This is a genomic window from Sphingomonas glacialis (assembly GCF_006439055.1).
In the GTDB taxonomy this organism is placed as follows: Bacteria; Pseudomonadota; Alphaproteobacteria; order Sphingomonadales; family Sphingomonadaceae; genus Sphingomonas; species Sphingomonas glacialis_A.
Genome location: NZ_RCZC01000007.1, coordinates 173,015 through 224,502, shown reverse-complemented (window position 1 = coordinate 224,502; position 51,488 = coordinate 173,015). Strand labels below are relative to the sequence as shown.

Annotated in this window: 41 protein-coding genes and 1 pseudogene (1 of these 42 cut by a window edge); 25 read left to right on the top strand and 17 right to left on the bottom strand. The window is 66.8% G+C overall.

Features of this window, described 5'->3' with window-relative positions:
- A pseudogene (locus EAH76_RS24325) lies at positions 1-202 on the bottom strand (IS110 family transposase); the annotation flags it as partial.
- A 117-nt stretch (positions 203-319) separates the two neighbouring features.
- Positions 320-511 carry a hypothetical protein gene (locus EAH76_RS19335; RefSeq protein WP_140851906.1) on the bottom strand — a complete coding sequence of 64 codons (192 nt, stop codon included), beginning with the start codon at positions 509-511 and terminating at the stop codon, positions 320-322.
- Between the two features lie 250 nt (positions 512-761).
- Between EAH76_RS19335 and EAH76_RS19330 the strand changes: the two genes are divergently transcribed.
- Both EAH76_RS19330 and EAH76_RS19325 read left to right on the top strand, forming a co-directional pair.
- A complete protein-coding gene (locus EAH76_RS19330; protein ID WP_140851905.1) occupies positions 762-1,205 on the top strand; it encodes a hypothetical protein in 444 nt (147 codons plus the stop codon).
- Positions 1,206-1,568: 363 nt separating this feature from the next.
- The gene (locus EAH76_RS19325) at positions 1,569-2,072 is read left to right on the top strand and encodes a peptide-methionine (S)-S-oxide reductase (RefSeq protein ID WP_140851904.1); all 504 of its coding nucleotides are present in this window, start codon (positions 1,569-1,571) and stop codon (positions 2,070-2,072) included.
- A 12-nt stretch (positions 2,073-2,084) separates the two neighbouring features.
- Here the strand turns inward: EAH76_RS19325 and EAH76_RS19320 are convergent, their stop codons facing one another.
- Entirely contained in the window at positions 2,085-2,984 is a 900-nt protein-coding gene (locus tag EAH76_RS19320; protein ID WP_140851903.1) for a LysR family transcriptional regulator, read from the bottom strand.
- Positions 2,985-3,095: 111 nt separating this feature from the next.
- On the opposite strand from EAH76_RS19320, the gene EAH76_RS19315 reads away from it, so the two are divergent.
- Together EAH76_RS19315 and EAH76_RS19310 are read left to right on the top strand one after the other, a co-directional pair.
- Positions 3,096-4,079, top strand: coding sequence for an aldo/keto reductase (locus EAH76_RS19315; RefSeq protein WP_140851902.1), 984 nt, complete (start codon positions 3,096-3,098; stop codon positions 4,077-4,079).
- Between the two features lie 61 nt (positions 4,080-4,140).
- Positions 4,141-4,539: a (R)-mandelonitrile lyase gene (locus EAH76_RS19310; protein ID WP_140851901.1), complete on the top strand. Its 399-nt coding sequence runs from the start codon at positions 4,141-4,143 to the stop codon at positions 4,537-4,539.
- Positions 4,540-4,587: 48 nt separating this feature from the next.
- On the opposite strand, the gene EAH76_RS19305 is transcribed toward EAH76_RS19310, so the two are convergent.
- Positions 4,588-6,798: a GumC family protein gene (locus tag EAH76_RS19305; RefSeq protein WP_241659798.1), complete on the bottom strand. Its 2,211-nt coding sequence runs from the start codon at positions 6,796-6,798 to the stop codon at positions 4,588-4,590.
- 137 nt (positions 6,799-6,935) lie between these two features.
- Here EAH76_RS19305 and EAH76_RS19300 point away from each other — a divergent pair, with 137 nt between their 5' ends.
- From EAH76_RS19300 to EAH76_RS19285, 4 genes are all read left to right on the top strand, one after another.
- A complete protein-coding gene (locus tag EAH76_RS19300) occupies positions 6,936-7,688 on the top strand; it encodes a polysaccharide biosynthesis/export family protein (RefSeq protein WP_161989100.1) in 753 nt (250 codons plus the stop codon).
- A 71-nt stretch (positions 7,689-7,759) separates the two neighbouring features.
- The gene (locus EAH76_RS19295) at positions 7,760-8,968 is read left to right on the top strand and encodes a hypothetical protein (RefSeq protein ID WP_140851899.1); all 1,209 of its coding nucleotides are present in this window, start codon (positions 7,760-7,762) and stop codon (positions 8,966-8,968) included.
- On the top strand, positions 8,968-10,587 hold the full coding sequence (locus EAH76_RS19290; protein ID WP_140851898.1) for a glycoside hydrolase family 44 protein: 1,620 nt from the start codon (positions 8,968-8,970) through the stop codon (positions 10,585-10,587). The genes EAH76_RS19295 and EAH76_RS19290 overlap by 1 nt, the downstream gene beginning before the upstream one ends.
- Positions 10,577-11,929, top strand: a complete 1,353-nt coding sequence (locus EAH76_RS19285) for a lipopolysaccharide biosynthesis protein (protein ID WP_140851897.1) — start codon at positions 10,577-10,579, stop codon at positions 11,927-11,929. Before EAH76_RS19290 ends, EAH76_RS19285 begins: the two co-directional genes overlap by 11 nt.
- Here EAH76_RS19285 and EAH76_RS19280 read toward each other — a convergent pair.
- Positions 11,860-12,789 carry an NAD-dependent epimerase/dehydratase family protein gene (locus EAH76_RS19280; RefSeq protein WP_140851896.1) on the bottom strand — a complete coding sequence of 310 codons (930 nt, stop codon included), beginning with the start codon at positions 12,787-12,789 and terminating at the stop codon, positions 11,860-11,862. The genes EAH76_RS19285 and EAH76_RS19280 overlap by 70 nt on opposite strands.
- Positions 12,786-14,420, bottom strand: a complete 1,635-nt coding sequence (locus EAH76_RS19275; protein WP_194151046.1) for an FAD-dependent oxidoreductase — start codon at positions 14,418-14,420, stop codon at positions 12,786-12,788. Before EAH76_RS19275 ends, EAH76_RS19280 begins: the two co-directional genes overlap by 4 nt.
- A gap of 131 nt (positions 14,421-14,551) precedes the next feature.
- On the opposite strand from EAH76_RS19275, the gene EAH76_RS19270 reads away from it, so the two are divergent.
- The 11 genes from EAH76_RS19270 to EAH76_RS19220 all read left to right on the top strand — a co-directional run bounded on the left by EAH76_RS19270 (position 14,552) and on the right by EAH76_RS19220 (position 30,879).
- Positions 14,552-15,376, top strand: a complete 825-nt coding sequence (locus EAH76_RS19270) for a WecB/TagA/CpsF family glycosyltransferase (RefSeq protein WP_161989099.1) — start codon at positions 14,552-14,554, stop codon at positions 15,374-15,376.
- A gap of 94 nt (positions 15,377-15,470) precedes the next feature.
- Positions 15,471-15,722 (top strand): acyl carrier protein, encoded by a 252-nt coding sequence (locus EAH76_RS19265; RefSeq protein ID WP_140851893.1) that lies wholly within the window; start codon positions 15,471-15,473, stop codon positions 15,720-15,722.
- Positions 15,712-16,926, top strand: a complete 1,215-nt coding sequence (locus EAH76_RS19260) for an acyl-CoA dehydrogenase family protein (protein ID WP_206667908.1) — start codon at positions 15,712-15,714, stop codon at positions 16,924-16,926. The genes EAH76_RS19265 and EAH76_RS19260 overlap by 11 nt, the downstream gene beginning before the upstream one ends.
- Position 16,927: 1 nt before the next feature.
- Positions 16,928-17,839 carry an amino acid--[acyl-carrier-protein] ligase gene (locus tag EAH76_RS19255; RefSeq protein ID WP_140851892.1) on the top strand — a complete coding sequence of 304 codons (912 nt, stop codon included), beginning with the start codon at positions 16,928-16,930 and terminating at the stop codon, positions 17,837-17,839.
- Positions 17,840-17,871: 32 nt separating this feature from the next.
- Positions 17,872-19,686 (top strand): serine aminopeptidase domain-containing protein, encoded by a 1,815-nt coding sequence (locus EAH76_RS19250; protein WP_140851891.1) that lies wholly within the window; start codon positions 17,872-17,874, stop codon positions 19,684-19,686.
- The gene (locus EAH76_RS19245; protein ID WP_140851890.1) at positions 19,683-21,080 is read left to right on the top strand and encodes a sugar transferase; all 1,398 of its coding nucleotides are present in this window, start codon (positions 19,683-19,685) and stop codon (positions 21,078-21,080) included. The genes EAH76_RS19250 and EAH76_RS19245 overlap by 4 nt, the downstream gene beginning before the upstream one ends.
- 348 nt (positions 21,081-21,428) lie before the next feature.
- Positions 21,429-23,729 (top strand): TonB-dependent receptor, encoded by a 2,301-nt coding sequence (locus tag EAH76_RS19240; RefSeq protein ID WP_241659797.1) that lies wholly within the window; start codon positions 21,429-21,431, stop codon positions 23,727-23,729.
- Positions 23,730-23,796: 67 nt separating this feature from the next.
- Entirely contained in the window at positions 23,797-25,137 is a 1,341-nt protein-coding gene (locus tag EAH76_RS19235) for an alpha/beta hydrolase family protein (RefSeq protein WP_140851889.1), read from the top strand.
- Positions 25,138-25,201: 64 nt separating this feature from the next.
- Positions 25,202-26,398 carry a mannonate dehydratase gene (gene uxuA / locus EAH76_RS19230; protein WP_241659796.1) on the top strand — a complete coding sequence of 399 codons (1,197 nt, stop codon included), beginning with the start codon at positions 25,202-25,204 and terminating at the stop codon, positions 26,396-26,398.
- A gap of 7 nt (positions 26,399-26,405) precedes the next feature.
- Positions 26,406-28,304: a glycoside hydrolase family 2 protein gene (locus EAH76_RS19225; protein WP_140851887.1), complete on the top strand. Its 1,899-nt coding sequence runs from the start codon at positions 26,406-26,408 to the stop codon at positions 28,302-28,304.
- Positions 28,305-28,341: 37 nt separating this feature from the next.
- Positions 28,342-30,879 carry a beta-glucosidase family protein gene (locus EAH76_RS19220; RefSeq protein WP_206667907.1) on the top strand — a complete coding sequence of 846 codons (2,538 nt, stop codon included), beginning with the start codon at positions 28,342-28,344 and terminating at the stop codon, positions 30,877-30,879.
- A gap of 121 nt (positions 30,880-31,000) precedes the next feature.
- Here the strand turns inward: EAH76_RS19220 and EAH76_RS19215 are convergent, their stop codons facing one another.
- On the bottom strand, positions 31,001-33,109 hold the full coding sequence (locus EAH76_RS19215) for a M3 family metallopeptidase (RefSeq protein WP_140851886.1): 2,109 nt from the start codon (positions 33,107-33,109) through the stop codon (positions 31,001-31,003).
- Between the two features lie 225 nt (positions 33,110-33,334).
- Here EAH76_RS19215 and EAH76_RS19210 point away from each other — a divergent pair, with 225 nt between their 5' ends.
- The 3 genes from EAH76_RS19210 to EAH76_RS19200 are packed head-to-tail and all read left to right on the top strand — an operon-like array spanning position 33,335 to position 35,275.
- Positions 33,335-34,522, top strand: coding sequence for a DUF2252 family protein (locus EAH76_RS19210; RefSeq protein WP_140851885.1), 1,188 nt, complete (start codon positions 33,335-33,337; stop codon positions 34,520-34,522).
- Between the two features lie 49 nt (positions 34,523-34,571).
- A complete protein-coding gene (locus tag EAH76_RS19205; RefSeq protein ID WP_140851884.1) occupies positions 34,572-35,066 on the top strand; it encodes a nucleoside deaminase in 495 nt (164 codons plus the stop codon).
- Positions 35,063-35,275 carry a helix-hairpin-helix domain-containing protein gene (locus EAH76_RS19200; RefSeq protein ID WP_140851883.1) on the top strand — a complete coding sequence of 71 codons (213 nt, stop codon included), beginning with the start codon at positions 35,063-35,065 and terminating at the stop codon, positions 35,273-35,275. Before EAH76_RS19205 ends, EAH76_RS19200 begins: the two co-directional genes overlap by 4 nt.
- Before the next feature lie 20 nt (positions 35,276-35,295).
- Here the strand turns inward: EAH76_RS19200 and EAH76_RS19195 are convergent, their stop codons facing one another.
- Positions 35,296-36,243 carry an NAD-dependent epimerase/dehydratase family protein gene (locus tag EAH76_RS19195; RefSeq protein ID WP_140851882.1) on the bottom strand — a complete coding sequence of 316 codons (948 nt, stop codon included), beginning with the start codon at positions 36,241-36,243 and terminating at the stop codon, positions 35,296-35,298.
- 91 nt (positions 36,244-36,334) lie between these two features.
- On the opposite strand from EAH76_RS19195, the gene EAH76_RS19190 reads away from it, so the two are divergent.
- Positions 36,335-37,213, top strand: coding sequence for a LysR family transcriptional regulator (locus EAH76_RS19190; RefSeq protein WP_140851881.1), 879 nt, complete (start codon positions 36,335-36,337; stop codon positions 37,211-37,213).
- An 86-nt stretch (positions 37,214-37,299) separates the two neighbouring features.
- Positions 37,300-38,871, top strand: coding sequence for an oleate hydratase (locus tag EAH76_RS19185; RefSeq protein ID WP_140851880.1), 1,572 nt, complete (start codon positions 37,300-37,302; stop codon positions 38,869-38,871).
- Between the two features lie 40 nt (positions 38,872-38,911).
- Here EAH76_RS19185 and EAH76_RS19180 read toward each other — a convergent pair whose 3' ends face one another.
- Entirely contained in the window at positions 38,912-40,426 is a 1,515-nt protein-coding gene (locus tag EAH76_RS19180; protein ID WP_140851879.1) for an acetyl-CoA hydrolase/transferase family protein, read from the bottom strand.
- A gap of 411 nt (positions 40,427-40,837) precedes the next feature.
- On the opposite strand from EAH76_RS19180, the gene EAH76_RS19175 reads away from it, so the two are divergent.
- Complete coding sequence (locus EAH76_RS19175) at positions 40,838-43,093, top strand: beta-glucosidase (protein ID WP_140851878.1); 2,256 nt, start codon at positions 40,838-40,840, stop codon at positions 43,091-43,093.
- 7 nt (positions 43,094-43,100) lie between these two features.
- Here EAH76_RS19175 and EAH76_RS19170 read toward each other — a convergent pair whose 3' ends face one another.
- From EAH76_RS19170 to EAH76_RS19135, 8 genes are all read right to left on the bottom strand, one after another.
- Positions 43,101-44,006 carry an alpha/beta hydrolase family protein gene (locus EAH76_RS19170; RefSeq protein ID WP_140851877.1) on the bottom strand — a complete coding sequence of 302 codons (906 nt, stop codon included), beginning with the start codon at positions 44,004-44,006 and terminating at the stop codon, positions 43,101-43,103.
- Between the two features lie 159 nt (positions 44,007-44,165).
- Positions 44,166-46,670 (bottom strand): TonB-dependent receptor, encoded by a 2,505-nt coding sequence (locus EAH76_RS19165; protein ID WP_161989098.1) that lies wholly within the window; start codon positions 46,668-46,670, stop codon positions 44,166-44,168.
- Positions 46,671-46,859: 189 nt separating this feature from the next.
- Positions 46,860-47,090: a hypothetical protein gene (locus EAH76_RS19160; protein WP_140851875.1), complete on the bottom strand. Its 231-nt coding sequence runs from the start codon at positions 47,088-47,090 to the stop codon at positions 46,860-46,862.
- A gap of 65 nt (positions 47,091-47,155) precedes the next feature.
- The gene (locus EAH76_RS19155) at positions 47,156-48,145 is read right to left on the bottom strand and encodes an alpha/beta fold hydrolase (protein WP_161989097.1); all 990 of its coding nucleotides are present in this window, start codon (positions 48,143-48,145) and stop codon (positions 47,156-47,158) included.
- 40 nt (positions 48,146-48,185) lie between these two features.
- Positions 48,186-49,154 (bottom strand): alpha/beta fold hydrolase, encoded by a 969-nt coding sequence (locus EAH76_RS19150; protein WP_140851873.1) that lies wholly within the window; start codon positions 49,152-49,154, stop codon positions 48,186-48,188.
- A gap of 11 nt (positions 49,155-49,165) precedes the next feature.
- Entirely contained in the window at positions 49,166-50,551 is a 1,386-nt protein-coding gene (locus tag EAH76_RS19145) for an MFS transporter (protein ID WP_241659795.1), read from the bottom strand.
- Between the two features lie 14 nt (positions 50,552-50,565).
- Positions 50,566-51,399 (bottom strand): alpha/beta fold hydrolase, encoded by an 834-nt coding sequence (locus EAH76_RS19140; RefSeq protein WP_140851872.1) that lies wholly within the window; start codon positions 51,397-51,399, stop codon positions 50,566-50,568.
- Positions 51,396-51,488: the end of an NtaA/DmoA family FMN-dependent monooxygenase gene (locus tag EAH76_RS19135; RefSeq protein ID WP_140851871.1), read on the bottom strand. 1,188 nt of this gene lie beyond the right edge of the window; 93 of the gene's 1,281 nt are visible here — the last part of the coding sequence; the start codon falls outside the window, past its right edge; its stop codon occupies positions 51,396-51,398. Before EAH76_RS19135 ends, EAH76_RS19140 begins: the two co-directional genes overlap by 4 nt.

Sequence of the window (51,488 nt, the reverse complement as noted above, 5' to 3'; positions counted from 1 at the left end):
GTAACTCGTGCACTAGCCACGTCGTCATTGGACCCGTCTCGATCCCAATCCGGGCATTTTCGTCGGCGTGCTGACGAATGACCACATCAATCTGATCTGGCGTCGAAAGGCATTGCCCGCGCCAAATGCGCGCGCCGCTCCCGTCGATAACGCAAACAGCCGTTGTCTTCTGCGAAATATCCAGTCCCACAAACCGCATCATGATAGCCTCCGATGGTCAGAGCACATCGGGCTCGTCGCCCGAATCGCTACGCTATCACCTAAGCCTGCGCGCGATTACCGGATGTCCACAGATGGAAAGCGGACGCTCTGCAATCCGCTAGATTCCGGAAGCGGCGATGCCTACGCTTATCACCGCCATGACAATCATGGATAGCACGCCCGCGAGCGCAAACATTCCCCACACGCCACTTGCCGGTTTCGGCCCTCGAAAGTCGGCAGCTATCTTGAGACCGCAATAGACCGCGTTCCAGATTAGCAACACGACAGTGATAATGAGCCAGACGATCATAAGTGACGATAGTCAGCGCTTGGGAGTGTCCGCAAGTGGTCGGCACAGGTCCTTCGCCAATTTTAGGAGTCCAATAGGAGGGCTCGTTCAAACGGTCATTGCTAATTTGCCCGACGAGGTGAAATCTAGCCCCATGATCCCGCGTCGCTCTTTCTGTCTTGGTGTTATGGTGATCTGGCTTGCGGGCTGCTGGGCGCCCGATACGCGATATCCGCTATCAGAACCGTCGTGTGCTATCGCTCTTGGATACATGAAGAAGTTCAAAGCGGGGGCGTCACGTCCAATCGCAATCATGGTTCGAACACGTTTGGCTCCGTCACGAAAAGAAATAGCGGATCTATTAAGGCACAGTCCAGAACTGGCACGGAAAGTCGATATACAGCAAATGCTTGCGGAAGCAGATGTTCGATCCGCGAGCGTTGTAAGCCATTGCCCGGAGGTTCGCGCGTGGCTGACCACGAACAATATTCTGCATGACGATGCTCAAATCGAAGCACTAGCCAAAGGAACGGACTATTCCGTAGCAATTCTGAGCATATCCGCTCCTGTCATAACGACTAGCGGCGATCGTGCGACCTTCTACGCAGACGATGCCTATGGGCCGCTGGCGGGCGGCACGATGGCGGTACGCTACCGGAGAGATGTTGAAGGCCGATGGCTGTACGACGGGGAAAGCCTTTTAAGTTACAGTTGACCGGTGTTGGGACTCCGCAAATGAGCGTCCGAACTTGGGTTGGAAGCGGAATGACCGCATCATGAGTCTAAGACCTCGACAAACGGATGTGTCGCCTATCGTCAGTCACCAAGCACGGTTGAGCCCCAAGCCAGTGGCGGCGCTTCTTGAAGCGAGGCCCGGACCCAGGTCGAGATCACCCAACTGCGGCATCAGGCGCGTTCCACCCCCGACAACCCAGTGATAGAGGTGTGCCCGGAACGGGTGACATGGGGACAGCGACCAAACCGCTGAAGGCGTGAGATCGCTGGAAGACCTGCGGCTCGCGCCCGAGCACCACAGATCCAGCATAAACCCCGTTACGACGGACGCGGAAGGTTCGCAGTGGAAAAGATCGGCTTTGGCGGCGGGTGCCACTGGTGCACCGAGGGCGTATTCCAGGCTTTGCGCGGCGTCGTTCACGTCGATCAGGGCTTCATCCAATCGCCCGCGCCCTGGGATGCCTGGGCGGAAGGCGTGATCCTCAGCTTCGACCCAGGCATCATCAGCCTCGTGACCCTCGCCGAAGTCCATCTCCGGACCCATTCCGCGACCGGAAGCTACTCGCCCGGTGGGCGGTATCGCAGCGCGATCTACGTCTTCGAGGAAACACAGCGCGCCGAAGCCCAGCGGACGATCGACCGGTTCGCGGAAGAATCGGGCGAGGCGGCGCGGACGCTGGTGCTTGACGTCCTGGGCTTCAGGCCGTCGGACGCGCGATATCAGGACTACTATCGGACCGACCCGAACAGGCCGTTCTGCCGCCGCTACATCGACCCAAAGCTCGACTATATCCGGCGCCATTTCGCCGACGTCGCGCTCCCTGATGCCGCGGCTCGCGAGCCATAGGCCGCGGCTTTGCTACGGACCTTCGCGATAGCGCAGCGCCTCGACCACCAAGGCGAAGGCCGCGGACGGTTGCCGGCGGCTGGGATAGTATAAGTGGTAGCCGGCAAAGGGCGGGCACCAGTCCGAAAGCACCCGGACGAGCGCCCCGCTGGCGAGCTGCTCGGCAACCAGATCTTCAAGCACGCACGCCAGGCCCAGACCGTCGAGCGCCGCGCGGACGATCATCCGCATGCTGTTGAAGACGAGCTGGCCGTCGACTCGCACATGCAGGTCGCGCGCGCCTTTCTCCAATTCCCACGCATACAGGCCGCCCGCCGTCGGCAAGCGAAGGTTGATGCAGCGCTGCTCGGCCAGGTCCTGCGGCGTCTTTGGCTTCGGATGCTGGGCGAAGTAAGACGGCGCGCCGACGACAGCCATGCGCAATTCGGGGCCGATCCGCACCGCCACCATGTCCTTGGCGATCGACTCGCCAAGCCGCACGCCGGCGTCGAAGCGCTCGGCGACGATATCGGTAAAGCCGGAATCGATCGCGAGTTCGATATGCAGGTCGGGATGGCTGCGCAGCAGCGGACCGAGCACCGGCCAGAGCACGCTATGCGCGGCATGTTCCGACGTGGTCATGCGGATCGTCCCTGCCGGTTTGTCGCGCAGGTCGCCCAATGCGGCCAGCCCCCCGTCGATCTCCGCAAAGGCCGGCCCGATCGTCCGCAAAAGGCGCTCGCCGGCCTCGGTCAGCGCGACGCTGCGGGTGGTCCGCGCCAGAAGCCGCAGACCGAGCCGGGTTTCCAGCCGGCGCACCGTGTGACTGAGCGCCGATTGCGACGTGCCGAGCTTCGCCGCGGCGCGCGTGAAGCTCCGTTCCCCCGCGACGGCCATGAACGCCAGCAGATCGCCGGCTTCTTCGCGCTGCATTCATGATCCTAAAGTATGACCTCATGCCAGATATAGCGGCTAATCGGAAAAGTCTGCAGCCCGTATCTAGGCTCCATCGAAAGCCAGAGCTGCTGCAGAAAGAGACGGACGATGGAAAAGCGTATCCTTGGAAAAAGTGGCCTCGAGGTCTCAGCGCTCGGACTGGGCTGCATGGGCCTGAGCTTTGGCTACGGGCCTGCCACCGATACGGCGACCGGCCTCGCGCTGATCCGTGGCGCGTTCGACCGCGGCATCACCTTCTTCGACACGGCCGAGGCCTATGCCCTGGGTGCCAATGAAGAGCTTGTCGGCGAAGCCGTCGCCGGCTTCCGCGACGAAGTCGTGATCGCTACCAAATTCGGTTTCCTCGACGGCGATGCGATGAAGGGCGTCGACAGCCGCCCGGACACCATTCGCGCGGTGACCGAGGCGGCGCTGAAGCGCCTCCGCACCGATCGCATCGACCTGCTGTACCAGCATCGCGTCGATCCCAATGTCCCGATGGCGGATGTGGCGGGGGCGGTGAAAGAGCTGATCGAGGCCGGCAAGGTGCGGCATTTCGGCATGTCCGAGGCTGGCGTCCAGTCGATCCGCGCGGCGCATGCCGTGCAGCCGGTCGCCGCGCTGCAGAGCGAATATTCGCTGTTCTGGCGCGAGCCCGAGAAGGAGATCCTACCGCTGCTCGAGGAACTGGGCATCGGCTTCGTGCCGTTCAGCCCGCTCGGCAAGGGCTTCCTGACGGGCAAGATCGACGCCACGACGCCCTTCGGGGATGGCGACTTTCGCGCCGTCGTCCCGCGTTTCGAGGCCGAGAACCGCGCGGCCAACATGGCGCTGGTCGATCGCGTCAGCGAGCTCGCGGCGAAGCACCGTGTCACCAACGCGCAAATCGCGCTCGCCTGGTTGCTTGCGCAGAAGCCGTGGATAGTTCCGATCCCCGGCACGACGAAGCTGCACCGCCTCGAGGAGAATATCGGCGGCGCGAGCGTTACCCTCTCCGCAGCGGATCTGCGCGAGATCGACGCTGCGCTTTCGCCGATCGCCCTGATCGGCGAGCGCTACCCGGCGGCGATCCGCGACCGCCAAGGGCGGTAATGGTAACCGGTGACGCGAGTCGCCCCGTCCCCTACCCTTTCGAATTCTGGAACTCCCCATCATGCAGATCACGCGTAGCGGCGACATCGCCTCGGCCCCTGGCTCGGCCGAGTATTTCACCGGCCGGGTGCGCATCGATGCGCCGTTCAAGGGCAGCGGTGCGCTGAGTGGTGCGACGGTCACGTTCGAGCCGGGCGCGCGGACCGCGTGGCACACGCATCCGCTCGGTCAGACGATCATCGTCACGACGGGATTGGGCCTCGTGCAGCGCCAGGGTGGCGCTGTCGAGCAGGTGCGGCCCGGCGACATCGTGTTCTTCGAGCCGGGCGAGCGGCATTGGCATGGTGCCGCGCCGCGCAGCGCGATGAGCCATATCGCGATCGCCGAAGCGCAGGATGGCAAGGTGGTCGATTGGCTGGAGCAGGTCAGCGACGCCGAATATGCCGCTGGCGGCGACTGAGCTCGGCCACCACGTCCGACAGCGACTCCCGTTAGCGCTAAGTCTCGGTCATTCCGCGCGCAACCCGCGAACGGCTGCTCCCAATTGGAGCCGCTGCAGGAACCGCCCATAAAGGGTGGTGGCGGGTTCCCGGGGACCTTCCGAGGCCGGTACGTCGAAAGGGCGCCGGGTGCGCGCCGCCAGATCCTCGGCCGCAGACGGGCGTTTGCCGAGCGATCCGCGTTCGAGCAGCAAGCCGTACAGCCACTGCGGAATATAGTGACGGCGCCCGAGCAGAACCGCGCCGATAACCGGACCGCCGGCATCGAGCACCTGCGACAGCAGATCCTTCGCGACCGGGCGCCGCGTCGCCTCCGCCTCGAGCACCAGCAACACGTGATCCGCCGTATGCGACAGCTCGATGCCCTCGAACGACAGCGTCGTCGGCGGCGCGGTGACGACGACATAGGCATATCGTGCCTTGAGGTCGGCCAGCGCGCCACCGTCCAGGCGGGGGCTGACATCGCGGCCGATGCCGATCACGGCGGTGGCGATGCCCTTATAGACCTCGATCTCCAGCTCCGCGCCGTCCGCCAGTACCGGCACGTCTTCGGCAAAGCGCACGAGCACGACCTGGCCGGGTGCGCGATGGTTGAGCGCCTCGCCAAGGCCGAGCGCGGCGTTCTGCAAACTCATCCGCGAATGCGGCGCGAGCAACAGGATCGTCCGGCTCCCACCCCCGCCCGCCGCATCGACCGCCGCGATCAGTTTCCGATATTCGCGCTGAGCCACGCCCGGCGCAAGCGTGCCGAGCGGGGCGCTCAACACCGGCAGATCGAGCGCACGCTCGACCTCGGGTGGCGTGAGGAAGGTGTCGCGCATGCTCGTCACCACCAGCAGCGTCACGCCGGCGAGCAGGATCGCCGCGACCAGCGCGCCTGCAATCAGCAGCAACGGCGGGTTGCTGCGCTTGCTCGGTTCGGTCGGCGCCTCGATCACGCGGACGTTGGCGCCACCTTCGCCGCTCGCCTGGTTGAGCTGCACGCGTGCTTGCTCGACCTGGGTCGACAAGGTCTTGAAGGTGTCGGCGAGCACATCGCGCTGCAGGCGCAAGCGTCCGACGGTATCGGCGATCGCGACGAGACTCTTGAGCCGCGCGTTCGACGAGGCCAATTGCCCGTCGAGCGTGCTGCGTCGTGCCCCCGCCCCCGCCACCGCGGCGCGCGCCTGCGCGATCCGGTCCTGCGCGGTGTCGAAGAACTGGTTGCGCCCGGTGCGTCGCGTGATCGCCAGCGTCGCCTTCTGGCGCGTGATCGACGCCTGCAGTCCGGCGATCTGCTTGTCGACCTGCACCACGATCGGCGCGTCCTTCATGTAGCGCGAGGCAAGATCGGCGCGCTTGCTTTGCAGCGTGATGATCGACGCCTGCATCTCGCCGATCGCGCGCGCCGCCTCGGTATTATCGCTGTACAGTTCGACCTGCGGCGCCACGCTGCGCACGCTCGACTGCAGCGCGGCGAGGCTCTGGCGGCCATCGGCGATCGCGGCGTCGGTTTCGAGCTTGCGCTGCCGCAACGTGTCGTCGAGCGTGACCGCGCCGGCGATCTGCGCGGCGACATCGACGACGTCATTCTCCTGCTGATAGGTCGCGATCTGCGCGTTGGCGGCGTCGAGTTGCGCTTTCACTTTGTCGCGTTGCCCGACGAGATAGCCGACCCGGCCCGAGGTGAGGACGTTGGCACGACTCCGGAAATATTCGGAAAGCAGCGCGCGCAGCGCGTCCGCCGCGACCTTCGGGTCGCCCGCGGTATAGCTCAGCTCGATGACGTTCGCGTCGGGAACCTTGGTGACGTGGAGATGCGAATCGAAACGGTTGAGCGCTGTATCGACGTCGGCCGCGCTCGCTTGCGGGCCGAGCTGCTTGCGCACGACCGCGCGGTGAATTTCGAGGCTGGTGAGCAGCTGCATCTCGACATTGGCGACCGCGGCGGGATCGAGCACCTGGCTCGGCAACGGCCCGCCATTGGCGGTCTGCATGTCGTACACGCCGGCACTGAGCGGCAGCAATTGCGCCTCGGCGCGGTAGCTTGGCGGCAGCACGATCGCCGCGAGCACGCCGAGCAGGAGCACCACGCCGGCCACAATGCCGACCGCGCGCTTGTGGTAGAACACGCTGTTGAGCAAGTCGCGCAGTGCCATCCCGCCAGCATTGCCGGTCCGCTCCGCCTGCAGCTCCTGCTGTCGCGCCGCCAGCCGCGCGGATGTCATGAAATCCTGCATTCGTCAGTTGCTCGGTATAGTTGGCGCACTGCAGTAAAGCTGCGGCCCCTCTATCGGCCAACGCGATTATTTTTCCGTTAAGCCTTCCCCGGTAAGCCGGGGCTGCAAGTATCGCCATGTTCATGGAAGGATCGATCGTGAGCGGCTCCCCTCTTTTCGTCGCATCTCCGCGCGGCGCACGCGCGCGCGCCGTGGCGTTGGTGGCGGCGCTGTGCTGCATCGGCCTGCCGGGCGTCGCAGGCGCGCAGGCTGTTGGGGCCGACATGGCGACAAGCCAGCTCGAACCCGAATATCGCCTCGGGCCCGGCGACGAACTGTCGGTCAAATTCCCCTATAACGGCGAGCTCGATCATGCCGGGCCGGTCGGGCCGGACGGCCGCTTCACGTTGCCGCAAGTCGGCACGATCGCGATCGCCAACATGACGGTATCGCAAGCGACCGAGACGATCGCGACGACGTTGCGGCGCGACGGGATCGTCGAGAATGCCAAGCCTTCGCTGACCATCACGCAATATGGCGCCAGCGTCTTCGTCGGCGGCGAAGTGAAGACGCCAGGCGCGGTGCGGCTGACCGGCGGGATGGATGCCTTCCGCGCGATCATCACCGCCGGCGGGTTGCTCGATACCGCCAAGTCGAAGCGCATCGTCGTCATCCGGCGCGGGCCCGAGGGCACGCCGCAAATGCACTATGTCGATTTGCGCGCCTATCTGAAGCACGGCCCGCCGAGCGACGCCGGCTTGCGCTCGCAGGACATCGTCTTCGTGCCCAAATCCTCGATCGCCGAAGTCGATCTGTGGGTCGATCAATATATCAACAAGGTCCTGCCGTTCAGCCGCGGCCTGAACTACAATCTGGGCAATGCCGCGGTCGGCGCCGTCACCAGCAGGTGACGCCCGTATCGACCTTTCCGGAGCAGACCGCGTCGCTGGCGCCGATGCCGCGTGAGGCCACACCCTCGGCCATGGCCAACCGCTGGACGCATGTCGCGATCCTGGTGCTGGTGCTGCCGCTGTTCGGGCAGAGCTTCCATTATGTGAAGGCGGTCCCGGCGCTGTGGGCGCTGTCGAAGCTGTGGCCGCTCGCCTCGCTCCCGCTCGCGCTGCTGCTGTTCGCGGGGCCGCGTCCGGCCGGGGCGCGGCAGGTGCTGGTCACCTTCGCCTGGCTGCTGCTGGTGCCGACCTTCATCGCGACGATGACCTTCCAGCAGACCTTCTTCGTCGGGCTGACGGCGCAGGTGAAGCTGCTGCCGATCCTGTATTTCTTCTCGTTCCTCGGCCTGCTGCGCTGGATGCGGCCGACACTGCGCGAGCTGGCGACGAGCTTCCTTATCATCGCCGCCCTCACCTTCATCGTCACGCTGCTGATCTGGCGGCTCGCGCCGCAATCGGCCTATTCGCAGCATTATGTCGCGGGCGATTCCCCGCTGCTCGGCGCCGACAGCCGCGGCAACCGCATCCGCATGCCGATGTATTTCGGACTGATCGGCATCTTCTATTGCTACCGCCGCTTTCTCACCGCTCTCAAGCCGCACTGGCTGCTGCTCGCCGGGATCGGCTTCACTATCGTGTTCGCGCTCGTCAAGATGCGCTCGATCGTGCTCGGGCTGGTCCTGATGGCGGCGATCAACGCCTTTGTCGCGGCGACCCCCAAGATGCGCATCGCGCTCGTCGCGCTGATGCCGTTCGGGATCGCCGCCTTGTTCTCGGTGCCCTATGTCGCATCGGTGTTCAGCACCGATCGCAGCTTCGCGTTCGACGTGCGCATGACGACGACGATCAAGGCGATCGACTTTCTCGGCACCAATCCGTTCGCCTGGCTGTTCGGCGTCGGCACGATCAGCCCGATGGATCCCGCCGGGTTGATGACATACTTCAACCACTTCTTCTTCCTCGCCGACATCACCTGGATGGGCGTGCTGTTCGAATTCGGCCTGGTCGGCGCCGCCTTGATCCTGGCGATCCCGGCGCGCGGGTTCGCACTGGTGCGGCAGGCGCGCGCGCTGCGCGACGACCCGTTCCTCGCGGCGCTGCAGGATTATCTGCTCTATGCGATGCTGATATCCGAGATGTTCCCGATGACGATGGCGCCGGGCGAACTGACGATCATCATGGCGATCGCGGTCTATGTCCTGTCGCTCGACCGGACGCGAACCCCGCTGGCGACGCAGTGATGCGGCTTTGGCTCTTCGTGGCAGCGCCCCTGCTCGCATCGTTCGCGCCGTCCGTACCCGACGGCCCCGCCGTGATCGCGATCGACGCTGCGGCGGACCGCCATCCGATCAGCCCGCTCATCTACGGCGCGAGCTTTGCCGATACAGCGACGATCGCCGATCTCGGCCTTGCCGCCAACCGCTCGGGCGGCAACAGCGCCTCGCTCTACGATTGGCGCAGCGAGGCGCGCAACGCCGGGCGCGACTGGTATTTCGAGAGCATGCCCGTCACCCCGGGCGAGCCCGCACAATATGGCACGCGCTTCATCGCGCAGACGCGCGCGGGCGGCGCCGCGCCGATCGTTACCGTGCCGATGATCGGTTGGGTCGCGAAGCTGGCGCCCGGCGGCGGCAAGCAGGCGAGCTTTGCGATCTCGAAATATGGCGCGCAGGAAGCGCGCGACAGCGATGGCTTGCCCGACGCCGGCAATGGTAACACCCCCGCGGGCCGACCGATCGTCGGCAACGATCCGCACGATGCAGCCCAGCCCGATGCCCCGGCCAACCAGCAGGCGTGGATCCGCAGCCTCGTCGCGAAATGGGGAGAAGCGGCGCAAGGCGGCGTCCCCTTCTACGCGCTCGACAACGAACCGAGCCGTTGGCACGACATCCACCGCGACGTGCATCCGGTCGGCCTCCACGCGCGCGAGATCGCACAGGCGACGATCGCCTATGCACGAATGGTCAAGGTGGCCGATCCGTCGGCAAAGGTGCTCGCACCCGAGGAATGGGGCTGGAACGGCTATCGCTACAGCGGCTTCGACCAGCAGGCGGGCGAGGCGCACGGCTATCGCGACTTGCCCGACCGCCGCGACCAGACCGGCGGGATGGACCTGCTGCCGTGGCTGCTGACGCAGTGGAAGCGCGCCGGGCACCCGATCGATATCCTCAGCGTGCACTATTACCCGCAGGGCGGCGAATTCCATGAGGGCCAGGACGATGTGTCCCCGGCGATGCAGGCGCGGCGCAACCGCTCGACCCGCGCCTTGTGGGACCGCGCCTATACCGATGAAAGCTGGATCGCCGACCGTGTCGCGCTGATCCCGCGCCTGCGCGACTGGAGCGCGAAATGCTATTATCCCGGCACCCCCCTGGCGATCACCGAATATAGCTGGGGTGCCGACGGCCACATGAACGGCGCCACCGCCCAAGCCGACATCCTCGGCATCTTCGGGCGCGAGGGCGTCTACATGGCGGCCCGCTGGATGGCGCCGGCCCGCGGCACGCCGATCTATCTCGCGATGAAGCTGTTCCGCAATCCGCACGGCACACAGGCCGGCTTCGGCGAGACCAGCGTGGCAGCGCAGGCGCCCGATCCCGACACCGTCGCCGCCTTTGCCGCGGTGCGCGCGAAGGACGGGGTGCTCACCGTCGTCGCGATCAACAAGCGCGCCAACCATCCGGCGCCGGTCCGGATCTCGCTCGCGCATTTCGCGCGCGCGGGGAGCATCACCGGCGCGCGCGTCGCAGACGGGCGACTGATCCAGCTGCCCCCGACGCGCTACCGCGACGCGGCGATCGCTGCCACCTTGCCCCCACAAAGCGTAACCCTGTTCGAGGTCCGTCCCGATGCGTCCTGAAAGTCTCGCGCGGCTGCGCGCGCAACACGGCGGGGCGCTCGTCACGGTCGCGACGCGGCTGATCGATTTGCCGTGTCGCTATGGCATGCATTTGCTGATCGCGCTCCGTCTGCCGCTGGCAGAGGTCGGTGCGTTCTACATCGTGTACGGCGTGATGACGATCGCAGGCGGGCTCGGACGGATGGGCGTCGACCGCGCGCTGACGCGCGAAATGGCGCGCGTGCTGGCGGTGGGCGACGTCCACGCGGCGCGCTCTGCGATGTTCCGCGCCTTCCGGCTGGTCGGCGCGATGTCGCTCGGGCTGACGCTGGTCGCGCTCGCGCTCGCATGGCCATTGGCGACCCTAATCCTGCGCAAGCCCGATCTGACCGCCCTGTTCCTGGTCGGCGCGCTCACGATTATCCCGCTCAACATGTCCAGCGTCGCGGCGGGGGCGTTGGCCGGGCTGCACAAGGTCACGCTCAGCCAGATCGTCTATACCTGGCTGTGGCCCGCACTCTTCTGCCTGACGGTGCTGCTGATCCCGATGAACGCCGCCAACGCCTTGCTCGCGATTGCGTTCGGCATGGTCGGGGCGACGGTGATCGGATGCGGCATGCTGTACGCAGCGATGCCGCGGGCTGTGGCCGATGCGCCGCGGGTGGCCCCTGCCCCGCTGTTCGGGATCGGCGCGTCGCTGTTCAGCGCGGAGTTCGTGCAACTGCTGATCAGCGCCGCGCCGACCTTCGCGCTCGGCGTCTTCGCGCCGACGGCCGAGGCGGGGCTCTATGCGATTGCGTGGCGCGTCGTGCTCGTCATCTACATGTTCGTCAGCAGCGTCTCGTCGATGGTCTCGCCGCGGTTCGCGCGGCTCTACGCGCTCGACGACAAGCTCGGCCTGCAGCGCGAGGCGGCCAAGGCGTTGGGCTTCGCGCTGACCCTCGCCATCATCCCGATCCTGGTCGTGAGCATCGAGGCGGTGCGGATCCTGCAACTGTTCGGGACGAGCTATGCCGCGGCGGATTCGACGCTGCGGATCCTGCTCGTCGGGCAATTGGCGGTGACGCTGACCACGACCACGCCCGAGCTGCTCGGCATGACCGGCTACGCGCGCGCGCTGTTCCGTCTCAACCTCGGTGCCTTCAGCGTGCTGGTCGTCGGCTGTACGGTGTTCACGCCGCAGATGGGCGCGGACGGCGCGGCGCTGGCGGTCTCGGGGACGATGGTGTTCAATGCGATCGGCGCGACGCTGGTCGCGCGCAAGCGGCTCGGCTTCTTCCCGCTCGGCGCGCTCTATGCGTCGCTGCGCGGGCGGAGCCAGGCAGCGGCCTCGGCCAGCCCGACCGCGAGCGGGGTCCACTGAACCCCAAGTGCGACGCTCGCGCGCGTCGGATCGAGCCGGATATCCTGCCGCCATAACCGCGCGAGCGACGGCGGGATCGGCGGCGGCAAGCGGCCGGTAAGCTTTTCCGCGAGCTTGAGCGGGATCGCGAGGCCCTTTGTGTCGAGCGTCAATTGCCAGCCCGGCACGCGCCGCACCGGCACTTCGCCGAGCGCGCGCGCGAAGGCGAGGAAATAGCCGTTCCAGTCGGGCGCATCGGGCATGGCGAGGTTGACCGGACCGCGCACCTCGGGCGTGCGCAGCGCCGACAGGATCGCGGCGACGACATCGTCGATATGCACGACGTTGCTGCCCCCGTCGCCGTTCGCGCCGAGATCCCCGATCCGGCGCAACGTCAGCAGATCGGCGATCCGCCGCGACCATTGCGCGCTGCCGGCGCCATAGATGCAGCCCGGCCGCAGCATCACGACATTATGCGCGGCCTCGGCCAGATGCTCGGCCTCGACGCGCGCGACGGCATAGGCGTTGGTATCGGGCAGCAGCGGGGCATCCTCGGCGACCATGCCGATCGCCGAGCCATAGACCGCCATCGAACTCATATGGACGATCCGCCGGTCGGCCGCCGCGTGGAACAGCGCATCGGCATTGGCGACGATCGTGCGTGCATCGCCCGCGACGCAATTAACGATCGCGTCCATGCCGATGACCGCCTGGCGCAGATCAGCCCGGTCGGTCGCATCGAGCACGATGCGCTCCAAGCGGCAGGCGGCATTGGCGCGCCGGCAGCCGACGACCGGGACGGCCCAGTCGCTCGCCGCAAGCGCCCTGGCGACGCGAAGGCCGACGAACCCGTCGGCCCCCAGCACGAGTACGCGCATCATGCCGCGCCGACCTGCAACCGGTCGGCAAGGCGCAGCGCCAGAGCGACCGCGGTCAGCGTCGGGTTGGCCTGGCTCGACGTCGGGAAGACCGCTGCGCCCGCAAGGTGGAGATTGGCGATGCCGTGGACGCGGCAGTCCTTGTCGACGACGCTGCGGCGCGGATCGTCGCCCATCCGCGCGGTGCCGATATGGTGACCGCCATAGGCGCCGTACCGGGTCATCTCGGTCTCGACCATGTCGGGGTCAAAGTCGAAGCGGCCACAGCCCGAGCGTGCGAGATCGTCGCTCAGCAAGGCGAGCGCGGTCTGGACGGTCGTCACATCGCCGCGCGTGTAGCGCCAATCGACCGTCAGCCGCGGCATGCCGAACGCGTCGCGATCCTCGCCCAACGTCACGCGGCTGTCGGGCTGAGGCTCCTGCTCGGCGTGGAAATCGAGGCTGTAGACGTTGTTCTTGGGCGCGACCACGACCGACGGGAATTTGCGCTCGGCCAGCCGACGATCGACCAGCATCTGTTTGGCGAAGCCCGCAACCGCCAGCGGATCGCGCGCGATGTTCCAGGCGTGGCGCGCGGTGGTGGCGATGCCGCCCGCCCCCTCATCGGCGAGGCGTTTGCGATAATGCGCCGGGACCAGCATTCGGCCAAGGTACAAAGCCGACAGCACGCTCGCCCCATGCGCCGGATCCGCGATCCTGGGATGGTGCAGCCGCGCGACGAAATTGCCGATGCGCTGCGCGGTCTGCGTCTCGGCGGTCAGCGCCAGGCGGCGGCGGCAATAGCTGCCGTCGGCGGCCATGTCGTAGCCGTGCCAGACCGCGCCGGTCGCATGGAACGCGCCGATCGTGCCGGCGAGGTGGCACATGTAATAGCGCCCGACGACGTCGTGCGCGTTGCCGATGCCACTCGGCTGGACGTCGCGGCTGGCGAGCAGCAGCCGCGCAGTCTCGAGGCCACCGGTCGCCAGGACATACGCCTGCGCCACGATCGGAACCGTCGCGCCAGCATCGGTGCGCACGCTCAGCCCGGTGACCGCGGTGCCGTCGGCGTTCAGCGCGATGTGCGTCACTGCGGCGCCGAGCAGCACGCGGATCCGCGGCGATTGCGCCAGCCGATCGCGATAGCGCTTGCCGAAATCGGTCGGGCAGCTGAACCGCTCGAGCGTGTCGCTGGTGAAATGCTGTCCGGCAAATCCGGCGATCATCGGCTTGCGCACGTCGGGAAACGCCGCGTCGAGCGTGTAGGCAAACGCGCCGGCCTCGCACAGCCGGTTGGCGTCAGGGTAATAGGCGGCGAGCGCATCGGGACCGATCGGCCAGCCGCTGTCGGGGATCCAGTCGCGCGGCGCAAAGTCGATCGGGTCGAGCGGCATGCAGCGCCCACCCCAGATCGTGCTGGTCCCGCCGAGCCGCCGCTCGCGATATTCGTCGAGCGGATAATGCAATGCAGGGTCGGTAACGGTGCCGCGATAGGCATCCTGCTTGCTCGCGTCGTGCGTCGTGCCGCCCGCCTCGAGCAGCACGACGTCACGCCCGAGCTCGGCAAGCCGCAACGCCAGTGCGATGCCGACGGGCCCTGCCCCGACGACGCAGACGCTGCCCGCGATGGCGGGCGTATCCGGCAAATCTGTCATGTTCACGATCACGCCCCCGCGATAGCCGGCAAAGGCTTCATCGAGGTTAACCGTCGCCGCCGCGGCGCTTCGGTGAAATATTAACGACCGCCGCGCTAGATCGCTTACCGATCATCGCGACGGAAATGGCCATGAAGAACGTTGAAGGACCGACGTGGCGGGCAGCGCCGCCCGATAGCGAAAGCAATGCCCGGCGTTTTCTGGGAATGCAGCTATCCTCGTTCGACGTCGATGCGTGTGCGCGTCACATCCTGACGGCCCCCTCGCGCGACGGGGCGACGCTGTTCGTCACGCCGAATATCCAGCACATCGCGATCGCGCGCAAAGATCCCGAATTCGCAAGCCTGCTCGCCGCGGCAGAGCTGGTCGTGTGCGACGGGTTCCCGGTCTATCGCTACGCCCGGTGGCGCGGACACGACGTGCCCGCACGAGTGACCGGCCGCGAAGTGATCGAGCGGATGATGGCCTATCCCGATCTGCTGGCGCGCCACCGCTTGTTCTTCGTCATCGACGGCGCGCAAACCCAGGCCGCGATCGAGTGCTGGATCGCCGATGCCCTCCCCGGCGTCGCCGCCGAGTTCGTCATTCCGCCCTTCGGGTTCGAGGAGGACGCGTCCTATTGCGCCGGTCTCGCCGCGCAGATCGCGCGGTTCGAGACCAGCCTGTTGTTCCTCTGCGTCGGCGCGCCGCGCAGCGAGCTGTTCGCCCACCGCCACCGCGCGCTCCTGCCGCCCTGCCACGCGCTGTGCGTTGGCCAGGCCTTCCAGATCGCGCTCGGGCTGACGACCCGCCCGCCCGGCCTGATCGTGTCGCTCAACCTCGAATGGGCGTGGCGGATCGTGCTGGCGCCCAAGCGGATGCTGCGGCGCTACGGCCCGAGCGCGGTCGGTTTCCTCGCCGCGATCCTCGACGATCTCCGCGGTCGGGATCGTTTCGGTCGGGTTATCCAATCTTAACCCGACCGCGATATCGATCGCTCAATAACGACGCATCTCGCCGGGAGGAGATGCCCCGACGTCCTGCCAACTCTCCATCTCGAAGGCCCGCACTATGGAACAGCAGATTCGCGACATTCTGGCCGAGGTCGGTGGCCTCGTCGTCCCAGTCGGACAGGTGAAGCTCGATCAGGATCTGTTCGCCGCGGGGCTGACCTCGTTCGCGACGGTGACGGTCATGCTCGCGCTCGAGGAAGCGTTCGACCTCGAATTTCCCGACCGGCTGATGACCCGCGCCACCTTCGGCAGCATCGCCACGCTGCTCGCGGCGGTGACCGAATTGAAGGGCGACCGCGTTGCTGCATGATCCGGCGCTAGGCGGAAAGCTCGCGGCCGAGCGGCTCGCTCGCGTCGTGGCGGTCGCGGCGGCGCATGCCGATTCGGTAGATCGTGAGGGGCGATTCCCGGCAGAGGCGATGGCGGCGCTTCGCGAGGAAGGCCTGCTCGGCGCGATGGTGCCGCGGGCCCTCGGCGGCCACGGCGCGACGCTCGCCGAGGTCGCTGGCCAATGCCAGAAGATCGCCGGCGCCTGTGCCTCGACCGGCATGATCTATGCGATGCACCAGATCCAGGTCGCCTGCGTGCTCGATCACGGGCTCGATCAGGATTGGCACCACACCTTCGCCCGGCGTATCGCCGAGGAGCAATTGCTGCTCGCCTCGATCACGTCGGAAGTCGGCATCGGCGGCGACATGCGCTCGAGCCTGTGCGCGGTCGAGGTGGCGGACGGCCGCTTCGCGTTGACCAAGCAGGCCCCGACCGTATCCTACGGTGCTTACGCCGACGTGTTCCTCGTCACCGCGCGCGCGCATGCGGATGCGCCGCAATCCGATCAGGTCATCGTCACCATCCCACGCGCCGACGGCACGCTGGAGGTGACCGGCAGCTGGGATGCGCTGGGAATGCGCGGGACGTGCAGCAGCGGTGGCAGCTTCACCGCGCATGGCCATGCCGACCAGATCCTGCCCGTACCATTCGCGGATATCGCAGCCGATACGATGGTCCCGGTCTCGCACCTGTTATGGGGTGGCGTGTGGACCGGCATCGCGGCCGACGCGGTATCACGCGCGCGCAGCTTCCTGCGCGCGTCGGCGCGACGCCAGCCCGGTGTCGTGCCGCCCGGCGCGGCGCGGCTGATGCAGGCGGCGGGGCTGCTCGACATGATGCAGGGCCGCATCCACATCCTGCTCGGCCAATATGACGCCTGCCACGCGCTCGGCGATGCCGAGCGCAAGATCGTGTCGACCGAAGACGCCGGCTGGCCCGGCGGCATGGCCCGCGCGACGGCGATGAACATGCTCAAGCACGACGTATCGGAAATGTGCCACCGCGCAGTGCTCCAGGCGCTGCTCGTGTGCGGCATGGCCGGCTACAAAAACGGCACCGACTTCAGCGTCGGACGGCATCTGCGCGACATCCTGTCGGCGCAGCTGATGATCAGCAATGACCGCATCGCGGGGAATACAGGGGCTTTGCTCCTCGCACAGCGATCCGATTTGGGGACTCTTTGACATGGACATGCAGACGAGCTTTCGCACGCGGCTGATCGCCGAGGGCATTCTTTTCCCGACCGGCGTCGATGGGCTGTTCGGCCGCAACGGCACGTTCGAGGCGGTGTATGACGGGCTCGAGCACGCCATCACCAATTTCGGGCGCGGCTCGGGCGCCGAAGTGATGCGCTTCCCGCCGGCGATGGCGCAGACGACGTTCGAAAAGAGCGGCTATATGAAGAACTTCCCGCATTTCGCGGGGACCGTGCACTGCTTCTGCGGCGACGACCGCGCGCATCATGCGCTGATGGGCCAGATGGAGCGCGGCGAGGACTGGATGGGGAAGCAGGAACCCGCCGACATCGTGCTGACGCCGGCGGCCTGCTATGCGGTCTATCCGATCGTCGCCAAGCGCGGCGTGCTGGCGGATGCGGGACATCTCGTCGATGTCGCCTCCTATTGCTTCCGTCACGAGCCGTCGCTCGAGCCGACCCGGATGCAGCTGTTCCGCATGCGCGAATATGTCCGCATCGGCACGCCCGCGCAGGTGCTGGCGTTCCGCGAGGAATGGATGGAGCGCGGTCAGGCGTTCGCGACCTCGCTTGAACTTCCGTTCGAGGTCGATGTCGCCAACGATCCGTTCTTCGGCCGCGCGGGCAAGCTGATGGCCGACAGCCAGCGGATGCAGAACCTCAAGTTCGAGCTGCTGATCCCGGTCAATGACGGCGCCGGTCCGACCGCGTGCCTCAGCTTCAACTACCACATGAGCTATTTCGGCGACACGTGGGACATGCGCACGCCGGACGGCAACGCCGCGCAGACCGCCTGCGTCGCGTTCGGCATGGAGCGGCTCGTGCTCGCACTGCTGCGCCATCACGGCTTCGACCTCGACCAGTGGCCCGCGGGTGTCCGCGAGACGCTCGCGCTGCGCTAACCGTGGCGCCGATCGTGGTGGGGGCCGCACGCATGACGCCGTTGTTCTTCGAAGGCCGGTTCGGCTGGCTCCATGAGCCTGCCGGGCCGACGGCCACCATGGGCGACCCGGCGCGCGCGCTGGGCGTCGTGCTGTGCCCGGCCTTCGCGCAGGAAGAGGTCTGCACGCATCACGGCATGATGGAACTCGCCGAGCGGCTCGCCGCCGCCGGTCTGCCGACACTGCGCCTCGACTATCGTGGCACCGGCGACAGCGCCGATGTCGCGGTTTCGGTCGCGAGCATGGTCGAGGATGTCGCGCGGGCTGTCGATTGCCTGCGGCAGCAGACCGGGGTGAGCGCGGTCGCCTTGTGCGGGGTCCGGCTCGGTGCCGCGCTCGCCGCGCTCGCGACGCCCGATCTCGCCGGGATCGCAGGAGTAGCGCTGCTGGCCCCCGTCGTTTCGGGCCAGGCGTTCCTCCGCGAGACGCGCGCTTCGGCCAGCGTCGCAAGCCTGTCGAAGCTCGATCCCGTGCCCAAGGCCGATGCGGGGCTACCGCTCAACACCAACGGCTTCCACTGGAGCGCCGCGCTCCAGGCCGATGTCGCGGCGATCGATTTGGCGAGCGCCTCGCTCCGTATTCCCCACGCATTCATGGCGATCGCACGGACCGATCGCCGCGCCGCGGCCTTCACGACTGCCGTGCGCGACGCCGGCGGCAGCGTCACCGACTGTGCCTTCGCCGATTATGACGGGTTCATGCAGGATCCGACGACGCACAAGACCCCCTACGCCACCTTTGCGATGGTCGAGGCGTGGCTGTGCACACTGTCGCGCGCCGTCGGGGCCGTCCCCGCCGCCCCGGCCGTCGCGGTCACCGAAACGCTAGAGATCGGTGGATGTCGCGAAACGCCGATCCGCTTCGGTGCGGGCGATGCGGTGTTCGGCATGCTGTGCGCCCCGTCGGAGCGCACAGCAGCGCCGGTCGCCGCGCTGCTGCTGCATGAAGGCAGCACGCACCATATCGGCAACGGCCGCGCCTATGTCGCGCTCGCCCGGCAGCTCGCGCGCGCCGGCATCGCTTCGCTGCGTATGGACCTTTCGGGGATGGGAGACAGCCCGGCGTTCGGCAATGGCCGCAATCCGCATTACGATCCCGAACGCCAAGGCGAAGTCCGCGCCGCCATGGACTGGCTAGCGCATGCCGGGTTCGGCAAGGGCGTCGCGTTCGGGTTGTGCTCGGGCGCGCACACCGCGCTCCAGGCGAGCATCGCCGACCCGCGCATCGTCGGCAGCGTGATCGTCAATCTACAGAAATTTGTGTGGAATTACGGGGACGACATCCGCGTCGCGGTGCGCAACAACAAGCGCACGCTGCGTTCCTATATCCGCTCGATGCGCAACCCCGGCGAGTGGCGACGCGCGCTGACTGGTCAGGCCGATCTGGTAGGCGTCGCGCGCGTGCTCGCCAAGCGCGGCATCGCACGCGCCGGCCATGCCGTGCGCAGCCTGCTGCCGCCCGCCGCAGGATCTCCGCTGGCGGTGGTGCGCGAGCAGATGCAGGCGATGACGGCGCGGCGCGTTCACAGCGTATTGGTCTTCAGCGACGAGGACCCCGGCCTGTCCGACGTCTGGGTGCATTTCGGGCGGGCCGGGCGGCGCCTTGCCGCTTATGCCCCCGCGCGTCTCGTCATGCTCGAACGCGCCGATCACCATTTCAACGGTAGCGAAGCGCGGACGCGCTATTACGAGATCGCCGAAGCCGCGATGCAAGCGGCGATCGCCGACCATGCGAGCGGCATGCCGTCGGTCGAACCCTTGGTGTCGCCCGTCGTGCGGGAGGCCGACCGAGCCCGGCGGCGGGCATGAAGTACGAGGCTGAGTTCGTCGCAGCTGGAAACGTCCCGCTCGCGACGAGCGTTGCCGGATCGACCTGGCGGCGCGAAATCCGCCTGTGCATCTATGCTGCGCTCGCCTTGGGCGATGGCGTCGCGATCAGCATCGCCTTCCTGCTCGCCACCCTGATCCGCTTCGGTACCCCGTTCGATCCCGCCGGACTGACGAGCTTAACGGTGATGCTCCCGGTCTATTACGGCATCGCGTTCCAGCGCAAACCCTATAGCGGGCGGTTCTTCACCAATTGGCGCCGCACCGCGCACGACGCGATCACCGCGCTCGTCACCGCGATCGCCGTGTCCGGGATCGTCGCCTTCGCGATTCACGCGCAGATCGACATATCGCGCAGCGTCGTGCCGATCGGCGGCATCTTGAGCGGGATCGCGCTGATCGGCACGCGCGCGCTGATCCACCGCATCGCCCTACCCCTGCTCGGTGGCCATCCGATCGCGACGATCGTGCTGATCGACGGCGCCCCGATCGACGTGCCGCCGGGCGTGCGATCGCTCGACACCGGCGTTTACGGCCTGTGCCCAGACCCGACCGATCCCCACGCGCTCGACCGGTTGAGCGCGGCGATCGGCGGCGCCGAGCGCGTCGTGCTCGCCTGCCCCGGCGAGCGCCGCGAGGCGTGGGCAGTGACGCTCAAGGGCGCCAATGTGCAGGGCGAGATCGTGACGCCCGACCTGATGGCGATCGGCGCGGTGCGCTTGTCGTCGTTTGCCGATTGCGCCTCGGTCGTGGTGTCGCTCGGGCCGCTCGACACGCTCAACCGGATCCTCAAGCGCGCCTTCGACATCGGCGTTTCGCTCGCCACGCTCGCGTTGCTCTGGCCGGTGCTGCTGGGCGTCGCGATCGCGATCCGGCTCGACAGCCCCGGCCCGGTGCTGTTTCGCCAACCGCGCATGGGCCGCGGCAACGCGCTGTTTTCGATCCTCAAGTTCCGAAGCATGCGCATCGACGCGTGCGACATCGCCGGCGACCGCTCGACCGAGCGGGACGATCCGCGCATCACCCGCGTCGGTCGCTTCATCCGCGCGACCAGCATCGACGAACTCCCCCAGATCCTCAACGTCCTGCGCGGCACGATGAGCATCGTCGGCCCGCGCCCGCACGCGCTCGGGTCGCTCGCCGGCGACAAATTGTTCTGGGAAGTCGATCGGCACTATTGGTATCGACATGCGGTCAAGCCAGGCATCACCGGCCTTGCTCAGATCAACGGCTTTCGCGGCGCCACGGCGGTGCCCGAAGATCTCGAAAACCGCCTGCGCGCAGACATCTCCTATATGCGTGGCTGGACGATCTGGCGGGACATCCGCATTCTTGCCGCGACGACGGGCGTGCTGCTCCACCGCAACGCCTTTTAACGTCGCCATAGCCGGGATCGCCGCCGCGCGCCTGCCCAAGGTTCTTACCGGTGGAAAGGCGCGATTCGGTCTAAGAAAGCTGTGTCGTATCGATCTGGCAGATGCACGAACGGCGTGATCTTCGACTCGAGCCCCGATTGGTCAGGTCACACTGGCACCTGCACGCTCGTCCGAGATCACCCATAGCGCTGTAACGCCAGCACGACGGCCTCTCCCAAGCATATTCGAAATGCGACGGACCGGCAGGTCAGACAACCCCTTGCATGTGGTCATACCATTTGATACTTTCTAGCTCTAACGGGTCCGCAAACGACAAAGAAGTTGCGGTCTGATTGGGGGAGGAACAGCATGATACACCTGCGCAATTCTGTGTGCCGTCGCGCCTTGGTCGCGGCAATGCTCGTCGGTGCGACACCCGCGCTGGCACAGACTGCCACTCCAGGCGGCCTGACCGCGCCGTCGCAAAGCGCACCCGGCGGCCCGACCAGCAGCGTCGCACCCGACCCTGACAGCGCAACCGACATCATCGTCACCGCCAACAAGCGCGCCGAGAACGTGCAGGACGTGCCGCTTGCGGTCTCGGTTCTGCAACCCGCGCAGCTGCAGGCCGCAGGCGTGCGCGAATTCCAGGACCTCGGCCGCGTCGCGCCGTCGCTGGTCGTCCGCCCCGCCGAACATCCCGTCAACGCCAACGTCTCGCTCCGCGGCGTCGGCACATTCGCCTTCGGCATCGGCGTCGAGCCGAGCGTCGCGGTGCTGGTCGACGAAGTCCCGCTCGCCTTCCAGGCACGCGCCTTTTCCGATCTGCCCGACGTCGAGCGGATCGAGGTGCTGCGCGGGCCGCAGAGCACCCTGTACGGCAAGGCAGCCTCGGCCGGCCTGATCAACATCATTACCCGCGACCCGACCCCGACCTTCCACGCGCGCGCCAATGCGCTGGTGACGAGCGACCAGGAATATGGCGGCAATTTCAGCCTGTCGGGGCCGATCAGCCCTGAGCTCGGCTATGTCTTTTCGGGAAGCTACAATTTCTATGACGGGAACGTGCGCAACGTCTTCAACGGCAAGGACGTCAATGGCCGCCGCACGATCAACACGCGCGGCAAGCTGCGCTGGAAGCCGAGCGACGACGTCACCATCACGTTGTCGGCCAACTATCTGAACGGCAAGACCGACGTCGGTCGCCCCTTCATCCGCGTCGCGCCCAACGCGCTGTTCCGCAACACCGCTGGCCTGACGCAAGCGGTGGTGTTCCCCGGCTTCACGCCGAGCACGCAGAACGACAAGATCAGCAACAATTACAACGCGCGGACCAATTACGAAGGCTATGGCGGCTATCTGCGCGGCGAGTTCGGGCTCGGCGACCTGACGCTGGTGTCGATCACCTCGTACGACAGGTTCCAGCTCAACGACTTCCTCGATCAGGACGACACTGCGCTGTCGGTGCCGATCGGCAGCAACGTCCAGATCGGCACGTTCAATTCCAAGCTCGTCACGCAGGAATTGCGGCTGCAGTCGCCGGGCGACAAGCCGTTCCGCTACACGCTCGGCGCCTATTTCGCGAAGGTCGACTTCAACCGTCCCTTCTATCGCGGCCCCGCCTTCTCGCTCGCCAACTGGTTCGCCACCTCGGATTCGCGCCAGCTCGCGGGCTTCGTCCAGGCCGATTGGGAGTTCCTGCCCAAGGCGACGCTGACCGGCGGGCTTCGCGTCCAGAACGAGAAGATCAACTACACCTTCCGCGACATCCAGAACGGTAACGCCTTCTTCAGCGGCGGCGCCGAGGATACCGCGGAGACGCACCGCGTCAGCCTGCGCTACGAATTCACGCGCGACGTGAGCGTGTTCGGCACCTATTCGACCGGATACAAGGGCCAGACCTACGATCTGACCACCGGCTTCAACGCCAACCGTGCGCTTGCCGGGCCGATCAAGCCCGAGACCTCGCGCGACTTCGAATTCGGCGTGCGGACGCAGTTCCTCAATCGCCGCGTGACGCTCAACGCCACGGTGTTCGATACCAACTTCACCAACCTCCAGGCGCAGGGGATCGAGACGCTCGCCGACGGCACGCAGAATTTCCGCCTCGCCAATGTCGGCAAGCTCAACACGCGCGGGGTCGAGGTCGAGAGCTCGGCACGGATCGGCAGCGACGTGTCGGTGAATGCCGCCGCGACCTATCTCGATGCGCGGATCAAGTCGTTCCCGGTCGCGCAATGCTATATCGGGCAGACCGCGGCGCAGGGGTGCACCGGCTCGCCGGCGCGCCAGAACCTGGCCGGCGCGCGCGCGGCGCAGGCGCCCGAATGGAAGCTGTCGGCCGGGGCGGATTATTCGCCGGCGATCGGCGATACGCTGCGCGGCGTCGCGCAGATCAACTGGCAATATACCAGCACGGTCAACTATTCGCTGTCGCAGGATCCCGAGACGATCCAGAAGGCCTACAGCATCTTCAATATCGGCCTCGGCATTCGCGATGCCAACCGCCGCTGGGAAGTCGTCGGCTTCGTCAACAATCTGTTCGACAAGCAATATTTCCCGGCTTTGGTGAACACTGCAGGCAATTTCGGCAACCTGCAGGCGACGCAGGCGATCCTGCCGCGCGATTTCCGGCGCTATGGCGGGGTCCGGTTCGGGCTTAACTTCTAAGCGTATGCGTGGGGGCGGCGTGGTCGCCCCCACGGAGCTGGCATCGGACGTGATCAGGGACAGTATGATGCAGCACAGACTAAAGATCGCGCTCGCCGCCTGTGGTGCCGGGGCGCTCCTTGCCAGCGGTGCCCCGGCGCAGCATGCGCCGGCCGGAGACGCGCCGGCCCAGGCCGCGCAGGCCCGGCCCGGCATCGACGCGCCGGAACTCGCTCGGCTCGGCACGCATCCGGTCGGGGTCGCGGACGTGGAGTTCGTCCAACCGGCACAGGCCGATCCGCTGACCGGAACCGATGCGCCGACGGTCGCCGACCGGCATTTGCCGCTCAAGATCTGGTATCCTGCCGCCGCCGCGGGGCGCGGCACGCTCTATCGCACCGGCTTGCCAGGCGAGGACGGCCACGACGTCGTCTTTACCGTACCCGGCATCGCCACCCCCGGCGCGAAAGCCGCGACGGGCCGCTTTCCGCTCGTCATCCTCGCGCATGGCTACAGCAACACGCCTGAGGTGCTGTCCTGGCTCGGCGAAAATCTCGCGAGCAAGGGCTATGTCGTCGTCACCCCGGCGTTTCGCGATCCCTCGATCACGATCCGCACCGCCGCCGCCGCGGCCGGGCCGATCACGCGCCGACCGCTCGACATCGCCTTCGTCGCGGCCGAGGCGCAGCGGCGCGCGAGCGCCGGGCAAGGCCTGTTCGCCAGCGCCGACGCGACGCGGACCGCGCTGATCGGCTATTCGATGGGCGGCTACGGCGTTTTGACCGCGGCGGGCGCGCCGCTCGACCCGGGTCTCGCGGCCGCCACGCGCGGCGTGCTCGCGCCGTATGTCGCTGGCGCCCGAGAGGCCGACATGCTCAAGGTCGCCAACCTCAAGGCGGTGGTGGCGATTTCGCCCGCTAGCGTGATCCGTGGCACGCCGCTATGGGCGGCGCCCGGCGTCGGCGCGCTCAAGGCCCCGACCCTGTTCATCGTCGGCAGCCAGGACCATACCGTCGGCTATGCGCCCGGCGTGCGCACCCTGTTCGACGAAGCCGTCCACGCGCCGCGCTATCTGCTCACCTTTCGCGAGGCCGGCCACAGCATCGGCCTGATCGGCGCGCCGTCGGCGATGCAGCATTCGTTCTGGGACAAGGACTGGTTCGAGGATGCGGTGTGGCGCAAGGACCGGCTGCTGGCGGTCGAGGCGCATTTCATCACCGCGTTTCTCGATCGCTACGTCAAGGATGACACCGCCAAGGCCAGCTATCTCAACGGGCTGGTGCCCAATTCGAACGATGGCGCATGGGCGGGTCTGCCCCCCGGGCGCCATACCGAATACAGCCCCGGCCCGCCCGCCGCGACGCTGTGGAAAGGCTTTCAGCCCGGCAAGGCAGCCGGAATGAGCTTCGAGTTCAAGCCCGCGCAATAGACAGACACGTTGAGGGCCCCGCCGGCATCGGCGTCACGGCCCGGGAGCACTGATCTTGATGGCGATGACACAGACGATGCGCTGGTTCGGCCCCACCGACCCGGTGCCCCTCCGCGATATCCGCCAGGCCGGCGCAAGCGAAGTGGTGACCGCGCTGCACGAGGTGGCGAACGGCGACGTCTGGCCGCGCGCCGCGATCGCCGCGCGCAAGGCCATGATCGAGCAGGCCGGGCTCGGCTGGAGCGTGGTCGAGAGCCTGCCCGTGCACGAAGCGATCAAAACGCGTGGGGCCGAGCGCGACCGCTTGATCGCACAATATTGCGAGAGCCTGCGTAATCTGGCGGCGTGCGGCATTAGCGTCGTCACCTACAACTTCATGCCGCTGCTCGACTGGACCCGCACCGATCTGGCCTGGGCGATGCCCGATGGCGCGCTGGCGTTGCGGTTCGAGCTCGAGGCGGTCGCGGCCTATGACATCCATATCCTGCGCCGACCCGGTGCCGCCGCCGACTACGCGCCTGCGCTGGTCGAGGCCGCGGCCCGCCGCTTCGAGGCGATGGACGACACCGCGCGGACCGCATTGGCGCGAACGATCATCGCCGGATTGCCGGGCAGCGAAGAGAGCTTCACCCAGGCCGAATTCCAGGCGGCGATCGACACCTATGCCGAGATCGGCCCCGATCGGTTGCGCGCCAACCACATCGCCTTTCTCGAAGCCGTTTGCCCGGTGGCCGAAGAGGTCGGCGTGCACCTCGTCGTCCATCCCGACGACCCACCCTTCCCGATCTTCGGCCTGCCGCGCACGGTGAGCACCGAGGCGGACCTCGCCGACCTGTTCGCGCGCGTGCCGAGCCGCGCCAATGGGCTATGCTTCTGCGCGGGCTCGTTCGGGGTTCGTGCCGACAACGATCTGCCGGGCATGGTCGATCGGCTCGGCGACCGGATCGGCTTTCTCCATTTGCGATCCGTCCAGCGCGAACCGGATGGCGCCTTCCACGAAGCCCCGCACCTCGAGGGCGATGCCAACATGGCGGCGATCGTCGGCGCGGTGCACCGACTGCAGGAACGGCGCGGGATTTCTTTGCCGATGCGGCCCGATCATGGGCACCAGATGCTCGACGATCTGACCAAGCGCACCAACCCGGGCTATTCGCTGCTCGGCCGGATGCGCGGGCTCGCCGAGTTGCGCGGGCTCGAACGCGGCATCGCCTTCGCGCGCGCCGACGCGGCACAACCCCAGATCAACCCAGAGGAGCGCTGACGTGCAGATGACCCGCAAGATTCGGTATTTGGTGGCGGCGGTGCTCGTCGGTGCGGCGCCTGTCGCGGCGCAGGAGGTTGCCCCGCAGCCGCTGACGCTGGCGACCGTCAAGAACAGTCCGCTGCTCGCCTCGGCCGACATGCGCGACGGGGTCGATCTGTCGGGGCCGTGGCATTATTCGATCGACCCGTTCCGCTCGGGACTGGCCGGCTTCCACGGCGAAGTGCCGGGGCTGTCGCAACAACGCTATCTCGATCTCGATGTCGGCAAGGCGATGCGCGACGACAATCGCGCGCTGTTCGAATTCGACCTGCCGCACTCGCCGGTCACCACCCTGCCCTCGTCCTGGCTCACCGAGGCGCCCGAACTGCGGCACTATCAGGGGCTGATGTGGTATCAGCGAAGCTTCCCCGCCCCCGCGCAGCGCACGGGGCGCAGCTTCCTCCGTTTCGGCGCCGCCAATTACGCAACCGTGGTCTATCTCAACGGCAAGCCGCTCGGGCGCCACGAAGGCGGCTTCACCCCCTTCGCGTTCGACGTCACCGGCCTGCTGCGCGACGGCGACAATCAGATCACGGTCGGGGTCGATTCCCAGGCGACTCCGGCCACCGTGCCACCGCCGGTCACCGACTGGGAAAATTACGGCGGCATCACCCGCGCCGTCCGGCTGATCACGACGCCCGATACCTATGTCGATGACGCCTGGGTCCGCATGACGCGCGACGGCAAGCTGGCGGTCGAAGCGCATCTGCGCGGCCCGCAGGCCGGCGATCAGCCGCTGCATCTGCGCATCGCCAAGCTCGGTCTCGATCTGGCGGGCCGCACCGACGCGAACGGCGATTGGCGCGCGACCGTCGCCGCCCCCCGCGCGCTGATCCGCTGGTCGCCCGAGCGGCCGCAACTCTATGATGTGACGATCGCCGCCGGTGCCGACACGTGGCGCGATCGCATCGGGTTCCGCACGATCGAAGTCCGCGGCACCGACATCCTGCTCAACGGCAAGCCGATCTTCCTGCGCGGCATTTCGCTGCACGAAGAGGAGATCGGCACCGAGCCAACGCGCGCGATCACCCCGGCGGCGGCCCGTGCTTTGCTGGGCGAGATCAAGGATGGCCTGCACGGCAACTATGTCAGGCTCTCGCACTATCCGCATTCCGAAGTGATGACTCGGATGGCCGACGAAATGGGCCTGATCGTGTGGAGCGAGGTGCCGGTCTACTGGCTCGTCGCCTGGTCCAACCCCGATACGCTGGCGACCGCGCGCAACATGGTCGCAGAGAACATCCTGCGCGACCGCAACCGCGCCTCGATCGCGATCTGGAGCGTCGCCAACGAAACCCCGGTGACCGACGCGCGCAACACCTTCCTGCGCACCCTGGTCAGCGACGTACGCGCGCTCGACGACACGCGGCTCGTCAGCGCGGCGCTGCTGGTCGAACGCTCGGAGGGCACGACCGGGCCGGTGATGACGATGGCCGATCCGCTCGCCGACGTGCTCGATGTGCTGGCGATCAACACCTATAACGGGTGGTACACGCCCGATCGGCTCGCCGACGTGCCCGGCATCAGCTGGCGCGTGCCCGTCGGCAAGCCGCTGGTCTTTTCCGAATTCGGCGCCGATGCCCGCGCCGGCTTCCACGATATCGGTGCCGCTCCGCAGAAATTCTCCGAGGAATATCAAGCCGCTTATTACCGCGCGACGCTGGCGATGGCCGATCGGGTGCCGACGCTGCGCGGCATGTCGCCGTGGATCCTCAAGGATTTCCGCTCGCCGCGACGGCAGAATCCCGACTTCCAGCAAGGCTGGAACCGCAAGGGGCTGATCTCCGAGACGGGCGAGCGCAAGCAGGCGTTTGGCGTCCTGGCGACCTATTACGACGCCAAGGCCACACCGCGCGCGAAGTGACGAGGCCGCGTGAAGCGGCCCTATAGGAGAGTAGAAAATGACCATTCGGACCGCGCGCATCGCCCATTTCGCGGGAGCCGCCGCGCTGGCGCTGAGCCTTCCCGGCACGGCGCTCGCATCGACGCCCCCGTCCTGGATGGCACCCGCCGTCGTCGCGAAACAAGCGGCCGCCCGCGCCGATGCAGCGAAGGAGGCGATCGCCCGGTCCCGCGCGCGTCAGCTGGTCGCGGCGATGTCGCTCGCGCAGAAACTCCAGCAATTGACCGGTAGCGCACCGTCGGTCCTTCCCGAACTGCCCAATTGCTTCGGCGCGCGCCACGTCACGGGCATCGCCGAGCTCGCCATCCCGACCTTCCGGATCACCAATGGGCCGGTAGGGGTCGGGCAGAACGACTGCGTCTCGCTCGAGGTGGAAAAGGCGCGCCCGGCGGGCAACGCGCCCTTCTTTGCCCCCTACACGCACCCGAGCTCGGCACACGCGACCGCGCTCCCGTCGGGCATGGCGGTGGCGGCATCGTTCGATCCGCGCGTCGCGACCGATTTTGGCGGCGTCATCGCGACGGAGATGAACAATCTCGCGCTGCACGTCTTCGAGGCGCCGGGGATGAACCTCGCGCGCCTGCCGATCCTCGGCCGTAATTTCGAATATTTCGGCGAGGACCCCTATCTCGCCGGCACGATGGCGGTCGCCGAGACCAAGGCGGTGCAGTCGGCCGGGATCATCGCGATGGCGAAGCATTTCGTCGCCAACGAGCAGGAAACCAACCGGATGACGATCCGCGAGACCGTCGACGATCAGGTCCTGCGCGAGCTGTATCTGCTGCCGTTCGAGATGAGCGTGAAGGACGGCAAGGTCGCCGCGATCATGTGTTCGTACAATTATCTCAACGGCCTGCAGGCGTGCGCCAACACGGCGATGCTGACCGGCGTGCTGCGCGACGACTGGAAATTCAGCGGCTACGTCCAGACCGATTTCTTCGCGCTGAAGAACACGGTCCCGTCGCTCGCGGCGGGGACCGATCACGAAATGCCGACCCCGCTCTATTGGTCGCCCGACAAGATCGGCGCCGCGATCGACCAGCGCAGCCTGTCGATCGGCCAGATCGATACCGCGCTCGAACGGCGCTACACGCAGATGTTCAAGGCCGGGATCTTCGACCGCAAGCTCGTCCAGACGCCGATCGATTTCGTCGCGGGCGGGAAAGCCGCGCGGCGGATCGGCACGCGCGCGGCGGTGCTGCTGCAGAATAACGGCGCCCTGCCGCTCTCGCCAACGGCACGCAGCATCGCGCTCGTCGGCAAGGCCTCGCAACCCTATGCGCAACAGGCGATCGCGGGCGGCTCGATCCTCGGCAAGGCGATGGGTGCGGGCGGCGGAAGCTCGGACGTGGTGCCGGACTACACCGTTTCCCCGGTCGATGGCATCCGCACCGCGCTACGCGACCTCGGGCGCGGCGACGCGGTGGTCAAGCTGGTGCTGATCGACGACGCCAATGCCAGCGCGACGGTCGACGGGGTGACGGTCCCGTTCGCCAAGGCGCTCGAAACGATCGGCGCGTCGGACTCGGTGGTCGTCATGGCCGGCACCAATGCCGAGGAAGGCGCCGATCGCGCGACCTTCGTGGACAAGGACGGGCACCAGTTGGCGACAGCGGCGGCGGCCGGCCTGTCGCTCGATTGGTACGTCGCCAAACCGAGCGCGATCGCCACGACCGATCCCGCGGGCAACACCGCCAAGTCGAGCCAGACCGGCGCCATGCTCAACGCCATCCTCGCCGCGCGCTCGACCACTGGCGTGGCGATGCCGCAAAAGACCGTGCTGGTGTTGAAGGACAATGCCAGCGTGGCGATGGATCCGGCGCTGCTCGGGCCGCAAGGGCCCGCGATCTTGGAGACATGGTTTCCAGGCCAGGAAGACGGCAGCATCGTCGCCGACCTGCTGTTCGGCCGTGCCGATCCGGTCGGCCGACTGCCCGTCACCTTCCCGGTGGCAGGCAAGGGTTTCCTCGACGAGATCGCGGCCGATCAGTTCCCCGGCGTGCGCGACGCGGGCGGCACGTTCCAGGCCGTCCAGTATAGCGAGAAGCTCGCCATCGGGTATCGCTGGTACGACGCGAATGCGGGCGGAAAATGCGCGCCAATTGCCGGCGCGAACCCCTGCGTGGCGTTCCCATTCGGCTATGGATTGGCCTACACACGCTTCGCCACATCCGCGCCAAAACTTGCCGCCGATCCACGGACGGGCGGGTATAGCGTCTCGCTCGACGTCAAGAACATCGGTCCCCGCGCGGGGTCCGAGGTCGTCCAGGCCTATGTCTCGCTGCCCGAGAGTGCAGATCGGCTGAGAGTGAAGCAGCCGCCGAAGCGCCTCGTCGGGTTCGGCCGCGTGACGGTCGAGCCCGGTGCCACGCAGACCGTGACGATCGCGATCGATCCGGCAGCCAGCAACCATCCGCTCGGGGTATGGGATGGCGCGCAGCATCGCTGGGTGATGCCGTCGGGTCGCTATACCCTGTGGGTCGGCACCTCGGCATCGCCGGCGGACCTGGTCGAAGCGGGCCGCTTCGTTCGATAGGACGGAGCCGCCGATCGGACGCGATGGCTCAGCAGCGCGGTTGGGAGCGCCCCCACCGACCGGTGCTGAGCCCCCGCCCTCCCGGCGGTCGGCGCTTGCGGGAGGTTGCCGCGATGCCCCGTTACGGTTTCGCCAAGTCCAAGCCGTGCTTGCGCAGAAGCGGCGCGACCTGCGGCTCGTGCCCGGTCATCGCGCGGAACATGACATTGTAATCCTCGGTATGCCCACGCGAAAGGACAAGGTCGCGCAGCCGCTGGCCGTTCGCCCGCGTCATCCCGCCATGCTGTTCGAACCAGTCATAGACGTTCTGCTGGATCATGTCGGTCCAGAGATAGGCGTAATAGCCCGCCGCATAGCCCGAGCCCCAGATGTGCGCGAAATAGCTGCTGCGATAGCGCGGCGGCACGTGCGCCACGTCGAGCCCGGTCGCGCCAAGCGCCTTGGCCTCGAACGCATCGACGTCGGTCGGAACCGCGGTCGCCGGGACCGAATGCCACGCCATGTCGAGCTGTGCCGCGGCCAGGGTCTCGCCGAAACTGTATCCCTGGTTGAACGTCTCGGCGCGCTTGATCTTGTCGACCAGCGGCTGCGGCATCGCCGCGCCAGTCTGGTAATGGTGCGCGTAATGCGCGAGCACGCGCGGCTCGAGTGCCCAATGCTCGTTGAACTGCGACGGGAATTCGACGAAGTCGCGCGCCACCGCGGTGCCCGACAGCGTCGGATAGGTCTGGTTCGCGAAAAAGCCGTGCAGGCCATGGCCGAACTCGTGGAACATCGTCCGCACGTCCGAGAACGTCACGAGCCCCGGCTGGCCGGCGGCGGGCTTGGTGAAGTTCGCGGTGTTCGCGATGACCGGCTTGGTCCCGAAGATCTTCGCCTGCCGCACGAAGCTGTTCATCCACGCGCCGCCCGACTTGTTGTCGCGCTTCCAATAATCGAAATAGGCGAGCCCGAGCGGCTTCCCGCCCTCTTCGAACACCTCATAGACGCGAATGTCGGGATGATAGGTCGGGATGTCGGTGCGCCGCTTGAACGTCACCCCATAGAGTTGGTTGGCGGCGTAGAAGACCCCGTTCTCGAGCACGTTCCAGATCTCGAGATACGGCTTGGTCTCGTTGAGATCGAGGTCGAACTTCGCCTTGCGGACCTTCTCGGCGTACAATTCCCAATCCCACGGCTCGAGCTTGAAGCCGCCCTTCTCCGCGTCGATCGCCTGCTGGAGCTCACCGACCTGCGCTGCCTGCGCCGCCGCGGTCGGGGCGTCGAGCGCGTCGAGGAAGCCGCGCGCGGTATCCGCGGTCTTGGCCATCTGCTCCGCCAGCGAATAATCCGCCCAGGTCTTGTAGCCGAGCAGATTGGCCTTGCGCGCGCGCAGCGCGATCAGCTGCAGGATCGCGGCGCGGGTATCGTTGGCGTCGCCCTTTTCGGTGCGCGTCCAGCTCTGGTCGAACAGCGCCTTGCGCGTCGCGCGGTCGCTCAGCGCCTCGAGCGCGGGCTGGCCGGTCGTGTTCTGGAGCGGCAACAGATACTTGCCCGGCAGCTTGCGATCGGCGGCGTCGCGCGCTGCCGACTGGACCTCGCCCGGCGTCATCCCGGCGAGCTTGGCGGGATCGTCGAGCACCAGCGCGCCCGCCTTGGTGGCGGCGAGCAACCGCTGGCGGAAGGCGATCCCGGCCGTCGAAATCTGCCTGTTGAGGTCGCGCAGCGTCGTCTGATCGGCGGCCGACAGTTGCGCGCCGGCACGAACGAAGGACGTGTAATATTCCCCGACCAGCATCGCCTGCTCGGCATCGAGCTTCAACGACGCCTTGTTGGCGTGCAACGTCTTGACGCGCGCGAACAGCTTGGGGTCGAGGTAGATCGTGTCGCCGTACGCGGCGAGCTTCGGCGCCAGGGCGGCTTGCGCGGCCTGCAGCGTGGGATTGGTATTCGCCTGCGCCACCTGCCCGAACGCGGCTTGCGCGCGTGCGAGCATCTGCCCCTGGCGTTCCATCGCGACGATCGTGTTGTCGAAGGTCGGCGCGGCCGGATTGTCGGCGATCGCGCGGACCTCGGCGAGGCTCTCGACGATCCCCTGCTCGATCGCCGGCTGATAATCGCCATCTTGGATCTTGTCGAACGGCGGCGCCTGATACGGCAGCGTGCTGCGCTGCGCGAACGGATTGGCGGCCTCGGCCGGAGCAATGCCGATCGCGGCGGCAACAGTGGCAAGCAGGAGCGTATGGCGCATCTTCAGTCCTTTCGGGAACCGGGAGACGCTAGCGAAGGCAGCTGCCGCTTGTCGACCCTGTGCGAGCACTGCCGCCCCCCCGCCGGTGCGTGGCGACTGGCGGCGACGGCAGGATCGCGCAGCGATCGCGGGCGGGTGCTCGACGTCCATCGCGCCAGCAACGTTGCGTTACAAATCCGACCGACGCGCGTTGATGCGCTCGCCACAGATCGAGGTTGCCCGCCAATGCCCCTGCCCACCGACCGTCCCGCTATCCTGGAAGCGACCCGCACCCTGAAGATGGCGCGCTCGGCCCATGCCTATGTTCGCGGAAACACGGCCAAGTTCTACGAGTGGCTGGCGGTCTCGCCGGCCGCGCGCCGCGTGCCCGAGGGGCCTGCGATCTGGATCTGCGGCGATTGCCACCTCGGCAACCTCGGCCCGCTCGCCAATGGCGAGGGACGGGTCGAGATCCAGATCCGCGACCTCGATCAGGCCGTCATCGGCAATCCCGCGCACGACCTCATCCGGCTCGGCCTGTCGCTCGCGACCGCGGCGCGCGGATCGGACCTGCCCGGCGTCACGACCGCGCGCATGATGGAGGAGATGGTCGACGGCTATGCCGCCGCGATCCACGATCCGACCAGCGGCGACCCGGGCGTCGAGCCCGAGGTGGTGCGGAGCATCAAGCGCGCCGCGCTCGGCCGTCGCTGGCGCCATCTCGCCAAGGAGCGGCTCGACGCGGTCGAGCCCCGCATCCCGCTCGGCAAGAAATTCTGGGCGCTGGCGGCGGAAGAACGTGCCGCGCTCGAGCATCTCTTCGCCGATCCCGAGGTCGCGCAGCTCATCCTGTCGATGAAGGGCAAGCCCGCCAATCGCGAAGTTCATCTAGTCGATGCCGCCTATTGGATGAAGGGGTGCAGCTCGCTCGGGCTGCTCCGCTATGCCGCGATCGTCGGGATGAAGACGAGCAAGGGGCGTCGGTCCTATGCATTGGTCGATCTGAAGGAGGCGACCGCGCCGATCGCGCCCGCCGCCGCCACCGCGGAGATGCCGGCCGATAACGGCGACCGCGTCGTCGCCGCGGCGCGCGCGCTCTCGCCGCATCTGGGAACGCGGATGAAGGCGGTCCGCCTGCTTGAACGGTCGCTGTTTATCCGCGAGCTGGCACCCCAGGACCTCAAGCTCGAGGTCGATCAGTTCAACCATGCCGAAGCGGTCCGCTCGGCGCGCTACCTCGCCTTCGTCGTCGGCAAGGCGCATGCCCGGCAGATGGACAGCGCGACACGCGCCGCGTGGATCACCGTGCTCGAGGCCGACCGTCGCAGCGCGATCGATACGCCATCGTGGCTGTGGGAGAGCGTGGTCTCGCTCGCCGGCAGCCACGAGGCCGGCTATCTCGACCATTGCCGCCGCTATGCGCTCGCCGCCTGACGCGTCGATTTCGCGCGATGTGCGTTGCGCCCTCGACAAGGAGATCCCGATGCGCGCCGACGATGATGAAACCTACATGCGAATGGCGATCGAGGTCGCACGGTCGAAAGGCTCCAACCCGTCGACATCGCCGCTCGGCTGCGTGATCGTGCTCGATGGCAAGGTCATCGCCGCCGAGCGTAACCAGACGCATGAATTGCCCGATGCCACCGCGCACGCCGAAATGATGGCGATCCGCCGCGCCTGCGAAGACACGGGCGAACTCGAACTGCGCGGCGCGACGCTTTATTCGACGTTGCAGCCGTGCGGCATGTGCACGATGGCCTCGATCTGGTCCAAGGTCGGGCGCGTCGTCTACGGGGCGGGCAAGGACGACGTCCACCCGATGTATTTCGAGGCGCGTCACGTCGATACGCTGGGCTTCATCGGCGATGCCTATCGCGACGACATCGTGATCGAGGGCGGCTGCCTCGCCGACGAGTGCGCCACCCTGTATTATGGCCCCGACGCGGACCTCCCCAAGGAAGAGCAGGCAAATCTATGAGCGACGCCCCCCTCACCGACGTCAACACCGCCAGCGCCGAGGAACTCGATCAGGTCCCCGGGCTGCACGGACACGGATTCGAGATCGTCCGCTATCGTGGCGAGCGCGGTCGTTTTACCGATCTGCGCCAGCTCGACGAGGTGCCGGGCCTTACCGGGAAAGCAGACGCGAGCAAGGCGGCGCTGACGGTCGGGCGCGACGGGCTTTAGGACCGCGCGCCCGTCCCGCACTACACGCATCCCATGCGCTTGAGCGTCGTGCGCACGGCATCATCCAACGGGGTGCGCGGTTCGTGTCCGAGCATTGCGACAAGTCCGGCATTCGTCATCCGGACCGGTTGGTCCCACAGATATTTCATTTCCATCACCTCGCGGATCGTCGGGACGAACGGCGCCATCAGCCGCATGATCCACCACGGTGTCTTGCGAACCGGCACCGCGGGATCGCCGAGCGCGCGGCAGATCGCGTCGGTCATCTGCGTACCATCGGCATCCCACAGCCCTTCCATGTGGAAGCTGGCGAAGGCGTCGAGACCGTCGGTCTCAAGCAGCCGCACCATCGTCTCCGCCACGTCGGGCAGATAGGCCCATTGATGCCCGACGCCGCGCCGACCGGGATAGGTGACGGCAGCGGGGCGCTTGCCCGCCGGCGCCAGCTGCGCGAACCAAGTGTTCAGCGCACCCGGCCCAAAGAAATCGCCCGCGCGCACGATCAGCACGCTCCCCGCCTTGCTGTCGGCGAACGCACGGAGCCGGCGCTCCATCTCGACGCGGATGGCGCCCTTGCGGGTATCGGGATGCTGCGGCGCGTCCTCCGCAATCGCGGGGAAGGCGTCGGGGCCGTAATTGTAGACGGTGCCTGGAAAGAGGATCCGGGCACGATTGGCGCGCGCCGCGGCGATGGTATTGTCGAGCATCGGCAGCACGAGCCTATCCCAGTCGCGATATCCGGGCGGGTTCACCGCATGGACGATGAGCGCCACACCCTCGGCCGCGGCGGCAACGTCGCGGGCGACCATCGCGTCGCCGGCGTGCCACTCGAAGCCATGCTGGTCAGCCACGCGCTCGGGCGCGCGGTGCAGCGCCCGCACGTGCCAGCCGCCCGCCTTCAGCCGTCGCGCGACGGCGCCACCGATCCCGCCCGTTGCGCCCAGTACCAATGCGATCTTGCGTTCCATGTTCCGTCCTCCGCTGCGTATGACGGAGCAATGCGCGGGATCCGGACTCAACGAAATTGCGGAAAACTGGCGATCGGGTATACGCAAACAGATGAACATGCCGAGCTGGGATCTGTACCGCACGTTCGACGCGGTGTTGCGTACGGGCTCCTTGTCGGGCGCTGCGCGCAGCCTCGGGCTGACGCAGCCCAGCGTTGCGCGCCATATCGATGCGCTGGAGCAGGCGATCGGCCGCGATCTGTTCGTCCGAACGCAACGCGGGCTGACGCCGACCGCGGCCGCGATCGAGCTCAGGCCGTATGCCGAGTTGCTCGCGTCGACCGCGGCGGCGTTGCTGCGCACCGCCGATGGTGGCGCCGGCACGGTCGCCGGGACGGTCCGGATCAGCGCGAGCGAGGTGGTGAGCGCCGAGCACCTCCCGGCAATGCTGGCGCGGCTGCGGCTGCGCCACCCCGCCCTCACGTTCGAGCTGTCGGCGTCGAACACCGTCGACGACCTGCTGCAGCGCCAGGCCGATATCGCCGTCCGGATGGTGCAGCCCACGCAACAGTCGCTGATCGCGCGCAAGGTCTCGCCGATCCCGCTCGGTCTGCATGCGCATGCGGACTATCTGGCGCGGCGCGGCATCCCATCGACCTTGGCAGCGCTTGCGGAGCATGATCTGATCGGTTTCGATACGGAGACCCCGGCGATCCGCGCCATTGTCGAGCGTTTCCCCGAACTGAACCGCGCGGCCTTTGCGCTGCGGGTCGATAGCGACCTCACGCACCTTGCCGCCATTCGGGCGGGCTTCGGGATCGGCATCTGCCAGCTTCCGGTCGCGGCCCGTGACCCGCAGCTCGTCCGGGTGCTGCCCGACGGCTTCGCGATGGATCTGAGCGTATGGATCGTGATGCACGAAGATCTGGGCAACAGCCCGCGGTGCCGTGCCGTGTTCGACGCGCTCGTGGCCGAGTTCAGTTTGCTGTAGCGATGCCCGTCTGGGTAGTTTCCGGGGCTTAGCGACACGCCGTCAACACGCGCAAAGCACGATCTTCGGACAGAGGATCGCAGGCCATGAGCAATTATACATTCGTCGGCAGCGGCATCGCCTCGCTCGCGGGGGCGGCCATCCTGCTGCGCGACGCCGACGTTGCCGGCAAGGACATCACGATCCTCGAGGAAAGTCGCCAGAGCGGCGGCGCGTTCGATGCGCACGGCACCGCGCAGGACGGCTATTTCATGAGCGGCAGCCGCATGTTCGAGGCGATGTACCAATGCACCTTTGCGCTGTTCGCCGGCATCCCCTCGGCAACCGACCCGGCGATTTCGGTGACCGAGGAAACCAACCGTGCCGCCAAGAGCTGGCCGTGGGACAATAAGGTCCGGCTGGTCAATCTCGACGGCAGCGTGCGCGACGCGCATGCGATGGGCTTCAGCGAGCATGACCGGATCAACCTGGTCACGCTGATCGGCGAACCCGAAAGCCTGCTCGGCGACAAGCGCATAACCGATTGCTTCACGCCGCATTTCTTCGAGACCAATTTCTGGATGGAATGGTGCACGCTGTTCGCGTTCGAGCCGTGGCACAGCGCGATCGAGTTCCGCCGCTACCTGCGCCGCTTCGTCCACCATTTCTCGACGATCGACGTCCAGCACGACATCTACCGCACCGTCTACAATCAGTATGACAGCATGATCGTGCCGCTGATGACCTGGCTGAAGGATCGTGGCGTCCAGTTCCGCCACGGCGTCCGCGTCGAGGATCTGGGCTTCGCGGCGGGCAGCGACGCGGTCACGGTGACGAGTATTTCGACGATGACCGCCGACGGGCCGGTGGCGATTCCCGTTGCGCCGGGCGACCTGGTGTTCGTCACCAACGGTTCGATGACCGCCGACAAGGCGTTCGGATCGATGACCAAGGCTCCCGGCCTCGATGCGACCAACCATTCGGGCGCGTGGAACCTGTGGGAAAAGCTCGCGCAAGGGCGCCCCGCCTTCGGCAACCCCGCCGCGTTCAACGGTAATGTCGAGCAGAGTTCGTGGATCTCCTTCACCGTCACGGTCAAGGACCCGCTGTTCCTCGAACTGATGGAGCGTTTCAGCGGAAGTGCTGCGGGCACGGGCGGGCTGATCACCTTCAAGCAATCGGCGTGGCTGCTGACGCTGTCGATCTATCATCAGCCCTTCTTCCCCGATCAGCCCGAGGGTGTCGCGGTGTGGTGGGGCTATGGCCTGTTCCACGATCGGCCCGGCGACCACGTCAAGAAGCCGCTGGTCGAATGCACCGGCGCCGAGATCCTGGAGGAAGTGCTCGGCCATCTGCGCTTCAGCGCACCCGACACCGCCGCGGTGCTCGCGGCCTCCAACTGCATCCCGTGCGCGATGCCGTACATCACCAGCCAGTTCATGCCGCGCAAGGCGGGCGACCGGCCGCTGGTGATGCCGACCGGATCGACCAACCTCGCCTTTCTCGGCCAGTTCGCCGAGCAGCCCGAGGACGTGGTGTTCACCGTCGAATATTCGATCCGCAGCGCGATGACCGCGGTCTACACGCTACTCAAGCTCGATATGGCCCCGCCGCCGATCTATAAGGGGCTGCACAGCCCCCAGGTGATCATCGACGCGATCCGGACGCTGCACCGCTAGCGCCCCGAGCACCGACCCGGGACGCGGCACGCGTCCCGGATCAGAAGCGCATCGACCCCGTTTCCATGAAGCGCTGATGCCACGACAACGCCTCGCCCGGCAGCGACGGCGACTGCTGACCGTAGGACCCGACGCGCGCCCGCGCATAATAATCGGCGAGCGCGGGGCGGTAATCGGGATGCGCGCAGCGCTCGATGATCAGCGTCGCACGTTGCTTCGGGCTGAGTCCGCGCAGATCGGCGAGACCCTGCTCTGTCACCAGCACCTGTACGTCCTGGCTGATATGATCGACATGGCTCGCCTGCGGCACGATCGCCGAGATCTTGCCGCCCTTGGCGGTCGATGGCGTCATGAAGATTGAGACATAGGCGTTGCGCGCGAAATCGCCCGATCCGCCGATGCCGTTCTGGATGCGCGAGCCCATGACGTGCGTCGAATTGACGTTGCCGTAAATGTCGGCCTCGATCAGCCCGTTCATCGCCAGGCAGCCCAGCCGGCGGATCAGCTCGGGATGGTTGCTGATCTCCTGCGGGCGCAGGATCATCGCGTTGCGGTAGCGCCCGAGATCGGCGTTGAGCCGCGCCGCCGCCTCCGGGCTGAGCGAGAAGGCGGTTGCCGACGCCATCCGCAATTTGCCCGAATCGAGCAAGTCGAGCATCCCGTCCTGGATGACTTCGGTGAACGACGTCATGTCGCTGAACGGGCCATCGACGAGACCGGTCAGCACCGCATTGGCGATATTGCCGACGCCCGATTGCAGCGGCAGCAGCGATGCCGGCAAGCGCCCGCGCGCGACTTCGTGGGTGAAGAACTCGATCAGATGCCCGGCGATCGCATGCGCCGCGGCATCGGGCGCGGCGAACGGCAGGTTGCGGTCGGGTGCTTCCGTCTCGACGATCGCGACGATCTTGTCGGGATCGACGCGAAAATACGGCTCGCCGATCCGGTCGTCGGCCCGGACGAGCGGGATCGGCACGCGGTGCGGCGGCAGCGCGGTACCGTAATAGATGTCGTGCATCCCCTCCAGCGCCGGGTTCTGCCAGCGATTGACCTCGAGGATCACCTTCTCGGCACGGTCGAGCCAGGTCTTGTTGTTGCCCACCGACGAGGAGGGAATGAGCGCCCCGTCGGCGCGGATGCCCGAGACTTCGATCACAGCAGTGTCGAGCGGCCCGAGAAAGCCCTGCCACGCCATCGGCGCGACCTGGCTGAGGTGCATGTCGAAATATTCCATTTCGCCGCGATTGATCTTTTCGCGCGCGATCGGGTCCGAATTGTAGGGCAGCCGGAATTCGATGCCGTCGGCCTTCGCCAGCGCGCCGTCGAGCTCGGGCCCGGTCGAGGCACCCGTCCAGATCCGCACGCGGAACGGGTTTCCGGCGGCATGCTCGGCCTCGATCCGCGCGGCCAGCGCCAGCGGGACCGCCTTGGGATAGCCCGAGCCGGTGAAGCCGCTCATCCCGATCGTGCTGCCCGAATCGATGAGCGTCGCCGCTTGTTCCGCGCTCATCACGCGCTCGCGCAGGGTCGGGTTGTCGATACGACTTTTGCTCATCCTGGACCTCGTTTCACCGGGCCGCAGCCCATGCCATAAGACTGCGCGTTCGAAGGTCGCTGTCGCTCGGCCCGGGGGAACGCTCGTCCGCGCGGGGCCTAGGCCGATTGCGACCGAAACACCACTACCGAGACGTATTTTCCGCCCGTCCAGCATCACGTCGCGCTGGCCCTATGCCGCCGGGGTATCTCGCTTTTTCGGCCCGCCCCTGCCCTCGCTAGAGTTGGCTGGCAGCCCGGTGCCACTCCAATGGATTATCCGCCCAGTGACCGAAGGAAAGTCTCGTGCACTGGCGTCGGCGAGAGCGATTAGGCAGAGGCGTAGGGACGTAGCTTGCAAAGCCCGTGGCACATTCGACCACCGCATCCCGCGCCATCCCGCGTCGCCGAACACCCAACCGGAGCCTGTCCGATGATCCGCCATAGCCGCGTTCTCCTTGCCCTTGGCGCCGTCGCGACGCTCGCGGTGCCGACGCTCGCCCCCGCGCAGACGCAGCAGGATCCCGGCCCCGCCTCCGGTCCCGATGCCCGCGCCGAGCGCACGCTCGCGCAGATGACGCTCGACGAGAAGATCGCGATGCTGAGCGGCACGTTCGGCTCGAAGCTGCGCAAGACCAACCCCGCAGAGCGCCGGATCGGCGCCGGGCATGTCCCGGGCGTGCCGCGGCTCGGCATTCCCGACCTGTACGAGAGCGATGCCAGCCTCGGCGTCGCCAATGGCGGATCGATGCGCCCGGGCGACGTCGCCACCGCGCTGCCGTCGAGCCTCGCCACCGCCGCCGGCTTCGATCCGCAGATCGCCTATGCCGGCGGCGCGATGATCGGCGCCGAGGCGCGCGCCAAGGGCTTCAACGTGCTGCTCGCCGGCGGTGCCAACCTCATCCGCGATCCGTGGAACGGGCGCAATTTCGAGTATTTCAGCGAAGACGTGCTGCTCACCGCGGCGATGGCGGGGGAGAGCATCCGTGGGGTGCAGTCGAACCACATCGTCTCGACGATCAAGCATTTCGCGCTCAATGCGCAGGAAAGCGGGCGCTATGTGCTCGACGCGCGGCTGTCCGATGCGGCGTTGCGGATGAGCGACCTGCTCGCGTTCCAGATGGCGATCGAGCGCGGCCAGCCGGGATCGGTGATGTGCGGCTACAACAAGGTCAATGGCGACTGGGCGTGCGAGAACCGTGCGCTGCTGACCGACGTGCTCAAGCGCGACTGGGGCTTCAAGGGCTGGGTGATGTCCGACTGGGGCGCGGTACATTCGACCGCCAAGGCGGCGAATGCGGGGCTCGACCAGCAATCGGGCCAGGAGCTCGACAAGCAGCCCTATTTCGCCGCGCCGCTGAAAGCCGCGGTGCTCGGCGGGACGGTGCCGCAGGCGCGGATCGACGACATGGTCCGCCGCATCCTGCGCACGATGTTCGCGCACGGGCTGGTCGATACGCCCCCGCCCACGACGCCGCAGCCGATCGATTACGCCGCGCACGCGCTGGTCGCACAGCATGCCGCCGAGGCCGGGATCGTGCTGCTCAAGAACCAGGGCGACCTGCTCCCGCTCGCCAAGACCGCGCAGCGCATCCTGGTGATCGGCGCGCATGCCGATATCGGCGTGCTCTCGGGCGGCGGATCGTCGCAGGTGCAGGCGGTGGCGGGTTCGCCGATCCGTCTGCCGATGCCCGCCGGGTCGCCGGGGCTTAGCTTCATCAAGGTGACCTATCAGGGATCGTCGCCGCTCGCCGCGATCCGCGCGAACGCGCCCGCTGCCACCGTCAGCTATATCGACACCAAGGATCCCGCGACCGCTGCCGCGGCGGCGAAGAACGCCGATGTCGTGCTGTTCTTCGCCGAGCAATGGCGCACCGAGGCGGTCGATCTGACCAGCCTCGCCTTGCCCGACGGGCAGGACGCGCTGATCGCAGCGGTCGCCGCCGCCAACCCCAGGACCGTCGTGGTGGTGCAATCGGGCGGCGCGGTGCTGATGCCGTGGCTCGCCCAGGTCGGCGCGGTGGTCGAGGCGTGGTATCCCGGCGAGCGTGGCGGCGAGGCGATCGCACGCGTGCTGTTCGGCGCGGTCGACGCGACCGGACGCCTGCCGATCACCTTCCCGCAAGCGATGACCCAGGCGCCGCGTCCCGAGGTGCCGGGCCTCGCGCAGGTGCGCGCCGCCGCCGCGCGCCAGGCCGCGACCCCGCCGGTCGCCGGGCTGACCACGGTCGATATCAGCGGCGGGGTCGAGGGCTTTCCGGTCGATTATCCCGAGGGCGCCGATGTAGGCTATCGCTGGTATCAGCGGCGCGGCGCCAAGCCGCTATTCCCGTTCGGCTATGGCCTGTCCTACACCCGCTTCGCCTATCGCCAATTGGCGGTGACGCGCGGCGATGCGCTGCGCGTACGCTTCATCGTGACCAATGTCGGTGCGCGCGCCGGGAGCGACGTCCCGCAGGTTTATGCCAGCGTGAAAGACGCGTCGGGCGTGCCGGTTCGTCGGCTGGTCGGCTTCGAGCGCGTGACGCTGGCGCCGGGCGAGAGCAAGACGGTCGAGCTGACCGTCGAGCCGCGGCTGCTCGCGCACTACGATACACCGCGGCAGCGCTGGCAGGCACCGCGCGGCGAGATCGCGATCACCGTCGGCCCGGACGCCGCGCGCAGCGAGCTGTCCGCGCTCACCCGATAGGCGGCGGCTATTTCCGGCGCAGGATCACCGGCCCCGCATCGCGCAGCCGAGCGTCGAGCGCGCGCCGCGCGGACGCCGACTTCGTGCCATAAGCCTCGATGAACAGCCCCGCGAGCGTCGCCGCGGTTTCGAGCTGCGCGGTCTGCGGCGGACCGGGCTGGTCGAGCCAGCAGATCAACCCGCCAAAGAAATGGTTCACCCCGGCGAGCACCAGCGCATAGCGGTCGCCGCCCGGCGCGGCGGCGTCATAGGCGGTGAGATGCCCTTTCCAACTCTGCGGATCCGCGCTCGCCTTGCCCGCCAGCAGGTCCTTGTCGCCGGTCTCGATCAGCGCGGGCACCGCAAGCGTGGCATAGCCCTCCGCGGTGATCAGTCCGGCCATCGGCGCAGGCGGCGAGAAAGCGACGACCGCGCTGACCCGCGGATCGTTCATCGGTCCGCTCAGCCCTTCGGGAACGATCGCTGCCGCGCCGCCGAGCGTGAGGGCCGTCAGCGCGCCATAGCTATGCCCGGCGGCGATGCGCGGGCCGGTGCCGACATGCGCCGACAGCGCGCGCATATCCTCGATTCGCGCGCGCCAGCTCGCCAGCCCGACGAACTTCTTGGTGTCGGGATGCTCCTTGGAATCGACGTGGAGCGGCGCCCAGACATCGTAGCCGGCGGCGACCCAGGGCAGGATGAGCGGATCGTATTTCGACGGCGCCGAGGCCGCCCCATGCGAGAACAGGATCGTCCCGCGCGTGCGCCGCGCCTTCCAGTGCGTGACCATGCTGATCCGCCCGGTCGCTGTCGTCAGCGCGACCACGACAGGCGCCGACGACGGCGCCTTCGCCGACAGCCGCATCGCGGGGAAAGTCGCGAGCCCTGATCCGAGCAGGCCGAGCATCGCACGTCGTGTGGTCGGTTCTATCATCGCCCGACACTAGAAGCCGAGTTCGCGCGATCGGCAAGACCCGGCGAGAGTGTCCGCGTGTCGGCCAGCGAGGGCTGATCGAGCCGAGATCACGCTCGGCCGGCACGGACTTGCCGGCAGCGAGGAAGCGCCCGCCTGCAAGGCGGGCGCCCCCCGATTTTAGAACTTGTAGCGGAGCGTCAACGTGAAGGTCCGCAGGTCGGGCAGGCCGACCACCAGCCCCGAATTATAGGTGCTGTAGCGGAAGTTGCTGGTCAGCACCGAATTGTCCGCAATCGTCGTATAGGCGCGGTTGTTGAACAGATTGCTGACCGCGCCGTCGATCGAGACCGGCCCGTGCGTGATCCCGACGCGCGCATTGACCTTGTGCATATCCGGCGTGCGGACGAGGTTGGCGGCATCCGAGAAGACCCCCGACTTGAACACATAGTCCCCGCGCACGAACCAGCCGATCGGATCGGGGCCGCCGAAATGCCCGTTATATTGCGCGCCCGCGGTCGCCGAATATTTCGAAGTGTTGGGGTTTTCCTTGCCCTTGTAGTTGGTGAGCCCGCTCAACTGCGTGATGATCGCATTCTGGAAGGCCTGGATCGTACTGTCGTTGATAGCCGCGGCGAAGTTCAGGTCGAGCTGGCGCACGGGGTTGAACGTCCCGTCGATCTCGATCCCCTTCATGTTGACGCTGCCGGTATTGGCCGAACCGCGGATCGGCTGGGTCACGCCATTGGCGTCGGTCGCGTTGAACAGGATCGCGTTGATCTGGTTGCGCCACGGCGCGTAATAGGCCGCGAGCGAGAAGCGCAGCTTATTGTCGAAGAACCGGCCCTTGAAGCCCAATTCGTAATTGGTGACGCGTTCGGGCGCGACCTCGATCTTGATCCCATTCTGCGCGGCGAGCGCCTGGATGGCGGGGCTGAACGACAGGAAGGCCGTGTTGAACAGACCGGGGTTCACGCCCTTCGAGAAGGAGGCGTAGAACATCGCCTCGGGCGTGACCTGCGCCTGTGCGATCACGCGCGGCATGAAGTTCTTATAGTCCTTCTGCAGGATCTGCGACCCGCCGGCATAGGTACCCGCCGGAATGAAAGCACTGCTCGTCAGCGTCAGGCCGAGCGGCGGGGCATAGGCATAGAGCTTGTCGATCTGGTAGCGGCCTTCCGCGCTGAGCGAGAAGACATCGTTGAACTTGTAGGTGCCGCCGAAGAACGCACCGAGCGTGTCGTTCTTGGTCGCGCCGCTCGCCACCGAGACCGTGGTCGTGCCGAGCCCGCCATTGCCGCCGCCCAGGCTGCCCTGGACCCAGCTGTCGAGATAGCTGACGCCGATGCTGCCCTTGAACGGCCCATTCTGGTCGTATGATGCCCGGAATTCCTGCGAGAAGTCGCGGGTCACGCGCTCGACCAGGAACGGATAGTCGAAATAGGAGCGCCCGCCGGCCGCGATCGAGGCCGCCGAATTGGGGATGCCGGTCGTGCCGAAATTGTCGAGATCGGCGAGCTGGCTGTAGCGCTCGTTATTATACCCCGTAAGCGACGACAGGCTGAAACCGGTGTCCCCGATATCATAATCGACATTGAGGTGGAGATGGTAATAGCGCCGGAGCAGGCCATAGCCCTTGACGCCGTCCTTGGGCGATACGACGCGGCCGGTCGGGTTCGCCAGGAAGCTCTTGATGAAGGCATCGTTGGTCGTGTTGGCAGACGGCGAGATCGCCGAATTGTAGCGCGGCGCCACGCCGCAGAAGAACGGATTCGACACTGCCGCGCCGGCGGTCGAGCGGCCGGTCAGCGTGCAGTTCGATTGGTTCTGCGCGACGAGATTGCCAGCGGCATCGCGGATCTCATAGGCCGAGAGCTGCGCCTGGGCCGAGGGGCCGTCCTCGTCCTGCGAGAGCAGGCCGAAGGCCTTGATTGTCAGCCCGTCGACGGGCTTGGCGATGAGCATCGCCGAGCCACTCGTCGACTTCTGGTCGCCGAGCGTCTGGTTGCGGTCGAAGGCGTTGCGATACGAGCCGCTCTTGGAGAATTGGTCCAGGCTGACGCGGAACAGCAATTTGTCCTCGATCAGCGCGCCGCCGATATCGCCGTGCAGCTTGTAATTCTCGCGCGTGCCGACCATCCCGCTGACCGATCCCGCGAGCCGGTTGCCCGGCTCCTTGTTCACGACGTTGATCGCGCCGGCAAAGGTGTTGCGCCCGAAATAGGCGCTTTGCGGGCCTTTCAGGATCTCGACGCGCTCGGGATCGCTGACCGCGAGGAAGGCGGTCGGCGAAGAAACGGCGACGCCGTCGATGAACAGCGCGACGGTCGGGTTAGTCGCGGCCGAAGGCGTGAAACCGCGAATGATGATCTGCTGGAACGAGCGATCGTTGCGACCGGCAGCGTTATTGTTGATCGTCACGCCAGGGGTGAAGTTGGCGACGTCGTTGAGCGAAGTGGCACCGCGGATGGCAAGCTGGTCGCCGCTCAGCGCGGTTACCGCGATCGGCGTGCGCAGGATGTTCTCCGAGCGTTTGCGCGCCGTGACGACGATCTCGCCGGTCTCGGGCGCGGCTTCGGGCTGGGCGACCGGCGCTGGCTCAGCCTGCGCGGCGACTGTGGTGTCCTGTGCCGCGGCGGGCGTAATCGCTGTCGCGACCGATGCAGCAGCAACCAAAGCGAACATCGATGCGGAACAGAGCCTTAGGTTCTTTGAAGTTTCCATTGAAAACCCCCCTTCACTATTTAGAGTAAAAAATATCGTCCCCCGAACGCGTTCGAGGCTCCATTGCTTCTGCTCTAAATAATCTGTCGCACTTTCTTAGCGATACGCGCCTGCTTCGACTGCAGGTCTACGCATCTATGCGACTGATTCTCACGCTCTTGCGTCAAGAACCTGCGCCTCGAAAGTGTCACTCTTTGGTGTTAGCGCGATATGAAACGCCGGAATTATCCACTGTACGGTCATATAGCCATAGCCGATGTGCCGCTGAGGAACAATTTCAACGCCACCCCGCAGGATCGCGCGAACGATCTCAAAGGGATGCGGAATCCTGCGGGGGGGCACGTGAAAATCGCCGACAAGCGCGCCGGCCTGGGCGGCCACCGCGACCCGCCCGCGCGATCGGGGCGAGTCGTGGTCGCAGTGCGCCCTTGGGGCGCAGTTTGGCGCTACGGCTTGGCCGTCCCTGCCGCGGCCGGATTGGCGTCGAGAAAGCGCATGATGTCGGCGGCGAAGCGATCGGGGATTTCCCACATCGGCCAGTGCCCGACATTGGGATATTCGATCAGGTCGACATGCGTGTTGGTGAAGCGCTTGACCGAGGCGCCGGCGCCTTGCGAGATCACCGTATCCTGCGCGCACCATTGCAGCAGCACCGGCACGCGTACCTTCTCGGCGATCGCGCCGACATCGGTCGTCTTGAACAGCACGACGTTGGAGGCGAGATACTGTTTCTGCCGCCCGATCGCGCCCGGCAAATTGCTCATGTCGTACATCATCTGTGACAAGAATTCGGGCGGCTGCCAGCCGGGGTGCGAGGTGTCCTTGAACGCCAGGCGGTAGAACCAGCGCGGATGGTAATCGCGCAGCCACGCATCGTTGAACGCCGCCATCCGCTTGATCCGCCAATCGACCTTGCGCGTCTGGCTCGGGCGCTCGAGCGGCAGGATCGAAAACGCCATCGCGGTGATCCGCTCGGGCTTGTTGGCGTTGAGCTGGAGCGCGATGTTCGAGCCGTTCGACGTCGCGACGACCGCCAGCTTGTCATAGCCGAGCTTGTCGAGCGTGAGCCCGACCAGCTGCGCCGCGCGCGCGGTGCTGTAGCCCTTGGGGTCGATCGGGCCGCTCAGGCCGTAAGGCGGCCAGTCCATCCGCACCACGGTGAAGCGCCCGCGCATCCGCTCGGCGAGCGGATCCCATTCGTGCAGATTGACCCCGGTGCCGTGGAGCATCAGCACTGGCGGCCCCTGCCCTTCGATCCGGACGTGCATCGGCACGCCATCGACCGTCACGAAGCGCGACGGCGGGCTGGCATAGCGCGCGACCATCGCCTGCCGATCGGTCGCGAACGCGCCCATCTTGGCGGGGATGAACCAGGCGAGACACGCCACCAGCACGACGAGCGCCGCAATCGCGACTATTCTGAACGCGGTTCTCATCGGCTGTGCTGCCCCTGCTGGTGGATCGGAAAGGCGCGGATCATCGATCGCGCTTGAGATAGGCGTCGACGAGATCGCCGACCGCGTCGGGCGATTCCATCGGCGGATAATGGCCGACGCTGTCGAGCGCGACGAACGACACGCTCTTGGCATGGTCGAGATAGCCTTGCAGCGCCTTGCCCGCGGTATTGGCGGGCAGCACGAGGTCGCGCATTCCCCACACGATCAGCACGGGTGCGCGCACGCCGTGGAGATGTGCGAGCGTCGCCGCATTGTTGCTGGTCAGCGCGTGCAGCCCGAACGGATTGGGCTCGGGCACGCGCATGTTGGTGGTGTAGTAATAGTCGATCGTGCCAGGCTTGAGCCGAGCCGGCTCGCCATAGAGAAAGTTGAGATAGAGCGACCAAAAGTCGCGCGCCTCATAGCCATCGCGCTTCGCCGCGACGACGGCCGCGTCGATCGCCGCGGTGCTCGCGGTCTTGCCGGTAACGACGGGGTCGCTCGGCGTGTTCGCGAGGATCACGGAGTCGACGCGGTCGGGATAGGTGGCGGCGAAATAATAGGCCATCGTCCCGCCGCTCGAGACGCCGAACACGTTCGCCTTCTGCACGCCGAGCTTGTCGAGGAAGCCGGCGACGAGCGCCTCGGGCGAGCCGATCGTTTTCCGCGCGGCGTCGGTGAGCGGTCCCGACAGACCGAACGGCGGCTGGTCGAAGCGCAGGATGCGATACTTGCCCTTCAACCGCGCGGTGATCCCGTCCCAGGCGTTGAGCGTGCTGCGCGATCCGTGGAGCAGCAGCAGCACCGGCCCCTTGCCCTCGTCGCGATAGCGCAGCTCGACCCCGCCGACGGTGACATAGCGATCGCCCGGCGCCTGGAAGCGCTGGCGCAGTTCCGCGAGCGTCAGGCGTTTGAGGGCAGCCGGAGCGATCTGCGCCCCTGCGCTCGCGCTTCCTCCGGCGAGCAGCAATGCGGCGCACACGATGGCGAGCGATTTCCGGAACGGCATGGCTTTCCTCCTCACAGCGCGTCTGCAGCGATATCGGCGACCGGAACCGGCGCAGCGGCGCGCGCGCCGAGCGTGTAGAACCAGATGCACGCAGCGTTGCAGATGAACAGGGCCAGCGGCAGGAGCGAATAGGCGACGTAGAGCGCGCTCACCGCGCTCTCGGGCTGCGCCACGATCTGGCCGTTCTTGGTCGGGATGTAATGCGCCGCCGCCAGGAACGCGCCGATCACCGCGACGCCCAAAGCGAACGCGGTCTTCTCGATCACCGCGGCGATGCTCGACAACAGCCCCTCGCGGTGCAGCCCGGTCAGTTCCCGGTCATACGCCAGCGTATCGGCAAGCATCGAGATCGACAGCAGGATCATGCCGCCCGACCCAAGGCCGCCAAGCACACCGCGTGCGAGCAGACCGACGGTCGTGATCGAATTGTCGGCGAACACCCAGCTCAGCGAATTGGCGCACATCAGGCCGATGCCGATGAGATAGGCGTTGCGCTTGCCCATTCGCCGCTCGAGCGCGAGCCAGAACGGCATCGACAGCGCGACGACGATGTTCTGGACGATCGCCAGCTGGATCTGCCCGGTATAGCCGATCCCGAGCACGTTGAGCATGAACAGCAATTGCGTCCCCGCCACGCTGGCGAACGACAGGAACTGGAAGATCTTGGCGGCGAGCAGCAGCACGAACGGCTTGTTGCGCCAGAGAAGCGCGATCTGGCTGGTGTCGAGCTGCGTCTCGGGCTTGGCCCGGACCTCGAGATGCGGCGCCTTCGCCGTGCCGAAGAACGAGGCGATCATCGCCGAGAGGATCACCAGCCCCATCACATAGGCCATGATCGCATAGCCATGCGCCCCGCCGCCGCCCCATTTGATCAGCCCCGCCGTGCCCGCGATCGCGAGCAACTGGCCAAGCGAGACGAACAGCGTGCGGAACGACAGCAGGCGGGATCGCTCGTACTTGGACGCGGTCATTTCCGACGGCATCGCCATGTAGGGCACGTTGAACAGCGAATAGCCGGTCGAATAGATCACAAGCGCGGCGAACATGTAGAGCGTCACTGCGCCGTCGCTGATCGCGGGCGGGGTGAAGATCATCAGGAACGAGATCGCCGAAAGCAGCGCGCCGAACAGCAGATACGGGCGGCGGCGGCCCCAGCGGCTGCGCGTGCGGTCGCTGAGCGTGCCGATCACGACATCGGCGAACGCGTCGTACAGTTTCGACGCCATAAGCAGATAGCCCGCAATCTCGGGCGACTTGCCGAGCACGGTCGACATATAGGCCGGGAAATAGGCGGTGACGCCGTTCAGCATGATCGACACGCCGACCGTGCCGACCCCGAAGCCGAGACAGACCGACAGCGGCAGCCGGTCCTTCATTTCCACTGCGCGCGCCGTCATGACCAATTCCTTTGTTACGCGAGCGTGTCGAAGAAATGCAGCATCGCTGCCGCCTTGGACGCCGGGTCCGACGCAATGGCCGCCACGTGACCATGCCGCAGCAGGGCCGCGGCCTCGTCGACCGCGGCGTTGAGCACGGCGAGTTCCATCGCCGCCTTGAGCAGCAGCACCGGCGTCTCTATCACCGGCAACCGCGCGAGCGGCCGGTAGCGGAACGCCGCGAGATACGGCAGCGAATAGGTGTCGAGCGCCTTGAGCACATCGAGCGTCGCGTCGTGCAGGATCTGCGCCGACGGCATGTGGCCGGGGAGACGATGCTCGGCATTCTGTTCGAAATGCGGGAAGTAGAGCGCCTGGTCGCGCACGAAGTTGAACGCCCAGACCATGTGCGTGCCGTGCGGGTCGACCGGCACCTTCGGCGCATAATGCGCGAGGATCTTCTCGCGCATCGCCTCGTCATATTCCTTGATCCCGTCGAGCACCGTCGCGCAGACACGGGTCGGATGCGCCGCGGCAAGCTCGCACGCGATCCGCGCACCGGTATGTGCGCCGTAGACATCAAACGTCTCGATCCCCATCGCATCGGCGAGCCGGATCACGCTGTCGGCGAAATAGGCGATGTCGGGCGTGTCGCCCGCGGGCGGCGGGGAATCGCCGTTGCCGAGCGTATCGGGCGCGATGATCGTGCGCCCGTTGCCCGCGAGTGCCTCCATCAGCGGCACCATCCAGCGCGACGACGACGGCGAGGCGTGGAGCAGGACGATCGGCGGCGCGGTCGGCGCCTCGGCGATCGCCTGGCGCAGATGCACCTGCCCCTCGGCGATCCGCACGAACGCGCGTTCGATCATGCGAGCGGCCCCAGCCCGAGATGGTCGCGCAGCATCGGCCCCTGATAGTCGGTGCGCAGCAGATCGCGCTGCTGGAGCAAGGGCACGAC

What these genes read in the sequence shown, in the direction of transcription:
- EAH76_RS19255 (WP_140851892.1), top strand. Translation starts at nt 16,928, where the DNA reads ATGGACATGCAGACGAGCTTTCGCACGCGGCTGATCGCCGAGGGCATT.
- EAH76_RS19285 (WP_140851897.1), top strand. Translation starts at nt 10,577, where the DNA reads ATGCGTCCTGAAAGTCTCGCGCGGCTGCGCGCGCAACACGGCGGGGCG.
- EAH76_RS19145 (WP_241659795.1), bottom strand. Translation starts at nt 50,551, where the DNA reads ATGACGGCGCGCGCAGTGGAAATGAAGGACCGGCTGCCGCTGTCGGTC.
- EAH76_RS19320 (WP_140851903.1), bottom strand. Translation starts at nt 2,984, where the DNA reads ATGCAGCGCGAAGAAGCCGGCGATCTGCTGGCGTTCATGGCCGTCGCG.
- EAH76_RS19235 (WP_140851889.1), top strand. Translation starts at nt 23,797, where the DNA reads ATGCAGCACAGACTAAAGATCGCGCTCGCCGCCTGTGGTGCCGGGGCG.
- EAH76_RS19215 (WP_140851886.1), bottom strand. Translation starts at nt 33,109, where the DNA reads ATGCGCCATACGCTCCTGCTTGCCACTGTTGCCGCCGCGATCGGCATT.
- EAH76_RS19240 (WP_241659797.1), top strand. Translation starts at nt 21,429, where the DNA reads ATGATACACCTGCGCAATTCTGTGTGCCGTCGCGCCTTGGTCGCGGCA.
- EAH76_RS19210 (WP_140851885.1), top strand. Translation starts at nt 33,335, where the DNA reads ATGCCCCTGCCCACCGACCGTCCCGCTATCCTGGAAGCGACCCGCACC.
- EAH76_RS19245 (WP_140851890.1), top strand. Translation starts at nt 19,683, where the DNA reads ATGAAGTACGAGGCTGAGTTCGTCGCAGCTGGAAACGTCCCGCTCGCG.
- EAH76_RS19170 (WP_140851877.1), bottom strand. Translation starts at nt 44,006, where the DNA reads ATGATAGAACCGACCACACGACGTGCGATGCTCGGCCTGCTCGGATCA.
- EAH76_RS19190 (WP_140851881.1), top strand. Translation starts at nt 36,335, where the DNA reads ATGAACATGCCGAGCTGGGATCTGTACCGCACGTTCGACGCGGTGTTG.
- EAH76_RS19155 (WP_161989097.1), bottom strand. Translation starts at nt 48,145, where the DNA reads ATGAGAACCGCGTTCAGAATAGTCGCGATTGCGGCGCTCGTCGTGCTG.
- EAH76_RS19250 (WP_140851891.1), top strand. Translation starts at nt 17,872, where the DNA reads ATGACGCCGTTGTTCTTCGAAGGCCGGTTCGGCTGGCTCCATGAGCCT.
- EAH76_RS19165 (WP_161989098.1), bottom strand. Translation starts at nt 46,670, where the DNA reads ATGTTCGCTTTGGTTGCTGCTGCATCGGTCGCGACAGCGATTACGCCC.
- EAH76_RS19150 (WP_140851873.1), bottom strand. Translation starts at nt 49,154, where the DNA reads ATGCCGTTCCGGAAATCGCTCGCCATCGTGTGCGCCGCATTGCTGCTC.
- EAH76_RS19275 (WP_194151046.1), bottom strand. Translation starts at nt 14,420, where the DNA reads ATGACAGATTTGCCGGATACGCCCGCCATCGCGGGCAGCGTCTGCGTC.
- EAH76_RS19265 (WP_140851893.1), top strand. Translation starts at nt 15,471, where the DNA reads ATGGAACAGCAGATTCGCGACATTCTGGCCGAGGTCGGTGGCCTCGTC.
- EAH76_RS19180 (WP_140851879.1), bottom strand. Translation starts at nt 40,426, where the DNA reads ATGAGCAAAAGTCGTATCGACAACCCGACCCTGCGCGAGCGCGTGATG.
- EAH76_RS19280 (WP_140851896.1), bottom strand. Translation starts at nt 12,789, where the DNA reads ATGATGCGCGTACTCGTGCTGGGGGCCGACGGGTTCGTCGGCCTTCGC.
- EAH76_RS19290 (WP_140851898.1), top strand. Translation starts at nt 8,968, where the DNA reads ATGCGGCTTTGGCTCTTCGTGGCAGCGCCCCTGCTCGCATCGTTCGCG.
- EAH76_RS19295 (WP_140851899.1), top strand. Translation starts at nt 7,760, where the DNA reads ATGGCCAACCGCTGGACGCATGTCGCGATCCTGGTGCTGGTGCTGCCG.
- EAH76_RS19315 (WP_140851902.1), top strand. Translation starts at nt 3,096, where the DNA reads ATGGAAAAGCGTATCCTTGGAAAAAGTGGCCTCGAGGTCTCAGCGCTC.
- EAH76_RS19330 (WP_140851905.1), top strand. Translation starts at nt 762, where the DNA reads ATGAAGAAGTTCAAAGCGGGGGCGTCACGTCCAATCGCAATCATGGTT.
- EAH76_RS19185 (WP_140851880.1), top strand. Translation starts at nt 37,300, where the DNA reads ATGAGCAATTATACATTCGTCGGCAGCGGCATCGCCTCGCTCGCGGGG.
- EAH76_RS19220 (WP_206667907.1), top strand. Translation starts at nt 28,342, where the DNA reads ATGACCATTCGGACCGCGCGCATCGCCCATTTCGCGGGAGCCGCCGCG.
- EAH76_RS19205 (WP_140851884.1), top strand. Translation starts at nt 34,572, where the DNA reads ATGCGCGCCGACGATGATGAAACCTACATGCGAATGGCGATCGAGGTC.
- EAH76_RS19175 (WP_140851878.1), top strand. Translation starts at nt 40,838, where the DNA reads ATGATCCGCCATAGCCGCGTTCTCCTTGCCCTTGGCGCCGTCGCGACG.
- EAH76_RS19270 (WP_161989099.1), top strand. Translation starts at nt 14,552, where the DNA reads ATGAAGAACGTTGAAGGACCGACGTGGCGGGCAGCGCCGCCCGATAGC.
- EAH76_RS19305 (WP_241659798.1), bottom strand. Translation starts at nt 6,798, where the DNA reads ATGCAGGATTTCATGACATCCGCGCGGCTGGCGGCGCGACAGCAGGAG.
- EAH76_RS19310 (WP_140851901.1), top strand. Translation starts at nt 4,141, where the DNA reads ATGCAGATCACGCGTAGCGGCGACATCGCCTCGGCCCCTGGCTCGGCC.
- uxuA (WP_241659796.1), top strand. Translation starts at nt 25,202, where the DNA reads ATGACACAGACGATGCGCTGGTTCGGCCCCACCGACCCGGTGCCCCTC.
- EAH76_RS19225 (WP_140851887.1), top strand. Translation starts at nt 26,406, where the DNA reads ATGACCCGCAAGATTCGGTATTTGGTGGCGGCGGTGCTCGTCGGTGCG.
- EAH76_RS19335 (WP_140851906.1), bottom strand. Translation starts at nt 511, where the DNA reads ATGATCGTCTGGCTCATTATCACTGTCGTGTTGCTAATCTGGAACGCG.
- EAH76_RS19140 (WP_140851872.1), bottom strand. Translation starts at nt 51,399, where the DNA reads ATGATCGAACGCGCGTTCGTGCGGATCGCCGAGGGGCAGGTGCATCTG.
- EAH76_RS19195 (WP_140851882.1), bottom strand. Translation starts at nt 36,243, where the DNA reads ATGGAACGCAAGATCGCATTGGTACTGGGCGCAACGGGCGGGATCGGT.
- EAH76_RS19200 (WP_140851883.1), top strand. Translation starts at nt 35,063, where the DNA reads ATGAGCGACGCCCCCCTCACCGACGTCAACACCGCCAGCGCCGAGGAA.